Source organism: Frankia torreyi, from assembly GCF_000948395.1.
In the GTDB taxonomy this organism is placed as follows: domain Bacteria; phylum Actinomycetota; class Actinomycetes; order Frankiales; family Frankiaceae; genus Frankia; species Frankia torreyi.
On record NZ_JYFN01000035.1, the window covers coordinates 1 to 57,671 of the forward strand.

Consider the following 57,671-nt stretch of genomic DNA (forward strand, 5'->3'; position numbering starts at 1 on the left):
AACGATGCGCGAAGAACAACCAGCCAGGCCATGAACGGGGTAAAACAATTGGCACTGACAATCGGCACGCTGTTGAGTTCTCAAGGAGCAGGCGCTACCAGCTCTTTGCCCTTGCGGGCTTCGTTCTGGTGCTTCTTTAAGTTACTCGCCTCTTCGTTCGGTGTCAAATCGCTCTGTTTTGTGCGAGATGAACCTTTTTCGAACAGGTCTTGCTTTTTCTCACTTACCCTTGCGGGGTTCGCGTTGGTGCTTTTTTAACTTACTCGGCCTCTTCGTTCGGTGTCAAATCGCTTCGTTTTGTGCGAGATGAACCGTTTCGAACAGGTTTTGCTTTCATGCGCGCCTGAGACAATCCGCCCTACGGTGATTGGCTCCTGCGATGTTTCTAGGTTACGAGCTTTGGCTGGATTGTGTCAAATCGCTCCGGCTTTCGATGTTTTCGCACCGACCTGCCGGCGATTGCCACTTTCACACCGTATCGCACCGTCCGCGGCCCGTTTCCTCGGGGGGTCTGTGCCCCCTCGGAGGAGATGTGGTCCTGCGCGACATCGAGCTCTTTGCGGAGCTCGGTGGGCGACGAAGGAGAACTATACACGAGGAGGGGCGCCGTGGGCGACCCCGAGGGCATAACTTTCTGGCACCGCCGACGGACGGTGCGTTAGCCCTCGTCCCGGTCCGACGGCCGGGACGTTCGGGTGGTTCCGACCCTGCTGGACACCCACCGACTGGCGTCGAACCACAGTCCGTTGCCGTCTGCCCAGGTCAACGTCCGACTCCTCGACCCGGTTCCCGGCCCGCCCGCCCAAGCCCTCGGTGCGCTCTGCCGGGTTGATGCCCGGTACCCACGCCACCCAAACCTTCCTTCGCGGACCGAGGCTGATCGGCACCCCGTCCGGGGGTGAACGGGGAAGCCGCCGGCGTACGGGTCTGCCGACCCGCGGCTGTTCCATAAGGCCGCAGGCCTCGCCTCCGACGGGTCGACCGAGCGCCGGACGAGGACGACGGGCTCTCGGACGGTGGATCGGTCGCACCCCGAGGCCGACCTCGGGCGCACCGGTCGACCGTGGGTCCCCCGACATGCTGGGATGGATCCGACGCGGGTGCCATGCCGCGATCGCCCCGGATTCCGGCGTCGGCCAGGCCCGGCCGAGCCGCACTCGTCGGCGTCGCAGGCCGGGCACTACGGCCGCCAGGCCGGATTCTCCCCGCGACAGCCGGCGCGTCCAGCCGAGTCCCGGCCCGGAGCGCGGCGGGACGGCGCAGGGCCGCGTCCCGACCGGATGCCGCCGGCGCCAGTCCGCGCAGAGAGGCGGAAGCGTGGTCGTCGCGCGCAACGGAACCCCTGCCGGGCGCCTGCGCCGGCCCGGCACCGCACGGGCGGCCGGGAGACCAGCACGGTTGTCCGAAGAGACCAGCACGGTTGTCCGGGAGAGGAGTGACGAGGTGTCGATGCTCGGCCGAGCCACCTGGCGGGAGCTCGGAGACGACCGCCCGCTGCTGGTGCTGCCACTGGGCAGCACCGAGCAGCATGGACCGCACCTCCCGCTCGACACCGACACCCGGGTCGCGTCCGCCGTCGCCCACGGTCTCGCGCAGCGGTTGGAGCCCCTGCTCGTCGGGGCGGCGTTGCCGTACGGAGCCAGTGGCGAGCACGCCGGGTTCCCCGGCACGGTCTCGCTGGGCACGCAGGTGCTCGAGCGGGTGGTCGTCGAGCTCGTCCGCTCGGTCGACGACACGGCTCGCGCCGTCGTACTGGTCAACGGTCATGGTGGGAACACCGCAGCCCTCTGCTCGGCCCGGCGGATCCTGGCCGACGAGGGTCGCCCGGTGCACCTGTGGGCCCCGACGGCGGCCCTGGCCGCGGCCGTCGGCGTGCCGGCGGCGAACCGCGACCTGCACGCCGGTCGCTCGGAGACCTCGCTGCTGTTACATCTGGCCCCCGACCTGGTCCGGCTGGACCTGGCCGTGGCCGGGCCCAGCCCGTCGCTCGACGACCTCCTCGCCCACGGCGTCGCCGCGCTCAGCCCCTCCGGGGTGCTGGGCGACCCGGGGGGCGCGTCGGCGGCCGAGGGCGCCCGCCTGCTCGACGCCTACGTCGACGACGCCGTCGAACGGCTGCTGGGCTGGACGCGGCGCCAGGGCCTCACACCCCCCGCGGCGCGAACCGTGGATCGGTCCGCGTGACGCGCGGCAGCGGCGGCCCGGCCTCGTCGCCGGCCCCCGTCGCGCTGATCACCGGGGCGGCGCGCGGTCTCGGGGCTGCGGTCGCCGAAACGCTCGACGCGGCCGGATACCGCCTCGTCCTTGCCGATCTGGCGGTGCCGGAGCCGCCGACGGCGGGCTACCCTTACGCGACCGGGCGAGAACTCGACGCCGTCGCCGCCCGCTGCCGCGACGCGGTGGCGGTCCGGGTGGACGTCCGCCGGCAGGCCGACGTCGACGCGGCCGTCGCCGTCGCCCGGGAGCGCTACGGCCGGCTCGACACCGCCGTCGCCGCCGCCGGCATCATCGCCGGCGGGCCCCCGATCTGGCAGACCGACGACGACTCCTGGCAGACGCTGCTCGCCGTGAACCTCACGGGTGTGTTCCACGTCATCCGGGCGGCGGTCCCGGCGTTGCTCGAGGCGCCCGCCGGCCGGTTCGTCGCGATCGCCTCCGCGGCGGGAACGCGGCCGCTGGCCCGCCTGGCCGCCTACTCCGCCGGCAAACACGGCGTCGTCGGGCTCGTGCGCAGCCTTGCCGCGGACCTCGCCGGGACGGCGGTGACGGCGAACGTCGTCTGCCCCGGCTCGATGGACACCACGATGCTGGCCGAGTCGGCGAAGATCTACGACCTGCCCGACCCGGGAGAGTTCGCCAGCCATGCCTACCTGCGCCGACTGCTGCAACCCGAGGAGGTCGCCGCCGCGGTGGCCTTCCTGTGCTCACCCGCGGCGAGCGGGATGACCGGTTCCGTGCTGGCCGCGGACGGCGGGTTCACCGGCTGAGCGCCCAGCCCGGCACCCCGCCTGACGGGGGCGCCCCATGACGAGGGCACAGCGCAACGAGGGCACAGCGCGACGGGGGCAGCGGCGCGACGGGGGTGCGGCGAGACGGCTGTCAGTCGGGCCAGCCGTAGCGTTCCGGCGCCAGGACGAAGGCGGCGGCTCCCCGCAGCGCGACACGGGCCGGATCGTCGCTGCGCCCGATGCGCATCCGCCGGACGAAGGCCAGACCGGCATGGCGCTCGAAGCCGGCGAGCAGGGCATCCCAGAAGATCGGGCCGGACTGCGCGAATCCGCCGGCCACGACGGCCGCCTCGAGGTCGAGCAGGCTGGCACTGGCGGCGAGCCCCGCGCCGACGGCAGTCCCGGCCCGGGCAAGCTCCCGGCGGGCGATCTCGTCACCGGCCGCGGCCGCGGCGGCGAGGGTGTGGCCGTCGGCCGGCTGGCCGTCGGCGGGAGTCCACCCGGCCGCCCGCGCCCGGTGCACCGTGCGCGGACCGGACGCGAGGGCCTCGACGCAGCCGCGACCGCCGCACGGGCAGTCCGGTCCGTCCACGTCCACCGGGACGTGACCGATATGGCCCGCGTTGCCGGAGGTGCCGTGGAACAGCCGGTCACCCAGCACCAACCCACCGCCGACGCCGGTCGAGACGGTCACCGCGAGCAGGTTGCGCACGCCCCGCCCCGCCCCGGCCCAGTGCTCGCCGGCGACGAGCGCGACGCCGTCGTTGTGGACCAGCACGGGCCGCCCGGGGAACAGCTCGCGCAGTCGGGGGCGCAGCGGGAACGCCTGCCAGGACGGGATGTTCAGCGGCGACACCTCACCCGCCGGCCATTGCATCGGGCCCGCGCACCCGCAGCCGACCCCGGCGACCGCGTCCGCCGTGACCTCTGCGGCCGCCAGCACCGCGCCGATGCAGTCCCGCAGCGCACCGAAGACCTCCTCGGCGGACCCGCCCGCGCCGCGGCCGGGCGTACACCCGCCCGGGTGATCCTCGGCCGGCCGGTGCACGTAAACGGGCACGGGCATGGGTCGGCGGGCGGTCGCGACGATCGTGCCGTCCGCGTCGACGATCGCGGCCGCGATCTTGGTGCCGCCGATGTCGACGGCGAGCGCGGGCCCGCCGGCGCGGCCCGGCGCCCCGAGCCCGGCCGCCGTCGCGGATGGTTCGACCCGGAATGCGCCCTGTGCCTGCGACGACAGCGACTGCGACGACAGCGACGACTGTGACTGCGACGACATCCGGACAGGATACGGAGACAACAACGGCCGGGCTCCAGCCTCGTCGGGGACGGGTGGAGGCCCGGCCGTGCCGGTCCAGGGGAACCGATCAGCCAGCCTTGCGCTTCTCGATCGCCTCGGTGAGCTGCGGGACGACGTTGAAAAGGTCGCCGACCAGCCCGTAGTCCGCGAACTCGAAGATCGGCGCCTCGGGGTCCTTGTTGACGGCGACGATCGTCTTGGACGTCTGCATCCCGGCCCGGTGCTGGATGGCACCGGAGATGCCGACCGCGATGTAGAGCTGCGGCGACACCGTCTTGCCGGTCTGGCCGACCTGGTTCTGGTGCGGGTACCAGCCGGCGTCGGTCGCGGCACGCGAAGCGCCGACGGCCGCACCGAGGGTGTCGGCCAGCTTCTCCACCAGCGCGAAGTGCTCGGCGGCGCCGAGACCGCGGCCGCCGGAGACGACGACCTGGGCCTCGGTGAGGTCCGGCCGGCCGGACTTGGCCTCGACCACCCGGTCGACGATCTTCGCGCCCTTGGCGGCGTCGGAGATCGCGACATCCACGGTCTGCTCGGCCGGCGTCGACGGCGCGGCCTCGGGGGCCGTGGAGTTCGGCCGGACGACGACCACGGCGACGCCCTTGGTGACCTTCGAGGTCACGATCGTCGAACCACCGAAGATCCCCTGGGTGGCGACCAGGTCCGCGGACAGCGCGGTGGCGTCCCAGATCAGGNCGGACTCGGTCTTGGCCGCGACCCGGGCCGCGACCTCTCGGGAGTCCGCGGTGGCCGCGACCAGCACGGCCGCCGGTGACGCCTCGCCAACCAGCTTGGCCAGCACCTCCGCCGCCGGTCCGCCGACGTAGCTCGCGATGTCGTCCGACTCCGCGACGTACACCTTGGCGGCGCCGTACTGGGCGAGGTACTCCTTGGCCTTCGCGTAGGTGCCCGGGGCACCGAGGAAGACCGCGGACGGCTCACCGAGCGTGCGGGCGAGCGTCAGCAGCTCGGCGGTGACCTTCTTGGGTTCACCGTCGGCGTGCTCGACGAGTACGAGAACTTCAGCCATCGAACAAACCCCTCAGATGAGCTTCTGCGCGGCGAGGAACTCCGCGACCTTCGTTCCGCCGTCGCCCTCGTCCTTGACGATCGTCCCGCTCGAACGCGGCGGGGCGGGCTGCGACGTGACGACCGCCGAAGCGGCGCCCGCGAGGCCGACCGCGGCGCCGTCGAGCCCGGCGTCAGCGGCGGACAGCGTCGTCAGCGGCTTCTTCTTGGCCGCCATGATGCCCTTGAACGAGGGGTAACGCGGCTGGTTGATCTTCTCGACGACACCGACGACCACCGGCAGGCTCGCCTCGACGAGGGCGTAGCCGTTGTCGGCGAGCCGCTCGATCGTCACCTTGCTCGCGCCCGGGTCCACCGTGACCTTGCGGGCCTGGGTGAGCTGGGGTAGCCCGAGGCGCTCCGCCAGCAGGGCACCGATGACGCCGCCACGGGCGTCCGAGGCCTCGGAGGAGGTGATGACGATGTCCGGGGACAGCGTCGAGATCACCTTTGCGAGCGCCGCGGAGGTCGCCAGCGCGTCCGACCCGTGCAGCGAGTCGTCCGTGAGGTGAACGGCCTTGTCCGCGCCCATCGACAGGGCCTTGCGGATCGTCTCGACCGCCTTGGCGGGCCCCATCGTGACGACGGTGACCTCACCCCCGTGCGCTTCCTTGATCTTCAGGGCCTCTTCGACCCCGTACTCGTCCATCTCGTTCATGACGTTGTCGACGCTCTTGCGGTCGACAGTCTTGTCCGCGGCGTCGAGCTTCTTCTCCGCCCAGGTATCGGGAACCTGCTTGACGGTAACGACGATGTTCACGCCTTGGGGCCTCCGTAGCCAACATCCGATGTCAGTGCTCTTGACATCGTCGCATCTGGGGCGCTCACACGCCCGATGATCGGCGGCGTGACGCGGACCGCACTGTGCCCCTGACCTGGACAGCCGGCTCGGGACGGGGATCGACTACACGCCGTCACCAAGACTAGTCCGTGCGCCCCGCTGCAGCCATACCCCGCGGTGGGCGCATCACGCCCGGCCAGTTCCCCCCAGAGCAGGACAAGGTCTCCCCCGCCGACATCGCTTTGCGGGGCATTTGTCCAATCCACCCCATCATGCACGTGCATAAGTTCCATGCACATGGATGAGCAGATGACTGGACATCCACGCTCCGTGGCCTTGTCGCGAAGCCATCCCCGCCCGCCGACAGGACACCAGAGGCATCGGTCCCGGCCGTGCGTGCATTGCGGCCGGGTTATGCACACCCTCTTCCCTTGACAGTGACCGTTCCACTACTTTCTGCCTCAGGCGGTGTGCGCGGTCGGGCCGCCGCCAACTTAGGCCGACCTAACTTCGACGGGGGACAGATGTCGAATACGCCGCCGGAAAATCCCGCACCCACCTCCCCCTTCGCGCGTCTGCTGCGCGAGGCCGGGGTATCGGACACCAGGTTCGCCTGTCAGGTGAACGCCCGCGCCCGCCAGCAGCGCCAGATCGAGCTGGGCCTGGCAAGGACGACGGTCGGTCACTGGCGACGGGGCATGCGCCCGCGCGACCCGATGGTCGCCGAGCTGGCGGCCGCCGAGATGTCGGCCGCGCTGGGCTACCCCGTCCTGCCAGCCGACCTCGGCTGGCGCGGGGAGTCCTACCGCCACGACGACCTGGGGCTGAGCGGAGCGAACGCACCTGTCGAGACCCTGCGCACCCTCGCCGGACTATCGGGGAGAGACATGCGGCGACGTGATCTTCTCCAGGACGGAACCGCCTTCATCGCGTCCGCCTTCGCCGAGCCGGTGCTCTCCAGCCTCACCGGCGTCGTCGACCGGATCGTCGGCGCGCCGCCACCGGCCGCGGGCGGCGGCGCGCTGATCCGCGACGTGACCGAGACCTTCCGCACGCTCGACGCCAAGTTCGGCGGCAGCGAGATCCGCGCCCAGGCGGTCAGCTTCCTGCACGACCAGACCCGGGCCGCCCGCGACAACCGCCCCAACCCGGACCTGTTCAGCGCCCTGGCGGAGCTGACCCAGTTCTGCGGCTGGCTCGCCCAGGACAGCAGGCGCGAGGCGCTCGCCCAGCGCTACTACATCCAGGCCCTCAGTCTCGCCGAGCATGCCGACGACGCCATGCTCGCCGGACGGATCCTGTCCGGCATGAGCGACCAGGCCGCCCAGCTCGGCCATCCGCGCCAGAGCCTGGCGCTGGCCCGGGCCGCGCTGCGCCGGTCGCTGACGCACTCCACCAGCGCGGTGCGCGCCATGCTGTACGACAAGAACGCCTGGGCGCTGGCGCGCAACGGCGACGAGGCCGGATGCCGGCGCGCCCTGGACAAGATGGACGAGGCGATCGCCCGCGACGACGGGGCCGGGCCGTCCTGGGCCGGCCATTACAACGCCGGCGACGCCGCCGAGTGCCGCGGTCACTGCCTGCGGCTGCTGGAGCGGCCGCGCGAGGCGGTGGACAGGCTGGTCGAGGCGCGCGCGTTGCAGGGCGCGGCCCGCGCACGCACCCGCAGCTACGCCGAGGCCGACCTGGCACTCGCGTACCTGAGCGGGCCGGTAGCGGAGCTGGAAGGCGCCCTGGAGGCGGGCTACCGGGCCGTCTCCGTCGCCGGGCAGGTCTCCTCGCAACGGATCGCGCGGAAACTGGCCGAGCTGGACGGGGCCCTCAGCAAGCACCCGACCGTCGCGGTGCGGGAGTGGCGCGAACAGGCCCGCCCACTGCTCCAGTCCGCCTCCGCCGCCTGACCTCCCGACGGAGGCGGCCACTCGGTGTGATCCCTCCCCCACGTGACGCACTCCCGAGGTCTGCCTCGTGGCGGCCCGGCGCTCCCGCCGGGCCGCGCGGGGGTCCCCGCCAGGTCACGCGGGTCACCCACCGCTCGGATGCCCCGGCGCGCCGGGCACTCTGGGATGGTGACATCCGCGCAGGAGTCCGGCCGCACGGCGCCGGACGCCAAGACCGACACCGGACCGGGCGACATCCCGGTCGCCGCCCCAGAGCCCAGGGCCCGCCCGGCCGTCTCGGTCGGCACCGTCATCACGGTGATCGCCTGGGTGGTCGCCGCGGGCCTCGCCCTGCTCGCCCTCGGCCGGCTGGTGCACCTCGACGACGGCCTCGACTGGCCCTACTCGGCGATCAACGCCGTCACCCCGCTGCTCTACCTGCCGGCCTACGCCACGCTCGCCGTGGCCTTCGCCCTGCGCCGCAACCTTCTGCTGATCCTGTCGGTCGTGCTGGTCGCCGTCCACCTGTTCTGGTCGGTGCCCGAGGTGCTCCCGGGCGGCGCCGAGAATGCGCCTCAGGGGTCGGCCAGGTTGCGGATCATGTCGGCGAACCTGCTGTACCACAACGCCCACGCCGACCGGCTCGGCGCGCAGATCCGCTCGGCCAACCCCGACGTACTCATCCTCGTCGAGCTCTCGCCGCTGACGCTGGCCCGGGTGAACGCCTCCGGCGCCCTGGCCGGCTTCCCCTACCGGGAGGTGCACCCGACCGACGGCGCGTTCGGCGCGGCGATCTACTCCCGCTTCCCGCTGCGCGACGCCGCCGCCCCGGTCATCGGCGGGTCGATGTCGCTGCGGGCCACCGTCGAGGTCGACGAGAACCGCCGCTTCGTGATGTACGCGGTGCACACCATCTCGCCGACGTCCGGCTCGTACACCGACCGGTGGCGCACCCAGCTCACCGCGCTGCGCCACGAGGCCCAGCACGCCACCCTGCCGGTGGTCATGGCCGGCGACTTCAACGCCACCCGCGACCACCGGCCGCTGCGCAGGCTCGTCAGCGCCGGGGTCCGCGACGCGCACGACGTCGTCGGCGGCGGATGGGAGCCGACGTGGAGCGCCCGCTCGGTGCTGCTGCCGCCGGTGCTGCGCATCGACCACGTGCTGGCCTCGCCCGCCTTCGCGGTCACCGGCTTCCAGGTCGGCCACGACTTCGGCAGTGATCACTTCCCCGTCATCGCCGACCTGGCGATGCGGTAGCGGAATCAGCGGCCGATGAACTCGGCCTTGCCGGGGCCGTGGGCGAGGAAGGACTCCATGCCGATCCGGCGGTCCTCGGTGGCGAACAGGCCGGCGAACAGGGCGGCCTCCAGGCGCAGGGCCTCGGCGAGGGCGAGCTCCGAACCGTCGTCGACGGCCTGCTTCGCCGCCGCCAGCGCCATCGCGGGGCCGGCCGTGTACCGCCCGGCGATCTCCCGGGCCCGGTCGTAGACCTCGGCCGCGGGAACGATGACGTCGGCCAGCCCGATCTCGGCGGCCTCGTCGGCACGCACCTGCCGGCCGCTGAAGATGAGGTCCTTGGCCCGCCCCGGGCCGATCAGCCGCGGCAGGCGCTGCGTCCCACCGGCCCCCGGGATCACCCCGAGGAGGATCTCCGGCTGACCGACCTTCGCGTTGTCGGCGAACACCCGCACGTCGGCGCACAGCGCGAGCTCCAGCCCGCCGCCGAGGGCGTAGCCGGTGACCGCCGCGACCACCGGCTTCGGGATGCGGGCGACCACCTCGAAGGTGGAGTTGAGGTCGCCGACCCAGGCCGACGCCTCCGCGTACCCCATCGGCGCCATCTGCTTGATGTCCGCGCCGGCGGCGAAGACCTTCTCGCCCCCGTAGATGACCACCGCCCGGATCGCCGGGTTGCGGGTCGCCTCGACGGCGGCCGCCCGCAGATCGGCGGCGACGCCGGAGTCCAGCGCGTTCATCGGCGGCCGATCCAGCCGGATGGTGCCGATCCCACCGTCGACCTCGAGCCGCACGACGCTCATCCAGGGTCCTCCCGCTCTGGCCCGCGCCCGGGCAGGCGGGGCATGGCGACACCCGGCCGGCCGCGGCGTTCGCGGGCCAGGGCCGCTCGCCACCCGGCCTGGGCGTCGGTCGCTCCAGGGGTGGGTCGCGTCGGCCGCCCGGGTCGGATCGCGCGGATCGGTGGGTGGTCGGAGGTCACGATAGGCCGACCGACGCTGATCTTCCTGCGATCGCGGCGGCGGGGGCGGGGTGGGACGGAGGCGCCCGATCGGCCCACCGGGGGCGGGGGCGTCCGTTAACGTCACCGAGGTGTCCGACGCAGGCGGCAGCACCCGCGCATCCCACGTGTCACCCCGCTCGAGCGGCGACCCGCGCCCGGGCCGACCCAGCCCGCTCGGGGTGATCTGGGACGGCGCCGGGGTCAACATCGCCGTCGCCGCCCCCGGCGCCGAGGCGGTCGAGTTCTGCCTGTTCGACGACGCCGACCGGGAGTCCCGCCACCGCCTGCCGGAGCGCGACGGCGAGGTGTGGCACGGCTACCTGCCCGGCGTCGGACCGGGGCAACGCTACGGCCTGCGCGCGCACGGCCCTTACGACCCGGGCCGGGGCCAGCGCTACAACCCGGCGAAGCTGCTGGTCGACCCGTACGCCCGGCTGCTGACCGGGGCGCTGCGGCCGGATCCGGCGATCTACGGATTCGGTGGCGGCGATCCCTACGGCTACGAGCCGGACGCACGGGACTCCGCCCCCTTCGTGCCCCGCTGCGTCGTCGCCGGCCCCGCGCGCCGGGACGGCACTCGGCGCCGGGGCCGGGGGCGGCATCCGGCGGACAACAGACCCGGGATCCCGTGGTCGCAGACCGTGCTGTACGAGGCGCACGTGCGTGGCTTCACCCGCCTTCATCCGGGCCTGCCGGCCCGGCTGCGCGGCACCTACGCGGGGCTGGCCCACCCCGCCGTGGTCGACCACCTGCACCGGGTGGGCGTCACCGCACTCGAGCTGCTGCCGGTGCAGGCCTCGGTCTCCGAGCCGGCACTGCTCGAACGTTCGAGAATCAACTACTGGGGTTACAACACCCTGGGGTTCTTCGCCCCGCACGCCGCGTACGCGGCGACCGGCGACCCGATCGGCGAGTTCCAGACGATGGTGGCGACGCTGCATGCCGCCGGCATCGAGGTGATCCTCGACGTCGTCTACAACCACAGCGCCGAGGGCAGCGAACGCGGCCCGACGCTGTCCCTGCGCGGCCTGGACAACGCGACCTACTACCGGGTGGAACCCACGGACCCGCGGCGCTACCGCGACGTGACCGGCTGCGGCAACACCCTGAACATGACGTCGCCGCACGTGGTGAAGCTGATCTGCGACTCCCTGCGCTACTGGGTGAGCGAGATGGGCGTCGACGGCTTCCGCTTCGACCTGGCCACCGCGCTCGCCCGCAACCCCGACGCCTTCGATCCCACCGCCGGCCTGCTGACGGCGATCCACGCCGACCCGCTGCTGTCGTCGGTGAAGCTGATCGCCGAACCGTGGGACGTCGGCTGGGGCGGCTACCAGGTCGGCTCGTTTCCGGCGCCGTGGGCGGAGTGGAACGGACGCTACCGCGACACGGTGCGGGACGTGTGGAACGGGCGGACCAGCGGGGTCGCCGACCTCGGCTACCGGGTGACGGGCTCGTCCGACCTGTTCGAGCACGGTGGGCGGCGGCCGTGGGCGTCGGTGAACTTCGTCACCGCCCACGACGGCTTCCCCCTGGCCGACCTGGTCTCCTACGCGGAGAAGCACAACGAGGCCAACGGCGAGGGCAACCGGGACGGGGAGTCGGACAACCGCTCGTCGAACTACGGTGCGGAGGGCCCGACCGACGACCCGACGATCCTGTCCACCCGCCGCCGGGTGCGCCGCGGACTGCTGGCCACGCTGCTGTTGTCGGCCGGGGTGCCGATGCTGCTGGCCGGCGACGAGTTCGGCCGGTCTCAGGGCGGCAACAACAACGCCTACTGTCAGGACAACCCCGTGTCCTGGCTGGCCTGGCCGGGCTCCGAACCCAGGCCCAGGGCCGGAGCCGGTGCCGCAGCCGGTGCCGGGGCCGGTGGGCGCGACCCCGCCGGGCCGGACCCGGCGCTGCTACGCCTGGTCAGCGGCCTGATCTCGCTGCGTCGCCTCGAGCCGGCGCTACGCCGCGAGGTGTTCTTCCACGGCGGCGAGTCAGGCCCCGGCCGGCTCGCGGACATCACCTGGTTCCGCGCCGACGGGCAGGTGATGTCCACGGCGGACTGGAACGCGCCGAAGGTCGTCACGCTGGTCGCCCACATCGCCGCGGGTGCCCCCTCGAGCGCACGGGCGGGCGCCCCCTCGAGCGCCACCTCGGACGCCACCGAGGAGGCAGGGCGCGATGGTGGGTGCGCGCCGGGCGTGCTGGGCGTGATCCACCCCGATGGCGCGGACACCACCATCACCCTGCCCGCGGCGCCGTGGGCGCAGCGCTACGACCTGCTGCTCGACACCGCAGACGAGGATCTCGCGGGTTTCCCGGCGACCCTGGCCGACCCTCGCCGGACCCTGCTGCCCGGCGCCGTCGTGCCCGTCCGCGCCCGCAGCGTCCTGCTGCTGCGGGCGCATCCTCCGGCCTGATCAGCCAGCCGGGGCCATCAGGGTTGGCGCCCGCCGAGCCGGCGGCCGGAGGCCGGCGGCCGGGCGACGGGCGACGGGCGACGGGCGGGTGACGAGTCGGCGAGCTACGGGTTGGCGACGAGACCCAGCTCGGCGACGCTCGCGGTGAGGCGGTGGCGGGGCAGCACCCGCACGGTGTAGCCGAACGGGCCGGTGCGGCCCAGCGGGATCGTGCCCTCGTAACGAGGCCCGCCCTCGCCCTCGCCGGCGAGCTGCAACGACAGCACCTCCGGGGCGAGGATCCGGTCGGTCTGGTCGATCCGGCCGTAGGAGGCGAGGACGTCGACGTCGTCGGGGGCGAGCCCGCCGAGGTCGATCGTGGCCCGCACCACCAACGACTGGCCCACCTGGGGGGTGTCGCCGAGTCCGGCGGAGTCGACGTTGAGCACCCGCACCCCCGGCCAGGCGGCGCGGACCCGGCTCTTCCAGGCGGCGAGGTCGCGGGCACCAGCCAGGCCGTCGGCGGCGACGGTCCGGGCGGAGACGCCGGCCGGCACGTAGTACCGCTCGACGTACTCCTGCACCATCCGGCTGGCCAGCACCTGGGGGCCGAGGCTGGACAGGGTGTGCTTGACCATCGCCGTCCAGCGCCGCGGCGCGCCGTCGCCGGCGTCGCGGTCGTAGAACCGCGGGGCGACGGTGTTCTCCAGCAGGTCGTACAGGGCTGCGGACTCGATGTCGTCGCGCCGGTCGGGGTCCTCGACGCCGTCGGCGGTCGGGATCGCCCAGCCGTTCTGGCCGTCGAACATCTCGTCCCACCAGCCGTCCCGGATGGACAGGTTGAGGCAGCCGTTGAGCGCCGCCTTCATCCCGGACGTGCCGCACGCCTCCAGCGGGCGCAGCGGGTTGTTCAGCCAGACGTCCGAACCGGAGTACAGGAACCGCGCCATGCCGATGTCGTAGTCGGGCAGGAACACGATCCGCGCGCGCACGGCCGGGTCGTCGGCGAACTGGACGATCTGCTGGACGAGCTGCTTGCCGCCGTCGTCGGCGGGGTGGGCCTTGCCGGCGATGACCATCTGGATCGGCCGCTGCGGGTGCAGCAGCAGCCGGCGCAGCCGGTCGGAGTCACGCAGCATCAGCGTGAGCCGCTTGTAGGACGGCACCCGGCGGGCGAAGCCGATGGTCAGCACGTCGGGGTCGAAGACGGACTCGACCCAGTCGAGCTCGCCGGGGGCGGCGCCGCGCTCCAGCCAGGAGGCGCGCACCCGGCGGCGGACCTCGCCGACGAGCCGCTCCCGCAACTGGCGGCGGGTGGCCCAGATGACCTCGTCGGGCAGGGCGGAGATCTTGGCGAAGCCGGCCGCGTCGTCGGCGAGCAGCCCGGGGCCGGGCTGGCGGTCGGCCAGCTCGATGACGGCCCGCGACACCCAGGTCGGGGCGTGCACGCCGTTGGTCACCGAGCCGATCGGCACCTCGGCCGAGTCGAACCCGGACCACAGGCCCGCGAACATCTCCCGGCTGACGATGCCGTGCAGCTTGCTGACGCCGTTCGAGCGCTGGGCGAGGCGCAGGCCCATGTGCGCCATGTTGAACACGTTCGGGTCGGACTCGACCCCCAGCTCCAGGACCCGTTCGACCGGCACGCCGGGCCAGGAGTTGTCCCCGCCGAAGTGGCGGGCGACGAGGTCGCGGGGGAAGCGGTCGATGCCGGCGGGCACCGGGGTGTGCGTGGTGAACAGCGTGCCGGCGCGGGCGGCCTCCAGCGCCTCGTCGAAGCTGAGCCCGGTCTCGACGAGCTCGCGGATCCGCTCCAGGCCGAGGAAGCCGGCGTGGCCCTCGTTGGTGTGGTAGACCTCCGGCGTCGGCGTGCCGGTGACGGCCGCGTAGGCGCGCAGCGCCCGGACACCGCCGATGCCCAGCAGCATCTCCTGCAGCAGTCGGTGGTCGGTGCCGCCGCCGTAGAGCCGGTCGGTCACCCCCCGCTCGGCCGGCTGGTTGTCCTCGACGTCCGAGTCGAGCAGCAGCAGCGGAACCCGCCCGACCTGCGCCTTCCAGATCTGCGCGTGCAGGGTGCGGCCCTCGGGCAGCCCGACGGCCACCTTCACCGGCACGCCGGCGGCGTCGGTGAGCTGGGTCAGCGGCAGCCCGTGCGGGTCGATGCCCGGGTAGCGCTCCTGCTGCCAGCCGTCGCGCGACAGGGACTGGACGAAGTAGCCCGCCCGGTAGAGCAGCCCCACGCCGATGATCGGCACGCCGAGGTCGCTGGCGGTCTTGAGGTGGTCGCCGGCGAGGATGCCCAGGCCGCCGGAGTACTGCGGCAGCACCTCGGTGATGCCGAACTCCGGCGAGAAGTACGCGATCGCCGCCGGCGCGCCCGGCAGCTGCTGCCGCTGGTACCACAGGTCGGCGGAAAGGTAGTCCTGGAGATCGTCCGCGATGTCGGTGAGCCGGCGCACGAAGCGGCGGTCCGCGGCGAGCGCGACGAGCCGATCGTGATCGACCTCGCCGAGCAGACGTACCGGGTCACCCTTGGTGGCCCGCCAAAGCTCGGGATCGACCGACTCGAACAGGTCCAGCGTCTCGGGGTGCCAGGACCAGCGAAGATTCAGGACAAGTTCCCCCAGTGGAGCAAGCTGCTCGGGGAGCTGCGCACGGACGGTGAACCGTCGTAGGGCTCTCACGAAGACGTGAGCTTAGAGGAGTGCCGGTGACGTGGGCGCACCCGGGTTCGACCGGCGGGTTACGTTCTCCGAACAACTCGCCGCCCGGCCGAACGACCAGTCGGAATCCTCCGGAATTGCACTCCTGAGACCGACCGGTCTTGCTACTCGTCGTCGGGCCCGGCGGCCACCTTCGCGGCGAGGGCGGACATGACCGCGGGGTCCCGCAGGGTCGTGACGTCGCCGAGCTCCCGCCCCTCGGCGACGTCCCGCAGCAACCGGCGCATGATCTTGCCGGACCGGGTCTTCGGCAGGTCGTCGGCCCAGACGATCCGCCGCGGCCTGGCCAGCTTGCCGATGCGCCGGGCGACGTGCTCACGCAGCTCGGCCTCGACGGCGGAGTCGCCGACCCGCTCGCCCGCCAGCGTCACGAACGCGACGATCGCCTGGCCGGTCTGCTCGTCGGCCTGCGCGACGACGGCGGCCTCGGCCACGGCCTCGTGGGCGACGATCGCCGACTCGACCTCGGCGGTGGACAGGCGGTGCCCGGAGACGTTGATGACGTCGTCGATCCGGCCGATGATCCAGAAATAGCCGTCGGCATCGAGCCGGGCCGCGTCCCCGACCACGTACGTCCTCGGGCCGAAGCGGGAGAAGTACGTCTCGACGAAGCGCTTGTCGTCCTTGTACAGGGTGCGCAGCATCGACGGCCACGGCTGGGTGATCACCAGAATTCCGGTGCCCTCGGTGACGGGCCGGCCGTCCTCGTCCAGCAGCGCCGGGCTGATCCCGGGCAGCGGCCTCGTCGCCGATCCCGGCTTGGTCGGGGTAACCCCCGCCAGGGGCGAGATGAGCACCGACCCGGTCTCGGTCTGCCACCAGGTGTCGACGATCGGGCAGCGGCCACCCCCGATCACCAGGTGGTACCACAGCCACGCCTTCGGGTTGATCGGCTCGCCGACCGTGCCGAGCACCCGCAGCGAGGACAGGTCGTGGCGGGCGGGGTACTGCGCGCCCCACTTGATGCAGGTGCGAATCGCCGTCGGTGCCGTGTAGAAGACGGTGACCCTGTACTCCTCGATGATCCGCCACCAGATGTCGTGGTCCGGATAGTCCGGGGCGCCCTCGAACATCACGCTGGTGACGCCGTTGGACAGTGGTCCGTACACGATGTAGGAGTGGCCGGTGATCCAGCCGACGTCGGCGGAGCACCAGTAGACGTCGGTCTCCGGGTCGAGGTCGAAGACCGTCCGCAGGGTGTAGGTCGCCCCGAGCAGGTAGCCCGCGGTGGTGTGCAGGATGCCCTTCGGCTTCGCCGTCGAGCCGGAGCTGTACAGGATGAACAACGGATGCTCCGCCGGGAGCGCCACCGCCGGGCACACCGGGTCGGCGGCGGCGAGCAGCTCGTCGTACCAGACGTCGCGGCCGGCGGTCATCGGCACCTCGGCGGCGTTCTCCCCCGGGCCGCGGACCACCACGATGTGCTCCAGCGCGGGCAGATCGCCGAGCTCGACGTCGACGGCGGCCTTCACCGGCGACCGGCGCCCCTTGCGCCGCGCCCCGTCGACGGTGATGAGCACCTTGGCGTCGGAGACCTCCATCCGCTCCCGGACCGCTGACGGTGCGAAGCCGCCGAAGACCACGTTGTGGACTGCGCCGATCCGGGCGCAGGCCAGCATCGCGGCGGCCACCTCGGGGATCATCGGGAGGAAGATGCCGACGACGTCCCCGGCCCGGACGCCGAGGGACAGCAGACCGTTCGCCAGCCGCTGGGTCTCGGCGAGCAGGTCGGCGTAGGTGACGTCGCGGTGCTCGCCCTCCTCGCCGCGCCAGTGGAACGCGACCCGCTCGCCCCGGCCGGCCTCGACGTGGCGGTCCAGGCAGTTGGCCGACAGGTTCAGCTCGCCGTCGGCGAACCACGTGTAGAAGGGCGGGTTCGTGTCGTCGAGCACCTGGGTGAACGGCTTGTCCCAGGTGAGCAGCTCGCGGGCCGCGGCGGCCCAGAACGCCTGCGGGTCCGCCGCGGCGGCGGCCCGGTCGGCGTCCACGGGCCGGCGTCGGGTGAACCCCGCCGGTGGATCGAAGCTCTCCACCGACAGCAGGCCCTCCAGCGTGGCCTCCAGATCGTTCGTGGCGCTCGGGTCGGTCGTGGCGCTCACGCCCGGATCGGTCACGGTTCCTCCTGGACGAAACGGTGTGCGCTTGGACACCGTCCCCGGTCTACCACGAAGACCGGCCGCCGCCCAGGCTCATCACGGGACGGCGGGAGTCGGATCGGGCCGGTCGGCGCGCACCCGGTCCAGCAGCGCCGCCAGCACCTGTTCGCCCGCGACCGCCCCCGCGTCGGCGGTGACGGCGACGTTCGGCGCCGACCAGCCGAGTTCGTGCAGCTCACCGTGGGCAGGCCGGACGGCGGCGTCGGCGGCCAGCAGCATCGGGATGTCCAGGACCGAGTCGCCAGCGGCCAGCAGCGTCGCCGTCCCGGCCCGGCGGACCACCTCGTCGACGGCCCGCTGCTTGGTCAGCACCGTCGGCACCAGGTACACCTTGCGGCCCTGTACCGACACCGACCAGCCGGCCGCCCGTGCCGCCGCGGTGACGCCGGTCAGGTCCGGGATGGCGGGCCGGTCGTGGGCGACGAGATAGACGAACAGGTCGTCGGCGGCGCGGACCGTCCGGGCCCAGCCGCCGGCGGCGAACCGTTCGGCGAGCGCCAGCATCTCGGCCAGCGGCGCGCCGGCGGCGGCCAGCTGCGCCGCGATCCCGGCCGCCCACGCCGGGTCGGGTGCTCCATCGACGAGCAGGTGCCCGCCGTTGGCCGCGATCGCGTACCGCGGCCGGATGCCCAGGTCGACGCGGCGGTACTGGGCGAGCGTGCGGGTGGTGACGGGAACGACGACGGCGCGGCGATGCAGCTCGGCCAGCAGTGCGAGCTCCCGCGCCGTCGCGAAGGACAGCGGGGCGCCGTCGAGCCGCTCGACCTCGACCAGCTCGACCTCGACCAGCGCGGGCTCGACCAGCGCGGGCTCGACCAGCGCGGGCTCGACCAGCGCGGGCTCGACGGTGCCGGCTGGCGGCAGCAGCGAGCGCCGGGAGAAGATCAGTGTCTTGTCCAGGTCGAGGGCCACCAGGTGGCCGCCTCCCGCCGTCACGAGGCGTCCGAGGGGCCCGGGACATCAGGGATGTCCGAGATATCCGGGACGTCCGGGCGCCAGCGCGCGTTCGGGGTGTGGAACACCGGCGCCGCGCCGACCGGACGCACCAGCCCCACGCACGAGAACGGCAGGTCGGCCATCTCCTCGACCTCGACGCCGCGGTCGGCGGCCAGCGCCAGGACGTGGGGCAGCTCGTCGACGCGGTCCGGGGCGACGAGGATGCGCCACGGCACCCGGCGCAGCAGCACCCGGGTGGTCTCGCCGACCCCGGGCTTCACCATGATCACATCCGGGATGTCGTAGGCGGCGGCGATGCGCTCCACCGCCGCCCAGCCGGCCCAGGTCGGCCGCCGGTCGCCCGCCCACAGCCGCGGCCAGGTCTCGGCGACCTCGTCCGCGACCGCGTCGAACTGCGCGACGACCGTGTCGATGAAGTGCCGGGACAGGTCGTGCGGCGCGAGCTCGCCGTAGTACTTCGCGCCGTGGAAGTCGTTCGGGCCGATGTGCTCGGCGTTGAGGACGGTCCGGCTGACCAGCCCGCTGACCGTGGAGTTCAGGCAGGCGCTCGGGATGAGGAAGTCGTCGCGGGTGCCGTACAGCGGCACGCACCGCGCCGGATCGGCGAGCACGGCGAGGGTGTCGTCGAGGCCGAGACCCGCGACCGCCTCGCTGAGCACCCGCGTCATCACACCCTTGCCCGTCCAGCCGTCGACGAACTGGATCGCCTCGCGGTCGAACCGGTCGGTCAGGTAGCGCACGGCGTTCATGTCCACCCCGCGATCCTTGATCACGGAGATGGCGTGGTGCGGGGTGTCCAGGCCGTGCCGCCAGCCGTACCAGCGGCGCATCAGGATCCCGACCGGCGTTCCGGCCCGGGCGATCGAGACCAGGACCGGCTCGGGCTTCGTGACCCGGACGAGTTCGGCGACCAGCCCCGTGGCCAGCGCCACCCGCCGGGCCGAACGTTCCAGTGCCTGATGGTAGAGGCGGAGGTAACCGGCGTCGGGCTGGTACTCGACGGGCAGGTCCTCGGAGTAGTGCCGGCCGGCCTGCATCGCCTCCTCGCGGTCCTCGGTGGGCCGTTCGAGGTCGACGGCGCTCAGATCGGTGAGCAGGAAGGTGACGTCCGCCGGGTCGTACGAGCCCGAGCCGATCGTCCCCGCGAGCGCGGGGTCGCCCGGCCGCCCGGCCACCGGCGTCGCCGGCCCGGAACCGGTGGCGCTCATCGGGCCTGCTCCGGCCGGGCCGGGCGGTAGGCGGGCAGGGTGAGCACGGCGACCGGGGCGCAGCGGCGCAGCTCGGCGACGAGGCCCGCCGGGTCGGCGACCGGCGCGGGCGAGGCGGCGTCCGCGCCGGAGTCGACGATCAGGACGATGTCGTCGTAGACGCCGGGACGGACGTTGTAGACGTGGCTGACCCGGCTCGGGTCGTCCGGCGCCGGGAACGTGAGCGCCGCCCGGATGGCGTAGCCCTCGACGTCGACCGGATGGACCGGCGAGCGGGTCGTCGACTGGTAACGGACCTCGCCGAAGCCGGCGGCGGCCAGCGTGTCCGCGATCCGCATCGGGGTGTACATCAGTTCCTCCGTCCCAAGGACGAGTGTGCGGCCGTCCGGCCGGGTCAGCGCCGCGCGCACGGCGGCGGCGACCGGTGCCAGGGCGTCGTCGAGCCGGCGCCGATGAGCCGGCGACCAGCCGTACCGGCCGCCTTCGGGCAGGTCCGCCGGCCAGTCCGCGGCCAGCCACCGAACCGGATGGCCGGCCTGGACGGACGCGGAGACCCGGGCGGGCGCGGAAACCTGGACGGACGGCGACACCTGGACGGGCGGCGACACCTGGGCGGGCGGCGACACCTGGGTAGGCGGCGCGGCCCCGGCGAGGCGGGCGCGGATGCTCGCCGCCCGGTCGGCGATCTCGGGCGGCACCGTGACGGTGGCCGCGATCAGGGCGACGACCTCGATCCGGACGCCGAGCTCGGTGGCGAGCTCGGCGAACGCCGTGCGCGCCGCGGCCGGCCGGGCGTCGACGAGGGTCGCCACCACGTAGCGCCCGCGAGGGGCGTGGGCGTGCAGGATGCGGATCGTGCCGAGGGCGGTCCGGCCGGTGGACAGCTCGTCGTCGACGAGCACGATCGGCTCGCCGCCGCGCAGGATCGCCGGGTCCTCGGGGACCAGCCAGTGGTGGGAGGCGTGCGAGTGCGACTCGGTGAACTCCAGCACCGGCGGCACTCCGGACAGGCCCCGCCGGGTGGTGTGCAGGTAATGGCTACCCGCCAGGCCGTCGGCGACGGCGTGGCCAAGCGCCGTCGCCGTCTCGCAGTAGCCGATGACGAGCGGCCCCGTCCGCACGCCACCGTCGTGGCGGGCCGCGGCGGCGGCCGCGCCGTCGGCGGGGAAGTCGGGCAGAGCCCGTACCAGCGCCGCGAGGTCCGCGCCGGCGGCCAGGCCCGCACCCGGCGCGACCGGCAGGTGCTTGCCGAGCACCCGGCTGACCAGCAGGTGGGCGCGGCGCGGGTTGCGCCGCAGGGCCAGCCCGACCAGCGCGTCCAGGCCCCCGCCGCGCACGTCCGCGCTGACCTCGACGGCGAGTCCCAGCTCCGCCCACAGCCAGCCCGGGTCCGCCGGCACCGGCGTCGTCGTGGTCATCGGGCGGTCCCCACGCCGCTGTGGCCGCGGGTCGCCGCCAGCACCTCGACGAAGGTGTCCCCCTCGCGCAGGACCCCGAACGCCCTGGCCCGGCGTAGCACCGCCTCGGCCCAGGCCCGGTGCGGGCGCAGCTCGTTCATCTTGTTCGCGTAGCTGCTCGGGCGGACCCCGCCGGAGTCCCCGGCGAGGATCGTCTCGGCATCGGTGAACTCCTCCTGGCTGACGACGTGCAGCGCGTGCACGGCCGGGACGTGGCTGGGATGGATCACGGTCTTGCCGATCAGACCGTTGGCCCTGTCCAGGACGACCTCCCGGATCAGCCGGTCGAGGTCGGCCGAGACCAGCGCGCTGCGCATCCGGATCGCCTCCTGGCTGCCGTCGACCCGGTCGGCCTGCTCGAACGGAGTCACCCGCAGCGAGCTGACGAACAGGCGCTCCGGCTGGGCGAAGTACTCCCACACCGGGCCGGTGACGATGTGATCGCCGCCGCGGGCGCAGATGTTCACGATGTCGGCGATGCAGTCGCGGACCACGGCGATGTCGTAGATCGTCAGGTCCCGGTCCCGGCGCAGCCCGAACAGCCCGCACAGGTCGGTGGCGCCGAGCCGGATCGCGAGAACCTGCTCGGCGTGTTTGTCGACCAGTCGCCGCACGGCCGTGAGCGCCTCGACCCGGGTCTCCCGATTGATCACCGGTGGGCTTTCCAGCACCGGCATCGCCCACAGCGGCCGGCCGACGATGTCGGAGGCCCGCAGCACCGCCTCCAACCCCGCCTCGCCGCCCTCCTCGGCGAACTTGGGCAGGACGAACCCGGCGAGGCAGCGGGCCCCGCCCGGACCGAGCCGCGCGATCAGGTCCGGGATCTGCCCGACGGCGCGCACCCGGACGAACAGCAGGGGCAGCCCGTCGCCGGAGCGCGGCGGGTCGTCGGCGAGCGAGCGCAGCGCCGCGACGACGTTGGCCTCGGCGTCGGCCACCTCGGTGTCGGCGATCGAGTCCTCGAGGCAGAGCACCATCGAGTTCACCCCGGCCGCGCTCTGCCGGCGCACGTCGAACGCCAGGTGGGGCCTGGTGCCCGGCGCGTACAGCGTCGCGCCGAGCGCGGTGGCCAGCAGCCGGCGGTCCCCATCGACGGCGATCTCCTCCGGCGGACGGTGGAACAGGATCTTGATCGTCTCGTTGTCGAGGAAGGCGAAGTGGCGCAAGCGACGTTCCCCTCGTGAAAGGCGGCGGCGTCGCTCGACCAAGGTCCCCGGTTCGGTGTGCGCCGGCCGGACTGGCAAGATCGTCAAACGTCGCCTTTCGGGTGACGGTACCTGCCCGGGGGCGTCTGACAACAGACAACGACAACCGTCAGTCAGCCGACATTCGGCGGTCACCCTGGGGTCATCAGCAAGCAGCCGACCTGCGGCTGAGCAACCCTCAACGGGTCGGGCCGGGACGGATCCCTCCGTCCCGGCCCGACGATCTGCCGTTGGCGCGCCCTGCGTCCGGTCAGCTTGCTCCGGTGCCGAACAGCTTCTTGTACTCGGCGGCGGACTTCGGGTTCTGGCCGCCGTTCGTGATCGTCGAGCAGACGTTGCCGGGGGTGGGATCGCTGAAGTAGGCGTCGTAGCCCATCACGTCGCCAGCCGCCTTGAACGTCTCGAACATCTTCTGGATGTAGAACGGGTTGTCGCCGCCACCGTCACCGCTGCAGGAGGCCACGCCCCATTCGCCGACCCCGACCTTCTTGCCGTGCTCCCGGGCGAACCGGATCACGTAGCACAGGCCGTTGACGTCCTCGCACTGCTTGTTCCACGTCGCGTCGTCCTTCGACGGCGGGAAGTGGTCGTAGGCGTCGATGCCGACGTAGTCAACGTACTCGTCGCCGGGGTAGGCGCCCCACGGGCTGTTACCGGTGGGCACCGGGGAGTTGTGCGCGTTGAACGTCCAGTCGATCTTCACCTGCGGGTCGGTGGACTTGATGGCCGCCGAGATCTTCTGGAAGCAGGTGCGGAACGTCGCCGGGTCGGCGTCGGTGTGCCAGTACATGAACGTGCCGTTGAACTCCCAGCCGATCCGGACGATGGAGTCGCCCCGGCCGTGCTGGACCAGGAAGCTGCCCAGCTTCTTCCACTGGCCGTCGTACTCACCGCGGGCGCAGGCTCCGTTGTCGCCCTGCCCCTTGGGGTAGGTCGGCTCGCTGATCAGCAGCTTGCCGGCGAACCCCTTGAACAGGTCGACCGGCCAGGTCGGCTCCACAAGCCCGCCCCAGCCCGAGGTGCGGTCGGTGTAGACGTGGACGAGGTCGTTGGGCCGCCCGCGCCAGTTGCCGAACTCCGTGAGCTGCGCGAGCTGGTGCGACTGGAACCCGGACAGCCAGGGCAGGCCCGACTTGGTCCCACCGGCGTCGATCTCCGGCGCGCCGCCGGCAGCCGGGGCGGCCGCGCCGGTCGTGGGGGTCGGGCTTGCCGGCGGGACCGTCGGCAGCCCGGCGGCCGACGGCGAGGCGGCCGAGGCCGACGGCGAGGCGGCGCCGAACTGCCGGCGGCCACCCTTGCCCACGGCGGCGAACGGGCTCGCGGTCGGGCTGGGCGACGCGGTCACGTCGGCAGTGGGCGACGGCTGCGGCGCGGCGCTCGGCGTCGGCGATCCCGCGGCGTCCGGACTCGGCGACGCGGTGCCGGGGCTCGCCGAGGCGGCGGTGCCCGTGGTGCCCGTCGCAGTGGTGGTGCCCGTCGCGGTGGTGGTGCCCGTCGCGGTGGTGGTGTCGGAGCGCTGCACGGGGACGTCGGGCAGGGCCGGCGCCTCCTTGAACTCCTTCGCCGCCGCCTCGGGGCCGGTCACGTCGAGGGCGTCGGCGGCGGTGGCGCCACCCTGGCTCGCCTTGACGTTGACCGTGCCCTTGAAGTCCGCCGGGACCCGGAAGCCCAGGATGAAGCGGCCGTCGGCGTCCGCCTTGGTCAGCGCGCTGCCGCCCAGGCTGGTGGTCTCGGCGGCGACGGTGACGTCGTCTCCGGCGGCGAAGTCACGCCCGCCGACGAGCACGATGTCCTCGTCGAACAGGACCAGCGTGATGCGGCTGCGGGCCTGCGGGGTCATCGTGGAGATCGGGACCCCGGGCTGGACGGTGCCGGCGGGCTCGGTCGAGGCCGTCGGGCTGGCGCTCGGCGACACCGCGCTCGGCAGCGTCGGGGACGGCTGCGGACTCGGCGTCTCGCCCGCGGCCTGCGCCAGCGGGGTGACCGCCCCCAGCAGACCGAGGACGAACACCGACACCAGGCCCAGCCGGGCACTGGTACGGACCGGCCGGCGGGCCCGGCGGCGGCCGGGGCCGCGGCGGCCGGGCGCGCCACGAGGTCGAGTGGGCGGGGAGACCGAACGGCCGACCGGAGGGGACGGTCGGCGACGAGAGGTCGAGACCATGCTCGCGCGCTGCCTTTCGGAGTTGGCGTGAGACGCACCCGCCGAGCGCGCCGCGCACCGACAACGGAGCATGGTCGGATCACGACCGTTGATGGGGCGTCCCCTCCGAGTTGCCGCCTGCGCGGCCACTCAGCGCGCCATCAGAGTTCGACGAAACCGCGGCGGGCGCGTCGACCGGGCTGCCACTGCGGCCCGTCCGTGACGCCGACCGTCTCCGACCTCGGGGTCAGGACGGTTCGACAGATGCTCCGACCGGGTGGCGAACACCCACCTGGCCGGTACTGGAACTACGCGTGATGGACCCAATCGTAAGGGGCACACCGCCTGCAAGGAACAGCACTAGGACGAATACTTTCCGTGGTAGTGCCATCATTGCAGATCTGGTGTGACATCTCCGCACGGCCGCCGCCAGAAGACAACACTTACCCAAATCACAGCACGGAGAAACGTGATCTGACCGGGGCGGAACGGCCGTTCAGCGGACGACCAGATCCTCGTCGGCGGGATGCGTGACGGTCCAGCCGGTGGGGGCCACCAGCGCCGGCAACAGCCGGACGCCCCACGGCAACTGCGCCCCATCCAGCGTGACGTCGATGGTGCGGGTGACGGCCTGATCGACGGCGGCCAGGCGGGACAGCTCGTGGGCCTCGGCGGCCACCCGCGGCGGCGCGGCGCCCGGCCGCGCGAACAGGATCAGCTCGCCGACCGGGCCGGAGGTGCGCACCTGAACCCGCATGGTCCGCCGCCGCCAACCGGATCGGCTCACCGTGTAGGTAACCGTCGGCTGAATCAGCGCACCGACATCCGACCCGAGCGGCACCGGTCCGGTCACTACCGGACCGCCCGCCGCGCCCGCCGAGGCCCCGGAACCGGCCGGGGCCCCGGGCATCGCCGGAGCACCGGGCATCGCCGGGGCACCGGGCATCGCCGGGGCACCGGGGGCACCGCGGCCGTCCGACCCGCCGGGACCGTCGGGGACGACCGGCTGCCCCGCGCCGGGACCGGGTCCCCCCGGTGCCGCGCCACCGGGACCGAGCGGGCCGAGCGGGCCGGGCGCGCCGGGCGCGCCGGGCGCGAACCGCCCGTGCCACGCCTGCGCCGGGCCGCCCGCGGCCGGCATGCTCCGGCCGGCCGGCGGGAGCAGAGGCAGCGGCAGCCCGCCGAGCGGGGTCGTGGGCGGGTTGTCCCCATGCGCGGACCCCCGGGTCCCGCCCGGCTGGGGGACCCCCGCCACCGGATGGCGGGCGCCGACCGGCACGGGCATCGGGACCGCGCCGGTGCGCGGCTGGGCCGGGCCCCCGAGCGGGTGCGCGGCGGTGATCGGATCGGAGCCGGGCGGGTCGGACCCGGCGATGGGCCGCCCCGCGAACGGACCGCCGAGGATGCTCCCGGGCCCTCCCCCCGGTCCACCGACGACGTGACCGCCGGTGGCGGGCCCGGATGCCGTGGGAAGCGGCGGCGGCGGGTCGCTGCGGGTCGCGGGCCGGGCCAGCACCGCCACCCCCGCGGTCGCGACGCGGGCGATCCCACCCGCCCGGTACATCGGATAGGCGGCCACGTGGTAGGCCCAGCCGTCCGCCGGGGCGGCGAGATGCCAGCCGCCCTTGATCTCCAGGCTGGTGTTGGTGACCTTGGCGCTGGCGGCGTACGGGTCGTCCGGGCCGGTGGGCGTCCGGTCCCGCCGCCAGAGCACCCGCGCCTCGGTCACCCCGGGCGGCATCTGGAAGGACAGCACGATCGACTCGCCGCGGTCATCGGCGCGCAGGTCGCGCACGGGCTCGATCACCACGTGCCGCACGGCCCGGCCGACGACGGCCGACTCCCCGTGCACCGTCACCGGGGTGTAGATCACCTCGCCGACCGGGGCGGACTCCGCGGCCTGCCCGGCGCGGCTGGCGCCGACCAGGCGGACGGGCCCGGTGATGGCGGCGAGCTGCACGTCGTCGCCCTCGCCGCCGAGGCCGCCGAGGGGCAGCGGGCCGGAGCCGGGCATCGCCAGGGGGCCCGAGCCGGCGCCGGGCAGCGGCAGCGGGCCGGAGCCCGAGCCCGGCACCAGCCGCGGACCGGTGTTCCCGGTGCCGCCGGCGGGACCCGACGCGACCGGCGTCGCGTAGATCCGCACCTCCCAGCCGGGCGGGGGCGTCCAGCGCAGCGTGGTGCGCCCGCTGGTGGTGACGGCGGCGAGATCCTGCACCGGCCGGGGCCGGGCGGTCACCTCGACCTCGGCCTCGGCGCCGGGCGTGCGGACGGGGCGCCCGGCCGCGTCGTGGTACTCGACGAAGACGTGGTAACGGTACGTCACGCCGACGACGACGTCCGTGTCGTGGAACACGCCGCCGGTGACCCGGGCCCGCCGGGGCGGCTGGCTGACGGGCGAGCCGGGCGCGAGGGTCCGCTCGACGGTGACGACCGACAGGGCGCCGTCGAGCTGCCAGCCCAGCCGGATCCCGGCGGCGGTCCGCTCGGCGCGCAGCTCGGCGAGGTCACGGGTGCAGACCACGGGCGCGGAGGCGACCGGCTCGGAGCGGCGCTCGCCGCAGATCGCGGTGACCTCGTGCCGCACCGGCGTCCACGCCGGCGCGCCGGCGTCGTAGAGCTCGGTGGAGCGGGTGGTGCCCAGGCTGCGCCGGCCCAGCGTCGCCCCGCCACCCTCGACGAGCACGACGCGCTCCACCCGATAGGAGACGGGGCCGCCGACGGACGGCGACGCCCGCCAGCGCACCTGCACCGAACCGTCGGGGCCGGCGACCGCGACGAGGTCCGACGGCGGCGACAGCGGCAGCGCCGCCAACGCCGCGAGCGCCTCCCGGTTGTCCGCGGCGGTGGCGAGCACCGCGGCCAGGGCGGCCTCCTGGGCCTCGGGCGGCAGCGCCCGGGCGGCCTCCACCCGCCGGCGGATCACTGCCTGGGCGGCGATGAGCTCGGCCAGCACCTCCGCCGGGCTGCGGCCGTCCGGACCGGGCACGTCCGCCGCCTGCGCGGCGAGCCAGCGGGCGTCGTCGAGGGCGGCGTCGGCCCGGTTGGCCGCGCGCGCCTCGGACAGGGCCCGCCAGCCGGCGTCGGCCGCGCCGAGCGCCGCGGACACCCGGGCGCCGAGCTCGTCGGCGGCGCCGGCGACGGGGCCACCGACGGCGACCAGCACGGGGCGGGCGGCGGCGAGCAGCTCACCGGCCTCGCGGGGGCGTCCGCCCTCGAGCGCGCGGCGCACGGCGGCGAGCGCCTCGGCCGCCTCTCGGGCCTGGCGCAGGCTGTGCCCGCAGTGCCGGCAGACCACCGCGGCGGCCTCGGTCATCGAGCCGCAGGACGGGCAGGTCGTGTAGAGGTCGGTGTCGCAGTACCGGCAGTGCCGGGCGGCGCCGGCCGCCTCCGGGCGCCCGCAGCCGGGGCAGACGACGTAGTCGACGACCCCGCCGACGTTGACCGCGGCGCCGAGCTCCCGCGCCACCCCGAGCACCACGGACTTCGCCTGTGCCGCGGTGAGCCCGCGCCCGGTGGCCAGCGCCGCGCGGACGAGGCCCTCGAAGGCGACGGCGGTGAGCTCACCGTCGAGGACGACGTGTTCCTCGACCGCGGGGCGCAACTCGTCGGCGGCGTCCGCCATCAGGCCGACCGTGTAGGCGGCCGGATCACCCTCGACCAACCGGGTCGAGACGAGGGCCAGCAGGTCGGCCGTGACCGTCTTCTCCCGGTCGTGCGGGCGGCGGCTGTTGGCGGCCGCCACCGCGGCGTAGGCGGCGGACAGCCGTTCCAGCGAGGCGTCGGGGGCGAGCCCGAGGAACGCCCACAGCGACGCGCTGGACACCCGGTCGCCGCCGCGCAGGGCGCGCAGTTCGGCCAACCGCTCGGCGATCTGGCGGCGGACCTCGGGGGGCAGCGGCTCCACCCCGCCGCCGACCCCGTCGACGATGATCTGCTCCCGGCTGAGCCGGGCGTCGAACTCCTCGACGGTCACCCCGGCGGCGACGGCGAGCCGACGCAGGCCGTCGACGCGGGAGGCGGGGATGCCGCCGAAGCGTTCCCGAACGGTGGCGAGGTAGCCGTCGACCTTGGCCAGCCGCTCCGCGTCACCGCTGCGCCGGGCGGCGAGCACGTGGGCGCGGACCCGCTCGCGGGACTCCGCGTCGCGCAGCGGCTCCTCCCACTCCCCGCGGCGACGCACCAGCTCGGTGGCGAGCGTGGCGTACTTGGCCGAGTTGCGCTCCCGCTGCAGAAAGGCGAGGACGCGGACGAGATGGGCTCCGATGTCGGAGTCGGTATACGGCACGGTGGGGTCGAGACCGGCGATGAGAAAGGGGTCGGCGGTGTCCAGGAAGGAGCCCGCCCGCAGCGGTGCGAGCACCCGCTGGCGATAGCCGCTGCCGTCGAACGCCGCGCTCAAGGATCCACCTTCGTCCCACGTGACCGCCGTGCCCTCCGGACGGACCGGCAACCGGCCCGTCTTCGGGCGCCGAACGCGGGGCGGCAGTTTACCGCCCCACACCCGACAGGCCCCACACCCGAGAGTACGAAGCGGCGCCCCGCCCCGGGTCCCGGACGCCGCGGACGCCCAGCCCGGTCCTTGCGGATCGGCGGCCCGGTATCGCCGTCTGGCGACGATTGGCGGGCCCTGACCGTGCGTCCCGGCTGACCCTACCGACTACGGGGCCGACACCCGGAAGCGCCTGCGTACGTGGGAAATTGGCAGCTCATAACACTTCTCGAGCGGTTTTTTCCCGGGCCGTGGGAGAAGTCCCTGGTCGCGGGATCGACCGGCTCAGTCCCGCTGCTTGAGCAGACTGACCTTCGCCGACTCGGTTGCGCGCATCTCCTCCGAACCGACCCCGGCACGCACCTGAAGGACCAGCGCGGTGGCGGCACCCTCGTGCGCCGCGGTAACCCGAATTGTCTGGTCCCCCGCCATCGCGAAGGTGACCTCGACCGGCGTGCCGCGCTGGTGACCCGGCGGAATTCCGGAGATCGCCCCGGCGACGATCACCTTGTTGTCGTCGATCGCCGTCGATTCGGCCGTGGTCCCCTGCTCGAAGACCCGGATGTCGACCTCGGCCTGATCGTCGGTCACGGTGTAGAAGGTGCGGGTCACCGAGATCGGCAGCGGGTCGTTCTGGTGGGCGAGGAAGGCCGCGACCGGCACACCGCGGTCCTCCGCGAAGATCCCGAAGCCGCGGGAGGTGACGTTGGTGACCTTGGTGCGGACGAGGTCGACCACGGCCGCGGTCGCGAGCCCCGCGGCGTCGGCGCTGGCCGCCGCCGCCTTCTCCACCTCGGCGGCGTCGGCCGCGGCGAGGTCCTGATCGGGCCGCAGCGCCCCGCTGGCCACCAGGTCGGAGTGGACCTCGCGTTCGAGGGCCTTCTTCTGCCCGTACACGGCGGCGCCCTTGGCCACCGCCAGATCCGGGTCGACGAGCCGGGACGTGAGCCCGAAGGACTCCTGCAACCGGCGGCCGACCGCCGGGGTCTTGCTCATGCCGCCCACCAGCAGGCACAGGTCGATCTTCTCGACGCCCTTCTCCCGGGCCCGCTCCAGCACGGAACCCGTCAGGTCCAGGGTGCGGCGCAGCAGCGGCCCGGTGATCTCCTCGAACGTCGCCCGGGTCACCGGCACGCTCACCCGCTTGCCCTTGTGCACGACGAGGACGTCGACGCTGTCCCGTCCGGACAGCGCGAGCTTGGCGTCCTCGGCCGCGGTGAGCAGCTCCTGCTCGTCGTAGACGTCGTCGAGGGGGTCGCCCGCGTCCGGCTGGGCCTCGGTGAACTTCTGCGCCAGGTAGCGGACGAGCTCGTTGTCCCAGTCCGCACCGCCGAGTTCGTGGTCACCGTCGGTGGCCACCACGGTGATCGCACCCTCACTCAGCCGGATGACCGTGGTGTCGAACGTGCCGCCACCGAGGTCGTAGACCAGGACGGTCGACTCCTCCGCGCCGTCCTGGCCGAAGCCGTACGCGAACGCCGCGGCCGTGGGCTCGTTGATGATGTCGACCACGTTCAGCCCGGCCAGCTCGCCGGCGAGCTTGGTCGCCTTGCGCTCCTCGTCACCGAAGTACGCCGGCACGGTGATCACCGCGTCCGTGACCGGGGTACCGGTCGCCCGCTCGGCGTCGGCGGCGAGCGCCTTGAGCACGAGGCTCGACACCGCGGAGGCGCTGTACTCCACGTCGTGCGCGACGAAGCGCCAGTCGGACGCGCCCATGTGCCGCTTGACCAGCCGCGCGACGTCGTCGGGGCGGATGCGGGCCTGCCGCTTGGCCTGAGTGCCCACCACGAAGGACGTGGCGCCCTCGCCACCGCCGTCGAACAACACGACCGACGGCGTCGTGGGCTGGGACTCGATGTTGCGGATCACGTCCGGCCGGCCGTACTCGTCGACCTGGGCGATGCAGGAGTAGGTCGTGCCCAGGTCGATCCCGAACACCTTGGTACCCGCCACCGTCTGAACTCTTCCCTTCGCAAGTCTCGTCAGCGTTCGCCGCCACCGCGACTCAGCGCGTGCGGTAGACCTCGGTCTCCGCGGGCCGGACGACGGTCGTCTCGCCACGGACGAAGCCGGGGCGCACGGTGCGGGCGATAGTCCCGTCCCGTCCCGGATCGTCCGTGGCCNCCCGCCGCACACCGAGATGCCGCGCCGGGTCGAAGGTCCCGCCCGGTACCGCTGTGTACGGCCGCACGTCCACGGCCAGGTCCAGCACCTGGAGGAGCTGCTTGCGCAGGATGCCGGCGACGCTCTGCGGATCGTCCGCCCCCAGGCTACCCATCTGATCGTGGAGCCGGATCAGGCCCCGCAGCAGCGGCGCCATCGCCTCGGTGAGCTCCCCGGCCCGCAGGCGGCTGTTCTCCGCATGCAGCCGGTCCACCAGCTCCGCATCGTGGCGGCGCAGCCGGGCGAGCTCGTCGACCTGGCCGGCGAGGCGCTCGAGGGCCACCGCCTGGATCGCGCCGATCGACCCGGCCAGGTCCCCGTCTCCCGCCGACCCGGCATCCTCATGACGACCGGCAGCGTCCTCACGGCCGGTATCCCTGCGGTTGAGATCCTGGTGACGACCGACTTCGCCGCTCCGACCGCCCGCCACCTGCGCCGTCAACATTCCGTCCGCATCATCGTCGAAGCCGGGAACGGACGGGCCCGGCAGCCCGCCGACGCGCGCCGCACCTCCACGGGTCCCGCCGTCCGGCAGGGAACCGCCGGCATGATCCGATCCCTCGGCATGATCCGATCCACCGAGATAGTCCGAGTCACCGAGGTAGCCCGAGTCACCGGGGAAGTCCGAGTCTCCGAGGTAGCCCGAGTCACCGGGGAAGTCCGAGTCGCCGGGGTAGCCCGAGTCACCGGAGAAGTCCGAGTCACCGGAGAAGTCCGAGTCGCCGGGATGATCCGGTCCTCCGTGGTAGTCCGCCTCCGCGGGATCGTCCACCTCGTCGTGGTACCTCTCGCCCGCCGGGCTCGCCACGTCGTCGTGGTCGCCGCCGCCCCGGACCGCTGGCGACCCGATGTCCCCCACCTCGACGGAACTCGACCCGCCCGCACCGGACCCGGCGTCGGCGGCGTGGTCGGCGTCACGCCCGCCGGGATCCGCATAGTCGCCGGGATCCGCATAGTCGCCGGGATCCGCATAGTCGCCGGGCGCTGTCAGCGGGCCCGTCGCCGGCGATAGGGCGAAACCGGCCGCCCGCAGCGCGTCGTCGTCGACGCCGCGGGCGATCGCCCCGGCCTCGCCCGCGCCCCACGCGCTGCCCGTCCCCCACGCCTCGGCTACCGGTGCATCGCCCTGCACCGCCTCGACATCCCGCACCGGCCCAGCACCGTGCACCGACCCAGCACCTTGCACCGGCCCAACATCCTGCGCCGATCCAACACCCAGGGTCGGCCCAGGGCGCTGCGCCGGCCCGGCGAGATCGGCATACCCGCCGGCCGCCGCCACCATCGGGTCGTCGGGCCGCGCCCCGTGGGGATACTTGCCCGGGTTGTGGCGCTCCCCCGGCGCGAGCAGATCCGGGTAGTCCAGGCGGCGGGAACGCTCCAGCTCCTGCGGGTACAGGCGCCGGCCGCCGGCCCGCCGCGGGCCGCCGGGGTCCGACTCGGGGACCGGCTCGACACCGCCGGGCCAGGTGGGCTCAGCGCGGCCCGAGTGATCCGGATCCGCGAAGTCGGCCTCGTGGGCAGGCTCGGCTCGACGACCGGAGTCAGCCCAACGGGCAGGCTCGGCCAGGTGCTGGGGATCGGTGGCGTAGCGCCGGACGGCGGGCGGGTAGGGCTCGCCGCGGTGACCGCCGGCCGGCTCGTCGCGCCAGTGCCCGCCCTCGTAGCCGTCGTCCGCGGGCCCCGCGTCGGTGGCGGCTGTATCCGCCGCCGCACCCCCGAAGGCATCGGCGGAGGAGCCGAGGGCGTCGGCCGCGGAGTCCAGGGCGCCGCCGGCGTGAGGCGCGGCGTCGGCGTAGGGGACGCCGGCGACATAAGGGGAGCTGTCGGCATACGAACCGGCGTCGGCATACGAATCGGCGTCGGCGTACGAACCGGCGTCGGCGGCGGGGCCTGGGGTGTCATCGGCGTGGCGGACGTCCGCGGTACCGGCACGGTCGCGTCCCGCGGGCTCGTACGAGTTGATCGGCGGGGCGGAGCCCAGGGGCGGCACCCCGAATCCGCGCACCCCCACCGGCACGGACTCGTCCCAGCCCACGCCGGCCCCAGGGGGGGCCTCTCCACCCGCCTCGGGACGCCCGCCGGAGCCGTGGGTGCGGTCGGGCAGGTCAAAGTAGTCTCTCGGACCATGGTCGGCCGGCCGCGGATCCCAGCCGCGGAGCAGGTCGTCGCGCCGCGACCCGGGGTCCCGCCCCGACCGCTCGAAGGCCCCCCGGTCGTGGACCGCCCGGTCGTGGACCGCCCAGTCGTGGACCGCCCGGTCGTGGACCGCCCGGTCGTGGGCCGCCCGGTCCGCAGGATGGTCCGGTCCCCGCCAGGCCGAGTAGTCGTCCGCGCCGAACGGCTCCAGCCCATCCCGTGCCCCCCGCGGGTCACGGCCCGACTCGCCGGGGGCCGCGAGCGGATCCGGGTCCGACGGGTCGGGCTCCAGCGACTCCGGATCCAGCGACTCCGGATCCAGGGGATCGGGAACCAGGGGATCGGGAACCAGGTGGTCCGGCGGGCCGGAGCGCGGCCCGCCGGGCGGGAACCAGCTTGCCCGGCCGCGGGACGCGGGATCGCGACGTGACTGGAACATCGGGTATCGATCCTCCTCGCCGCCGGGCGGCGGGACCGGGGGGGTCATCGCGAGGTACCGGCGTTACTCACTTACGGCCGGCAGTCCAGTTCAGCCCCCAGCCGTAAGCCTGGTCGAGCTCGCGGTGACCGCTGACGTACCGGACCTCACGGCTGACGGTGAAGTCGTTGCCGGTGTTGGTCAGCAGCGCGATCGCGCACATCCGGGCGCCGCCGGCCTGCTCGTCGAGGCGTACCTCGATCGGGGCACCCTGGGCGGGCGTCAGGGTTACCACCGCGTCGGCCTGGTCGAACGACGCCACGCCCTGGTAGATGAAGGCGAACACGAGCAGCCGGCGGATCTGGCCGATCTGCGCGAGGTTGACGTAGAGGTTCTCGCCGCCCACGGCGGCGCCGGTCCGGTCGTCCGCGTCGAGGTTGACGTAGGGCGGCCCGTCGAACGAGCCGAACGCGTCGCCGAGCGCCTGCACCACGCCGGAACGGCCGTCGGTGAGCTCGAACAGCGCGGCGAGGTCCAGGTCGATGCCCCCGCCGGCGGCGCCGAGCACCCGCTTGAGGAAGCCGCCCTTCTGCTGCTGGCCTCCGGACGGGTGCTGGTTCCAGTTGAGGTTGACGTGCAGCCGGCCGCCGCCGCCCTGCTTGCTCAGCGACACGGACGGCGCGGACTTCGTCAGCGTCACCTTGCTCAGCGAGACCGGTCCGGAGCCGGCCGGTGGCGTGGCGGGACGCTTGGTGTAGTCGATGCCCATGGTCCGCTCCTTCGCGGTTGCCGGATTGGTGATCTGCCATCGGTGGACGGACACGACCGGTGGGTGGACCGTCGCCGGCTGCGCCCGATGTCGCCTCGACGATGTCACATCGGCGGTGGACCACTCCAGACCGCAGCTACCCGCCGGATGCGCGGGACCGTCGGCGACCCGTCCGCCGCCGGCCGGCCCCGGCCGGTCGCGCCGGCGCTACAGCGGCGCGCCCACCGCCTCGCGCGGCTGGCCCTGGCCGCCCTCGCCTCCGTCGCCCCTGGTGGAGCCGGTGGAGTCGGCATCGGCGTCGGCGTCGGCGTGCCGGCGGCGGTGGCGGATGGAGGACACCAGCGCCAGGCCGATGAAGGCGACCCCGACCAGGCCGGTGACGATCTCCGGGACCTCGGTCTCGATCGAGATGGCGAGGATGATCGCCAGCGCGCCGATCGCGTAGTGCGCGCCGTGCTCGAGGTAGATGTACTCGGACAGGGTGCCGCGGCGGACGAGGTACACGGTCAGCGAACGGATGTACATCGCGCCGATGCCCAGGCCGGTGGCGATGACGAAGATGTTCTGGGAGATCGCGAACGCGCCGACGACGCCGTCGAACGAGAACGACGCGTCGATGACCTCCAGGTAGAGGAACAGGAAGGCGGCCGCCCGGCCGGTGGCGAGCACCAGCTTCGGCTGCCCGGAGGACCGCGGGGCAGCGGTCTTCCCGGCGCCCTCGGCGGCCGCGTCGTCGTCGGCGTCCTCGTCCTCGTCGGCGTCGGCGCCGACTCCGCGCGACTCGAAGAACTCGCCGAGTCCCCGCACGCCGAGGTAGGTCGCCAGGCCCGCGACGCCCGCGGTCAGCACCTGCTGGGTGTGGTCACCGGAGAACGCCTCGCCCACGACGAGCAGCGCGACGAGGCCGATCACGGTCGGGATCACGTCAAGCTGGCCGGCGCGGCGCAGCGGCTCCTCCAGCTTCTTGATCCACTGAACGTCCCGCTCCGTGTCGAACAGGAAGTCCAGGAACAGCATGAACAGGAAGATCCCGCCGAAGGCGGCGATCGCCGGGTGCGCGTCGCCGAGCTTCTCCGCGTACTGCGCGCTGTCGTTGAGCGCCAGGTCGAAGACCTTGATCGGACCGAGGTGCGCGGTGAGCGCCACGATGATGATCGGGAAGAGCAGTCGCATGCCGAACACGGCGATGACGACGCCAAGCGTCAGGAAGAGCTTCTGCCAGAAGGGGTTCATCCGGCGCAGGATCGTCGCGTTGATGACCGCGTTGTCGAAGGAAAGGCTGATCTCGAGCACGGCGAGGATGGCGACGATCGCCGCGTCCCGGGGGCTGCCGATCACCCCCGCTCCGGCCACCCCGATCGCGGTGATCGCCAACGACCACCCGAAGATCCGCAAGGCGTGCACGCCCATCAACACCTTTCCGGACCGATCGCCAGACCCCGGTCGCGCCGCGCGGGCGGATCCGCGGTCCGTCGGATCCCGCCGCGTCGCCTGAACTCGCCGGAGACCGCGTCGGCCCGCGGCCGGTTGGCCCGGAGCGGCGGTCGTCGGCATCGTAGCTGTTCATCCGGTGGGCGCGACCTGACAAATGGGTTACACCGGATAGGTCGCGCCCTACCCGCGCACTACCTCCACACACTCCGGGTGACCGGGCCGCCGGGCCGCCGCCGGCCGTCCCGGGCCGGTGAACGGCTTCCCCGGGATGGCCGGTGCCGGTCCTGCGACCGGCGCCGGCCGTCCCCGCCGCCGGGCACGTGGCCCGGCGTGCCGCACGTGCTGCGAACCCGGGTCAGACGTTGACGCCGAAGTCGCGGGCGATCCCGGCCAGGCCCGAGGCGTAGCCTTGGCCGACGGCGCGGAACTTCCAGTCCGATCCGTGCCGGTAGACCTCGCCGAACACCATGGCCGTCTCGGTGGAGGCGTCCTCGGTGAGGTCGTAGCGGGCGATCTCGGTGCCGCCGGCGCCGTTGACGATGCGGATGAAGGCGTTGCGGACCTGGCCGAAGTTCTGCTGGCGCGAGTCCGCGTCGTAGATGGAGACCGGGAACACGATCTTGTCGATCTCCGCGGGCAACGACGTGAGGTTCACGGAGATGGCCTCGTCGTCACCCTCGCCCTCACCGGTGAGGTTGTCGCCCTGGTGCTCGATCGCGCCCTCGGGGCTCTTGAGGTTGTTGAAGAAGACGAAGTGCCCGTCCGAGACGACCTTGCCGTCGGCGCGGCACGCGATGGCGCTGGCGTCCAGGTCGAAGTCGGCGCCGGTCGTGCTGCGCACGTCCCAGCCGAGGCCGACCAGGATGTTGGTCAGGCCGGGCGCCTCTTTGGACAGCGACACGTTGCCGCCCTTGCTGAGACTGACTCCCACTGTGTTCCTCCTGCTGTGCGTCGACTGCGTTGTCTGGGGGCCGCACCCGAGCCGGGCGGCGGCCGCTGTCCGGAAGCGCGGCACGCCCCCGGGTGTCCCGGATACCCCGGCGGCCGGGCGCCGGCAGCCTACTGCCCGACGCGTTCGGCACGGTGACTCTCCGCCCGCGGAGGCCACGTGCCGGAGTACGTGTGCTCTGCGGGACGAACGAGTCACGCGCGAGGTTCCCGCCGCCGGTCCGCCGCCGGTCCGGCGGCGGACGGCCGCGCGACCCGATCCGGTATACCGGGCCGCCAGCCCGCTCGCCGTCGCGCAGCCGACAGGACCAGGACCAGCCCCGCGATGACCCCATCAGGCGGTCACTTCACCCGGCGGAAACGCGGATGGAACACGACCCGACCGGTCACCCAACGCAACAACAACGCGGGGCGGCCCCGCCGGATCCGCTCCGGGCCCGACACTGTCACCGGTGCGGCAGCGAATGTGCACGCCGGACGGCACAACAGACGAGGTTCGGACGTTCGTAGGCGCAGCAACTGGGGAACATCGGCTTCGGCGGGAACCATCCGGACGGGGCCGTCAGACCCACCCCAACGCCAACAATCACCCATCCGGTGGCCGCAGGCAGTTCACGCAGAGGTGTCGCTATTCGCCACGTGCAGGGCGGACTATTGAGGCGTGGTTCGTCTGGATAAGGTCGCCATGATGATCGGACGTTCAGTAGGCCGGGTTGTCATCTCCGATGTGACCCCGGTCGTGTCGTGTGGGCAGTGGCCCGCGCGCGCGGTCGTGGGCGAGAACCTCACCGTCGGTGCGACCGTGTTCCGGGAGGGTCACGACCTCATCGGCGCCAACGTCGTGCTGTCGGGACCCGACGGCCAGGGCACGCCGTTCATCCGCATGCGGTCCGCGGGCTCCGGCACCGACCGGCTCGAGGCGGAGATCACTACCGGCGACGAGGGCCTGTGGGGTTACCGCGTCGAGGCGTGGTCCGATCCGGTCGCCACCTGGCGGCACGGCATCGAGCTCAAGGTCGGTGCGGGACAGGACGTCGACGAGCTCGCGGTCGACTTCGAGGACGGCGCGCGGCTGCTGCTGCGGGCGCTGCCGGGCGTGCCGGAGGGCCGGCGCGCCGAGATCGCCCGGGCGGTGGCCGCGCTGCGCGACGACAGTCGCGATGATCCCCACGAACGGATCGCCGCCGCCCTGGACCCTCGGTTGACGAGCCTGCTGGACGCCTTCCCGCTGCGCGAGCTGGTGACCCGCTCCTCCTTGTACCGGGTCTGGGTCGACCGGCCCCGGGCGCTGTACGGGAGCTGGTACGAGATGTTCCCCCGCTCGGAGGGGGCGACCCTCGACCCGCCGCGCTCGGGGACCTTCCTCACCGCCGCTGAGCGCCTGCCGGCGATCGCGGCGATGGGCTTCGACGTGGTCTACCTGCCCCCGATCCACCCGGTCGGCGAGGTCAACCGCAAGGGTCCGAACAACACCCTCGTTCCCGGCCCGGACGACCCCGGCTCGCCCTGGGCGATCGGCAGTGAGCACGGTGGCCACGACGCCGTGCACCCGGACCTGGGCACGATCGAGGACTTCGACCTGTTCGTCGCGCGGGCCCGTTCCCTGGGCATGGAGATCGCCCTGGATCTCGCCCTGCAGTGCGCGCCGGACCATCCGTGGGCGAAGCACCACCCGGAGTGGTTCGTCGTGCGCAGCGACGGTTCGATCGCCTACGCGGAGAATCCGCCGAAGAAGTACCAGGACATCTATCCGCTGAACTTCGACACCGACCCGACCGGGCTCTACCAGGAGATCCTGCGGGTCGTCCGGCACTGGACCGCGCACGGAGTGCGAATCTTCCGGGTGGACAACCCGCACACGAAGCCGGTCGAGTTCTGGGAGTGGCTCATCGGTCAGGTGAAGGCGACCGAGCCGGACGTGCTGTTCCTCGCCGAGGCGTTCACCCGGCCGGCGATGATGCACACCCTCGCCAAGGTCGGCTTCACCCAGTCGTACACGTACTTCACCTGGCGCAACCAGAAGTGGGAGCTGGAGGAGTACGCCCGCGAACTGATCGATGCCGCCCACTACATGCGGCCGAACTTCTTCGTGAACACCCCGGACATCCTGCCGGGCTACCTGCAGGAGGGCGGGCCGGCGGCGTTCCGGATCCGGGCGGTGCTCGCGGCCACGATGTCGCCGACCTGGGGCGTCTACGCCGGGTACGAACTGTACGAGAACACCCCGGTCCGGCCGGGCAGCGAGGAGTACCTCGACTCGGAGAAGTACCAGTACCGGCCGCGGGACTGGGCGGCGGCCGAGCGGGAGGGCCGCTCGCTGGCGCCCTACCTGACCCGGCTCAACCAGATCCGCCGGGCCCACCCGGCGCTGCACTGGCTGCGCAACCTGCACCTGCACCACGCCGACGGCGACGAGTTCATCGTCTACTCCAAGCGGCTGGCGGAGGTGGACGACCCGGGCGGATCGGCCGGGCCAGCCGGTCCGGGCGGGACGGGCGGCGCTGACACCGTGCTCGTCATCGTCAACCTCGACCCGCACGAGACGCGGGAGACCACGGTGCGCCTCGACATGCCCGCCCTCGGCCTCGGCTGGGACGACTCCTTCGACGTGACCGACGAGATCACCGGGCAGACCTTCCGGTGGGGCCGGGACAACTACGTCCGGCTCGACCCGTCCGTCGAGCCCGCGCACATCCTCACCGTGCGAGCCCGGTCGTGACGGAGCCGGAGCCCCTCAGCGAGCCCATCGGCGACGACACCCCCCGCCCGGCCCCCGCCGGTCCCGTCGGGGAGTCGTCCCGCGACCCGTACTGGTTCAAGCGCGCCGTGTTCTACGAGGTGCTCATCCGAGGCTTCGCCGACTCCAACGGCGACGGCACGGGCGACATCCGCGGCCTGATCTCCAAGCTCGACTATCTGGAGTGGCTCGGCGTCGACTGTCTGTGGCTGCTGCCGATCTACTCCTCGCCGTTGCGCGACGGCGGTTACGACATCAGCGACTACTTCCAGATCCTGCCCGAATTCGGCGACCTGGGCGACTTTGTCAGTCTCGTCGACGAGGCGCACCGGCGCGGCATCCGGATCGTCGCCGACCTGGTGATGAACCACACCTCCGACGCCCACCCGTGGTTCCAGGCGTCCCGGTCGGATCCGGAGGGGCCCTTCGGGGACTTCTACGTCTGGTCAGACACGGACGAGCGGTATCCCGAGGCGCGGATCATCTTCGTCGACACGGAGAAGTCGAACTGGTCCTGGGACCCGGTGCGCGGTCAGTACTACTGGCACCGCTTCTTCTCCCACCAGCCCGACCTCAACTACGACAACCCGGATGTGCAGGAGGCGATGCTGGAGGTCCTGCGCTTCTGGCTGGACCTCGGCATCGACGGTTTCCGGCTCGACGCGGTGCCCTACCTCTACGTGCGGGACAACACCAACGGCGAGAACCTGCCGGAGACCCACGAGTACCTCCGGCGGGTCCGCAAGGAGGTCGACGCCAAGTACGCCGACCGGGTGCTGCTCGCCGAGGCCAACCAGTGGCCCTCCGACGTCGTCGAGTACTTCGGCAACGACGACGAGTGCCACATGGCGTTCCACTTCCCGCTGATGCCGCGCATCTTCATGGCGGTACGGCGGGAGTCGCGCTATCCCATCTCCGAGATCCTGGCCCAGACGCCGCAGATCCCGCCGAACTGTCAGTGGGGCATCTTCCTGCGCAACCACGACGAGCTCACCCTGGAGATGGTGACCGACGACGAGCGCGACTACATGTGGGCGGAGTACGCCAAGGACCCCCGCATGAAGGCGAACATCGGCATCCGCCGCCGGCTGGCCCCGCTGCTGGACAACAGCCGCGACCAGATGGAGCTGTTCACCGCCCTGCTGCTGTCGCTGCCGGGTTCCCCGGTGCTGTACTACGGCGACGAGATCGGCATGGGCGACAACATCTACCTCGGCGACCGGGACAGCGTGCGGACCCCGATGCAGTGGTCGCCCGACCGCAACGCGGGCTTCTCCACGTCCGACCCGGCCCGGCTCTACCTGCCCCTGATCATGGACCCGGTGTACGGCTACCAGGCCCTGAACGTCGAGGCCGGGCAGCGGATGCCGACGTCGTTCCTGTCCTGGACGAAGCGGATGATCGAGGTGCGCAAGCGCCATCCCGTCTTCGGTCTGGGTACGTACGAGGAGCTGGCCTCGTCCAATCCGTCGGTCTTCGCCTACGTGCGCGAATTCGGTGACGACCGGGTGCTGTGCGTCGCGAACCTGTCCCGCTTCGCCCAGCCGGTGGAGCTGGATCTGCGCCGTTTCGAGGGATTGGTGCCCGTCGAGCTGCTCGGCCGGGTGCACTTCCCGCCGATCGGCGAGCTTCCCTACCTTCTGACGTTGCCCGGGCACGGACATTACTGGTTCGCGTTGACCGTACCGGGGGAATTCACCCCCTAGCCCCCTGGGGCGGACGGGGGGAGAGTAGAGCGCTAGACCCGGTCCCGGTGACGGCGGCAGGGTCCGGTGAAACCGGCGGGCCGGCCGGCAGACCGCGGGGCTGGCCGGCGGGAACACCGAGGTCGCCGCGGTGGTACGCGCGCGACGTGGCTGACGAAAGGTAACTTTCGGGACATTCGACGTTAGGTGCACACGATGATCGTCGAGCACAGGCATCGGGAGGTCGAGGATGGGTGACCACCACGCCGAACTGACCGGCCTGCTGACCGACTGGCTTCCCCGACAGCGCTGGTTCGCCGGCAAGGGCCGCGGCGCCGGGCGGATCCGGATTCGCCGGGACACCACCGTCTTCGAGCCGCTGCGGCTGCTCGTCGTCGACGTGGACTACGACCACGGGCCACCGGACCACTACCAGGTTCCCCTGGTGGTCCGGACCGACGCCCCCTTCGGCCACGAGGGCTTCCTGATCGGCGAGTGTGCCGGCGGGCTGGTGTACGACGGGCTGCACGACCCCGACGGCAGCGCCGCCCTGCTGCAGTTCCTCGGCCGCTCGGCCCGCCGGGACGACCTCGTCGCCGAGACGACGCGGACGCTGGACGACCTGCCCGCGCACGCCGTCGGCGCGGAACAGTCCAACACCTCGATCATCTACGGCGACGCCTACATCCTGAAGGTGTTCCGCCGGCTCTGGCCGGGCATCAACCCGGACCTGGAGGTCACCCGGGCTCTCGCCGGGGTCGGCAGCACGCACGTCGCCGCCCCGGTCGCCTGGTTCTCCGGGGAGGTCGAGGGGCGGCAGACCACGCTCGGTTTCCTCCAGGAGTACCTGCGCAGCGGGACCGAGGGCTGGCGGCTGGCGCTGGCCAGCGTGCGCGACCTCTACGCCGAGGCCGACCTGCACGCCGACGAGGTCGGCGGGGACTTCGACGCGGAAGCGGAGCGGCTCGGCGTGGCCACCGCCGAGGTGCACGCGGACCTGGCCCGGGCACTGCCGACGCGCCCACCCACCGCCGACGCGCTGCGTGCCCTGGTGACGTACCTGCACGGCCGCCTCGACGCCGCCGTCGAGGCCGTTGCCGAGCTGCGGCCCTTCGAGGCCGCCGTGCGCAAGTCCTACGACGAGCTCACCGGCGCGGCGCCGGCAGTCGTTCATCCCCGGCCGTTCCAGCGGCTGCACGGCGACCTGCATCTTGGCCAGGTGCTGCGGGTCGACTCGGGCTGGGTGCTGTTCGACTTCGAGGGCGAGCCGNCCCGCCCGGTCGCCGAGCGGGTGGGGTTGGAGTCGCCGCTGCGCGACGTCGCCGGGATGCTCCGGTCGTTCGACTACGCGGCTCGTTCCATGCTGTTGGAGCGGGGCGACGAGCCCGCGCTGGTCTACCGGGCGCAGGAGTGGGCCGACCGCAACCGGGAGGCGTTCTGCCGGGGGTACGGCGCCGCTGCCGGTCGCGACCCACGCGAGGACGCGGCGATGCTGCGTGCGTTCGAGCTCGACAAGGCGGTCTACGAGGTGCTCTACGAGGCGCGCCACCGGCCGGGGTGGATCGGCATCCCGATGGCCTCGGTGGAGCGGCTCACCCAGACCCACCCACCGGCCCAGACCCACCCACCGGCTCAGATCCACCCACCGGCTCAGACCCACCCACCGGCCGGATGAGCGGGAGCGGGCGGACCGATCCGCCGCCGGTGCGCCGAACCATCGTCCCCATCGCGGAGAGAGGCAGGGGTGTCCCAGTGAACAGCGGCGACGTCAANAACGGCACGGCGCGGACGGGACACCGCGGCGCCGGGCAGATCACCGGCCGACCCGACGCCGATCCGGCGAGCGCACCGGCCCGCGACCGCTCGGGCCGCGTGGCCCTGGCCGACCGGGTCCCGGGGCGCCTGCCCGATCTGGACAACTCGGCGACCGACGCGCCGGCGGCGGCCGGCGACCCAGCGACCCCGGGCGGCCCCGACGCGGCTACCAGGCCGCCGACGTCCCTCGCCGCCGCCGCGCCGGCGCCGGGCGTGCCGCTCGGCCTGCCACGCGAGGACCTCGAACGGCTCGTCAACGGCACCCACCACGACCCGCACTCGCTGCTCGGGGCGCACCCGGCCGGGGACACGACCGTCGTGCGGGTGCTGCGTCCCGACGCGAGCGCCGTGACCGTGCTCGTCGGCGAGGACCGCCACCCGGCGGCTCGACTCCACAGCGGCGGGGTGTTCGCCGTGGCGCTGCCGGAGGTCCTGCCCGACTACCGCGTCGAGGTGGCCTACCCGCACGGCTCCCACGTCGTCGACGACCCCTACCGGCACCTGCCGACCCTCGGCGAGATGGATCTGCACCTGATCAGCGAGGGCCGGCACGAGGAGCTCTGGAAGGTGCTCGGGGCGCACCTGCGTGAGCTGTCGACCCCGGGCGGCACGACCGTCACCGGGGTGAGCTTCGCCGTCTGGGCACCGTCGGCGCGGGGGGTGCGGCTGGTCGGCGACTTCGACTTCTGGGACGGCCGGGCGTTCCCGATGCGCTCGCTGGGCCACAGCGGCGTGTGGGAGCTGTTCGTGCCCGGCGCCGGCGTCGGGCTTCGGTACAAGTACGAGATCCTCGGCTTCGACGGGGTGTGGCGGCAGAAGGCCGACCCGATGGCCTTCCGCACCGAGGTCCCGCCCGCCACCGCGAGTGTCGTCACCCACTCGGACTACACGTGGGACGACCAGGACTGGCTCGACCGGCGTGCCCGCACGGCCTGGCACGCCGAGCCGATCAGCGTCTACGAGGTCCACCTGGGCTCGTGGCGGCGCGGGCTGTCCTACCGCGAGCTCGCCGACCAGCTCACCGCCTACGTCCTGGACAACGGCTTCACGCACGTGGAGATGCTGCCCGTCGCCGAGCATCCGTTCGGCGGCTCCTGGGGCTACCAGGTGTCGGCGTACTACGCGCCGACGGCGCGCTTCGGCGGCCCGGACGAGTTCCGCCACCTCGTCGACACGCTGCACCGCGCCGGCATCGGCGTGATCGTCGACTGGGTGCCGGCCCACTTTCCCCGGGACTCCTGGGCGCTGGGCCGCTTCGACGGCACGCCCCTGTACGAGCACCCCGATCCGCGCCGGGGCGAGCAGCCCGACTGGGGGACCTACGTCTTCGACGTCGGCCGCAACGAGGTGCGCAACTTCCTCGTCGCCAACGCGCTGTACTGGTTCGAGGAGTTCCACATCGACGGCCTGCGGGTCGACGCCGTGGCCTCGATGCTCTACCTCGACTACTCCCGCCCCGACGGCGGCTGGCTGCCGAACGTGCACGGCGGCCGGGAGAACCTCGAGGCGGTGGCGTTCCTGCAGGAGACCAACGCGACGGTCTACCGGCGCTTCCCGGGCGTCATGATGATCGCCGAGGAGTCGACGGCCTGGCCGGGCGTCACGCGCCCCACCCATCTCGGCGGGCTGGGCTTCGGCTTCAAGTGGAACATGGGCTGGATGCACGACACGCTGGACTACAACTCCCGCCAGCCGGTGCACCGCAGCTACCACCACCACCAGATGACGTTCTCGATGGTCTACGCCTACTCGGAGAACTTCGTCCTGCCGTTCAGCCACGACGAGGTCGTCCACGGCAAGGGGTCGCTGCTGCGCAAGATGCCGGGCACCCGGTGGGAACAGCTCGCCAACCTGCGCGCGCTCTACGCCTACATGTGGGCGCATCCCGGCAAGAAGCTGCTGTTCATGGGCTGCGAGTTCGGCCAGGACAACGAGTGGAACGAGGCCGCCTCGCTCGACTGGCCGCTGCTGAGCGACCCGTCGCACCGGGGCGTGGCCAACCTGGTGGCGGACCTCAACGAGCTGTACCGGTCCACCCCGGCGCTGTACCGCCGAGACAGCGATCCGAGCGGTTTCTCCTGGATCGACGCCAACGACACCGCCAACAACGTGTTCTCGTTCCTGCGCTGGTCGGACGGGACCTCGGCCGGCGGCCACCCGGCCGCAGCCGCCCCGAACGCAGCCGCCCGGGCCGGGGCCGATGTGGCGGGGCAGCCGACGGCCGGCGGCAACCCGACGGGGGCGGACGCGGCGGACGGCGGGGTCCTGGCCTGCGTCACGAACTTCGCCGGAATCGGTCACCACGGCTACCGCCTCGGCCTGCCCTTCCCCGGCCGCTGGCGGGAGGTGCTCAACTCGGACGGACAGCGCTACGGCGGCGGCAACGTCGGCAACTTCGGCGCCGTGCAGGCCGTCGAGGAGTCCCACCACGGCCTGCCCGCCTCCGCGACCCTTACGCTGCCGCCGCTGGGCACCGTCTGGTTCCGCTACGAGCCCGGCACCGCCGACTCCCCCGGTTCCCCGGCCTGAAGGCCTGGCCGGGGTCGGCGTCTCGTCGGCGGAGTCGGGGCCGCAGCCGCCGGGCCGCGGTCAGAACAGGGCTGCGGCCAGGGCTCGGCGGGCGGGGGCGACGGCGGGTTCGGCGTCGCCGAGTGCCTGGAACAGGTCGACGAGGTGGGCACGGGCCTGCTCTCGCTCCGGGCCGGAGGTACGCCGCACGACCGCGACGAGACCGGCGAGCGCACCGGCCACGTCGCCCTGCGCGATGCCCAGGTCGGCCGCGGCGATCGCGGCGTCCACGTCGTCGGGATCGGCCGCGAGCCGCGCGCGGATGTCCGCCGGGTCGTGGTCGCGCACCCGGCGCAGCAGCTCGGCGCGGGCCAGACCGGTGAGCGCATCCGGGTCCGCCGGCGCCTCGGCGAGGCGGACCCGGTAGGACTCGACCGCCGTGTCGATGTCGCCGCGGGCCAGCGCGGCCTCGGCCGCCGCCAGGTGCGGATCCCGCGCGGAATCACCGGCCGCCGCACCGGGCATCCCGCCCATCGCCTCGTCGACGAGGGAAAGCAGCTGGTCGAGCCAGTTGCGCACCTCGCGCTCGGGGACGGCGCCGGTGAACTCGCCGATGATGCGGCCGCCGACGACGGCCTTCACCGCCGGGATGCCCTGCACCCCCGCCGCCTGGGCGAGGCCCGGGTTGGCGTCGACGTCGATCTTGGCGAGGACCCAGCGACCGCCGTCGGCCAGCGCCAGCTTCTCGAGCACCGGGCTGAGCTGCTTGCACGGGCCGCACCAGGACGCCCAGAAGTCGAGCACGACCGGCACCTGCATCGAGCGGCTGACGACGTCGGTGGCGAAGCTCGCCTCGGTGACGTCGATGACCACGGGACCGCCGGGCGCGTCACCGGAGCCGGCGGCGGTGGCGCCGTTCGCGCCCGTCGCGGCGGGCCCGGCGTTCGCGGGCGGGGGCGGGGTGGCCGGCTTCGGGTCGAGGGGGACGGCGCCGGCGAGGCGCAGACCGCCGAGGCTGTCGGGCAGGCGCCCGGGTCGTCCCGGGCCTCCCGCACCCCGCGGCGGTCCGGATGGGACTGGTGGCCTACGTTGCATGCCTCCATCGTGACATCCGGGTGGGGCGGACGGCCCTGCCGGCGGATGACTTTTCGGGGCCCGTTGTCCGCGCCGTCTCCCGGCGGCCCGGGTCAGCCCGCATCGTCCCCCGCGAGGTCCCCCGCGACGTCCCCCGCGGGACCCCCGGCGAGCAGCCGGTCGATGCTCGCCACCTTTCCGTGCAGGGCGTCGCTGACGCCGGGGCGCAGGTCCGCCTTGAGCACGAGGCTGACCCGGCCGGCACGGGCGCCCACGGCCTGCGTGGCCCGGCGCACGACGTCCATCACCTCGTCCCACTCGCCCTCGATCGTGGTGAACATGGCGTTGGTCTCGTGCGGCAGGCCGCTCGCGCGCACGATGCGGACCGCCTCGGCGACCAGCTCGGCGACACCCTCGCCGGTTCCAATGGGCGTGACACTGAAGGCAACCAGCATGGGATCAGACCTACCACGCCGACGCCGCGACGACCATCGCTCCGACGCAGTGCCACGCGCCTGCTACTTTGACAAAACGGATGGGTCGGTAAGCTAGCGACTTGTCACGAAAAGTTGCGCGATCGACCCCCGTGTGGGCGCTTACGCAAACCCGGGACAACGGGCTCTGACGGCACGCCCTACCATTGCCCGCCGTGGGGTGGAAGAAGACGGATGACGAGGCGTAGGTGGGGCCACGCACACTGCTCGACGCGCTGACGGACCTGGCTGTGGTCGTCAGCGCGGACGGCCATGTCACCGACATGGGCGCCGCGGCTCGCGCCTTCCTCGGTGACCGGATCCCCCGTGACCCGCATCTGCGGGACCTCGTCGAGGTGGTCGACCCGGCGTTCCGCGCCGCGCTCAGCGAGGCTGCGACGGCCGCGCTGGCGCAGTCCGGGCAGTGGCGCGGCTCCGTGGGTCTGGTCGACCCCGCCGGGACGACCGTGCCGCACCACGTGACCATCCGGCGCGATCCGGACGGCGGCCTGGTCCTGCTCGCCCGCGACACGACCGACCAGCGTGCCCGCGAGATCGCCGAGAACGACTCCAGGGCCAAGGACGAGCTGATCGCCCGCCTGGGCCACGAGCTGCGCACCCCGCTCAACGCGATGCTCGGCTTCGCCCAGCTTCTGGAGCTGGAGCCACTCACCCCCGACCTGCACGACGACGTCGAGCGGATCATCACCGGCGGCCGGCACATGCAGGCCCTCATCGATGACGTGCTGGACCTGGCCCGGCTGCGTGCGGGTCGCGGCGACATCAACAAGGGCCCGGTCAACGTCCTCGACATCGTCCAGGGCGTGGTGGAGCTGGTCGAGCCGCTCGCCGCGCAGCGCAGCATCCGCCGCGTGATCGACCCGGCCGTGCCGCTCATCGCCGACGCGGACCGCCGCCGGCTGTGGCAGGTGCTGCTCAACCTCGTCGGCAACGCCCTGAAGTACGGCCGCGAAGGCGGCAGCGTGCGGGTCGGCATCGTGCCGATCACGGGCTCCCGCATCCGCATCGAGGTCGAGGACGACGGCGCGGGCCTGTCCCCGCGGGCGATCGACCGGTTGTTCCGACCGTTCGAGCGGCTGGGCGCCGAACGCAGCGGGATCGAGGGCAGCGGGCTGGGGCTCGCCCTCTCCCACGCCCTGGTCACCGCGATGGGCGGGGTGCTGACGGTCGCCAGCCGCTACGGGGTCGGCAGCGTGTTCGCCATCGTGCTCGACGCCGTCGACATGCGCTTCGAGGACCCCGACTCCGACGACGACGGCTTCGGCGATCACCTCGGCGGCCACGGCTACCGTGGGACGAGCTACGGTCGCGCCGGCTACGGCGAAGCGAGTCACGGTCGCGCCGGCTACGGTGACACCGCCTATGGCGACGCCGCCTATGGCGACGCCGGCAATGGGCGGGCCCGCCCTACCGGCACCGGCGAGGGTGGTGCCCACGGCGGGCGACACGCGCGCGTCTCCGTCGGCGGCGCAGCGGGCGGAGTCGGGCGGCGGGCGGCTCCCGGCGGCCTACGGGTCGTGCACGTCAGCGGCGATCCGGCCGTGCGGGCGGCCGTCGCGGACATGCTCACCGAAAGCCTCGCCGCCGACCCGGTCACCGTGCCACGGGCGGCCCTCGCGGTCGACGCGGTGCGCCGCGCGCGGCCGGCGTTCATCCTGCTCGACCGCGACCTGCCCGACGCGAGCGCGCCCGAGCTGCTCGCCCAGCTCGCGGCGGACCCCACCACGGCCGCCACGCCGGCATTCGTCCTGACCGAGGACACCGATCCCCGCGAGCGCACCATGCTGCGCCGCGCCGGGGCGGTCGACATCCTCGCCCTCCCGCTGGACCCGGCGAGCCTCGTCGCCGCCGCGACTGCCCTCACCGCCGCGATGACCGCCCCCCGCTGATCCGCGTCCGCTCCCCCGCTCGGCCCCCAGCCGCCGGTTGCTCCGGCAATTGCCGGAGGCTGATGACGTCGGCGGGCGGACGAACCGCCACTGACCTCCAGCAACTGATGACCGTCATGGGGCACCGACCGGCCGCCGGACCCTTCCTCATGAGCTCGGAGATGGCTGTTCAGGCGCGTATCCGATTGTGATCACAAGTAGACAGGCGGCTGAGGCGAGCAAGCCCCACCTGCTCCGAGTCGTGGACGATCGACGTTGAGTAACAGCAGTGCCGCCGCCCTGACCTCACGCTCGCCCCCGGACCACGAGCGTTCTCCGCCACCGGCCCGCCCTGTGTGGACTTGAGTCGTCTAGTCGGCGAGGAGTTCGAAGTCGGCCCAGTCGAAGCCGGGCGCGACGACGCAGCCGACGAGAACGTGCCGCCCGTCGCGGGGCGCGGCCGTCTGCCACTGCCCCGCCGGAACGACGAGCTGCGGCACCTCGCCGGCCGTCGCATCCGGCCCGAGCAGGCCTGCGGGGCCCGGCGACGGCCGGCGGGCCGTGCCGCCGAGGGTGAGCTCGAGGGTGCCACCACCCTGCCAGAGCCAGATCTCGGCCGAGGCCACCCGATGCCACCGGGAAACCTCGCCCGGGCGCAGCAGGAACAGGATGGACGTCATCGCGGGGCGCTGCCCGCCGTGCGCCGTGACAACGTCGGGGCTGGCCCAGGTCTGGCGGTACCAGCCGCCCTCCGGGTGGGACTCAAGGCCGAGGGTGTCGATCAGCTCGTCGGCGGACGTCGTCGGGTCGTCGAGACGGCTCATCGGCAGATCCTCCCCCACAGCTCGCACCGACGTGCCGGGCGCAGCGACGTGCCGGGCGCAGCGACGTGCCGGGCGCAGCGACACGCCGGGGACAGCGACACGCCGGGGACGTGCCGGGTCGGCCGGACCGTCAGCGGGACGGAGCCGGCTGTGCCGTCAGGATGTCGCCGAGGAGGCACTCGGCGGCCGACCAGGGGTCGGCGGCACCGGCGAGGACCTGGTGGGCGAGCTCCGCCAGGCGCGCGTCGTGCGGCGGGGCGGCCAGGAGGTCCCGCAGCGCGGTCAGGGCCAGCCCCCGGATCTCGTCGGCGGCGCGGGCCAGCCGGCGGCGGTCGAGCTCACCGGTCGCGGCGAGTTCCCGCCGGTGCGCGGCGATGCGCGCGACGAGCTCGTCGATGCCCTCGCCCAGGGTCGCGGCGACGCGGACCACCGCCGGCCGCCGGGCGCCGGCGCGCATCCGGGTCAGCGCGGTCAGGTCGGCGACGGTGCGTGCCGCGCCCGGCCGGTCCGCCTTGTTGACGACGAGAACGTCCGCGACCTCCAGCAGGCCCGCCTTGGCCGCCTGCACGTCGTCGCCCGCGCCGGGAGCGAGCAGGACGCAGGTCGTGTCCGCGAGCGCGGCGATGTCGATCTCCGCCTGGCCGACGCCGACGGTCTCGACGATGACGACGTCGAACCCGGCCGCGTCGAGGACCCGCAGTGCCTGCGCGGTCGCGGCCGCCAGCCCACCGAGGCGCCCGCGGCTGGCCAGGGAGCGGATGAACACCCCGGGATCACCGGCGTGCTCGCTCATCCGCACCCGGTCGCCGAGCAGCGCGCCGCCGGAGTACGGCGAGGAGGGGTCGACCGCGAGCACCCCCACCCGGCGCCCGGCGCGGCGGTAGGCCCGCACCAGCGCGGTGACGGTCGTCGACTTGCCGACGCCCGGGGCGCCGGTCAGGCCGACTGTCTGCGCGCCGCCGACGTGCCCGGCCAGCGCCGCGCTGATCTCGGGCCACCACCGGGGAGTGTTCTCCACCGCCGAGAGCAGCCGCGCGAGCGCCCGCCGATCACCGCCGACGGCCGCCGCGACCAACTGCACCGCAGCCGACTCCGCTCCAGCCGACTCCGCCGTGGCCAGCCCCGCCGTGGCCGGATCCGCCCCGCCCAGCCCCGCCGTGGCCGGATCCGCCCCGCCCAGCCCCGCCGTGGCCGGGGCGCGAGCGCGGTCGGGCAGACTCCGCTCGCGGCCGACACCCGCGGCGGAGCCGGTGGTCACGCCGCCGGGACGCGCAGGATCAGGGCATCGCCCTGGCCGCCGCCGCCGCACAGGCCGGCCGCGCCGATCCCGCCGCCACGCCGGGCCAGCTCGTTGAGCAGGGTCAGGGCGATGCGGGCGCCGGACGCGCCGAGCGGGTGGCCGATGGCGATCGCCCCCCCGTTGACGTTGACGATGTCGGAGCCGATCCCGAGGTCGCGCATGGACTGGATGGAGACCGCGGCGAACGCCTCGTTGATCTCGACGAGGTCGAGGTCGGCGGGGGTGAGCCGCTCCTTGGCCAGGGCGGCGAGGATGGCGTTGGACGGCTGGGACTGCAGCGAGGTGTCGGGGCCGGCGACGAAGCCGTGGTGGCCCACCTCGGCGAGGATCGGCAGGCCGAGCTCCTCGGCCTTGGCCCGGCTGGCCACGATGACCGCGGCCGCCCCGTCGGAGATCTGCGACGCGGACCCGGCGGTGATCGTGCCGTCCTTGCCGAACGCCGGGCGCAGCTTGCCGAGCACCTCGGCGGAGGTGTCGGCACGCACGCCCTCGTCCTGGCTGACGACGAGCGGCTCGCCGCGGCGCTGCGGCACCGAGACGGGGACGATCTCGTTGTCGAACAGGCCGTTCTTGGCGGCGGCGGCGGCCCGCTGGTGCGACCGGGCGGCGAACTCGTCCTGCTCGGCACGGGAGATGTTCAGCGCGCCGTTGTAACGCTCGGTGCTCGCGCCCATGGAGATCTGGTCGAAGGCGCAGAACAGAGCGTCCTGGTCGATGGCGTCGAGCGCCTCGGCCGCGCCGTACTTCACCCCGGCGCGCATCGAGCGCAGCAGGTGCGGCGCCCCGGTCATGGACTCCATCCCACCGGCGACGACCAGGTCGAACTCGCCGCTGGCGATGTAGGTGTCGGCGAGGGCGATCGCGTCGAGGCCGGACAGGCACACCTTGTTGACGGTGATCGCGGGCACCGTCATCGGGATGCCGGCGGCGACGGCCGCCTGCCGAGCGGTGATCGGACCGGTGCCGGCCTGGATCACGTGCCCCATGATGACGTACTCGATCGCGTCGCCGGACAGCCCGGCCCGCTCCAGCGCACCGGAGATCGCGATGCCGCCCAGGTCCGTCGCGGTGAAGCTCTTCAACGCCCCGGACAGTTTCCCGATCGGTGTCCGCGCGCCGGCCACGATCACGGAACCAGGCATGGCTGCCTCCTCATCACTGTTGGGAAGATCCTCGCCGGCGTCCTCCCACGGGCCGACGCCGCACGTACCCCTGCGACGACGTCACGGCGGTACGGTCGGTGCGCTCACCCCACGGGTACCCGCAACACCACGATAACGTGATCTTGTTCCTGGTGCCCGGCCCGGCGGCGCACCCCGTGACCGGCCGGGGCCGCCCCGCGGCGGCCGGGCGGGACCCCCGGCCCCGCCGCCCGGCCCCCGGTCAGGACAGCGCGCCGCAGGCCACCACGAAGGGGGAGGGATCCGCCGGCAGCCGCACCGTGCTGGAGGCGGAGTCCTGGACGGTCAGGCCGTCGGGGGTGAACCCCAGCGTCGTGGTGACGACGTTGAACAGGGTGCCGTCGTTCGAGGTCCCGGTGCTGATCTGCAGGGTCTTGTCGGCGCAGCGCAGGCCGATGCCGGAGTTGCCGTGGACGCCGGCACCGAGAGCCAGTCCGCTCGGCGGCGTCACCACGACCAGTTGGTCGAGACTGACGTAGCGCAGCAGGGCGTAGCTCTTCGTCCCGTTGGTCACCTGGGTCTGCACGAGCAGCTCACCGAAACCGTCGCCGTCGATGTCGACGACCGCGCTGTTCAGCGGGGTGACGATGCTGCCGAGGGGGACCTTGGCCTGCTGGCCGTCCCGGGAGAACCGCACGCGCAGGTTCGTCCCCTCCACGGCGACCGTGTCGGGCTGGCCGTCGCCGTCGACGTCGTTCACGCCCGCCGGTTTCGCCACCGGCGTGGGTAGCTGCGGGCTGCCCGGGCCGGTCGAGTTCGACGGGGCGGACGACTGCGGGCTGGTGGGGGCCACCGACTGCGCGGACGCGGATGCCGTCGGCCGGGTCGGCGGCGGGCTCGTCGGCAGGCGGGTGGTCGATCCCGAGGCCGACCCGCCGCCGCCACCGGAGCTGGAGTGACCCGAGCCGCCGCCCAACGACGGCACGGTCGCCGCCCGGCTCGGCTCGCTGAACGTGCTCGGCAGGACGGGCGGCGCAGCCGGCTCGACGACCTGGTTCGACGGGCTCGGCCGGATGGCCACCACCGCCAGCCCGATGAGCGCCGCCATCACCATCCCGCCGACGGTGAACACGGGGATGCGCCAGCGGCGTCGGCGGGCGATGCCGGCGCGGATCTGCCGGTAGGCGTCCGGGGATGGCCGGACGGGCTCAACCGCCTCGGTCAGCAGCCGAGTGAGCTCGTCCGGTTCCAACGCGCTCACCGTAGGCCCTCCAGCTTGCCGCTCAAGGCGGACAGCCCTCGGGAGGTGTAGGCCTTGACGGAGCCGACGCTGCAGCCCATCACCGCCGCCGCGTCCGCCTCGGACATGTCGGCGTAGTAGCGCAGGACGACCGCCTCCCGCTGGCGCCGCGGCAGCTCTCGCAGTGCCTGGATGACGGCGGCTCGCTCGACGAGAGAGTAGGCCCCCTCCTCGGCGCTGGCGGCATCGGGCATGGGCTTGGGGGCATGCTTGAGAGCGACGAGTCGACGACGCAGCGTGGAACGTGCGAGATTGACGACGGTCTGCCGAAGGTAGGCCAGGGCCTTGTCCCGGTCCTGTAGGCGTCCCCAGGCCCCGTGGACGCGGATGTAGGCGTCCTGGACGACCTCTTCGCACAGACCCACGTCATCCAGCAGCAACGCGGCAAGACGCACCAATGACCGGTAGTGCTCGGAGTACAAGGCGGTCAGGGCGGCGTCCGCGTCCCGCGCGACGTCGCTACGGGCGGCGTCGCTCCGCGCAGGCACGGGCCGCCACCCCTCCACGACTGTCATGGGCGCGGTCACACCACGTTGGACGCGGACCGAGCACTCGAAGTTGTCCCGAAAGTTCTATCGCGTCGCACACGAAACAGACAGCCCCCACATCCCGCGACCCCGTCTCCGTACCCATCGGTTACCTCTGCCGCCCTGTCAACTACCTGCGCCTACCTGCGCCGCCCTGTCAACTGCCCGTGCCGCCCGTCAACTGCCTGTGCCGCCCGTCACCCGCCCTCGACCGCGCACCGCCGGAGGCCGATCGTGAAGGACATCCTCGAAGCGATCCTCGCCCAGAGCCCGCCGTCCCCCGACCGGCGAGCAGAGTTCGCCGCGTTCGCGGTCCCGGAGTTCTACCGCGGCGTCGTCGTGCGCCGCGAGGAGACCGGGATGTTCGACGGCGTCCCGTCCCGGGACAAGGATCCGCGCCGCTCCCTGCACGTCGACGAGGTGCCCACACCCGAGGTCGGCCCCGGTGAGGCCCTCGTGGCGGTCATGGCCTCCTCGGTGAACTACAACACGGTGTGGACATCGATCTTCGAACCGATGTCCACGTTCGGCTTCCTCGAACGCTACGGTCGGACATCTCCCCTCGCTTCCCGCCATGACCAGCCTTACCACGTCGTGGGTTCCGATCTGGCCGGAGTCGTGCTGAGGACAGGAGCCGGCGTACACGTCTGGTCCCCGGGGGACGAGGTCGTGGCCCACTGCCTGTCGGTGGAGCTGGAACGCGCCGACGGTCACAACGACACGATGCTGGATCCGGAGCAACGAATCTGGGGTTTCGAGACGAACTTCGGTGGGCTGGCCGAGCTCGCCCTCGTCAAGGCCAACCAGCTCATGCCCAAACCAGGCCATCTCACCTGGGAGGAGGCGGCCGCGCCGGGGCTGGTCAACTCCACCGCCTACCGCCAGCTGGTCTCCGCCAACGGCGCCCGGATGAAGCAGGGCGACGTCGTCCTGGTCTGGGGGGCCTCCGGCGGGCTGGGCTCCTACGCCACCCAGCTCGCGCTGCACGGCGGGGCGATCCCGGTCTGCGTCGTGTCGTCGCCGGCGAAGGCGGAGATCTGCCGGTCCCTCGGGGCCGAGCTCGTCATCGACCGGGCCGCCGAGGACTACCGGTTCTGGAGCGACGAACGCACGCAGAATCCGCGGGAATGGCAGCGGTTCGGCCGGCGCATCCGCGAACTCACCGGCGGCGACGACCCGGACATCGTGCTCGAACATCCCGGGCGAGAGACCTTCGGCGCCTCCGTCTACGTGACCCGTCGTGGCGGCACCATCGCGACCTGCGCCTCCACCACCGGCTTCCTGCACGAGTACGACAACCGGTACCTGTGGATGAACCTGAAGCACGTCGTCGGCTCCCACTTCGCCAACTACCGGGAGGCCTGGGAGGCCAACCGGCTCATCGCCCGGGGGATGGTCCATCCCACCCTCTCCCGGGTGTACCCGCTCACCGAGACGGGGCAGGCCGCCCAGGACGTGCACCGCAACACCCACCAGGGCAAGGTCGGCGTGCTCTGTCTGGCACCCGCCGAAGGGCTGGGGATCCGCGACGAGGAGCTCCGCGCCCGCCACCTGACCGCAATCAACCGGTTCCGCGGCGTGTAGCCGGGGAAATCGCAACGGACCCGATGCCCGGCTGGCGTCACGTTCGCATTGACGGTCTGAGATGCTGAGGTCCTATGACCGAACACACGGATCTCATCCCGATGGCCGGCGAGACCGACGGGCCCCCAGCCTTCGATCTGGTCCGCCGTGGCTACGACCCCAGTCAGGTCACCCACCACGTGAACTGGCTCGTCGAGCAGCTTCGCGAGGCCGAGGCGCACCGGGCCGCGGCCGAGGCCGCCGCGTCCGAGGCGGCGTCGGAGGCGGCCCGCGTGCGCGACGATCTGGTCGCGAACCGTCCCGCGTGGGAGGAGTTCGGCGGCCGGGTCACCCAGATCCTGCAGCTCGCGGAGGAGGAGGCGGCCACCGTCCGCGCCGAGCGGACCCGTGAGGCCGACGCCCAGCTCGAGGAGGCCCGCCGGATCGTCACCGAGGCCGAGGCCGCCCGGGAGAAGACGCTGCGGGAGGCCGACGAGCAGGCCGCCTCGATCGTCTCGACGGCGCGTGCCGAGGCCGAGCGGATCGTCGAGATCGCCCGGTCCACCGCGGCGGCGGCCGAGGAGGAGTCGAAGCGCCGGCTGGCCGATCTGGAGCGTCAGCGCGAGCAGGTCACCACCCAGCTCGCCGCCCTGCGCGAGCAGGTGACGGCCCAGCTCGGCGCGCTGCGCGACAAGCTCACCGCCGCCAGTGCCTCGATCGCCTCGATCGAGGCGGCGCCGGTCGAGGAGCGCAAGGCGATCGGCGCGGAGACGACCGTGCTGCCCGCGCCCGCCAGCGTGCGCAGCGCCTGAGCCCAGGCCGGAACCTCCGCGGCTGACTCGGGCGGGCGCGCCTTCAGCCGGGGCCCTCCGACCGCAGGCGCGCCGCCCGACAGCGGCGATCCCAGCACGGGCGATGCCAGTGCCGGCGGTCCTCGACGCGCTCCGGCGGCCAGACGACCAGGTGGGCGGTGCCCGGGTTGATCTCGTGGTCACACCCGGGGCACCGGTAGACCTTCGCCGTCGCCGCCCCGGTGACCGGGCGGACCACCCACTCTCCGTCGCGCAGCACCACCACCGGATCGGGCAGCCACGCCCCGACCGGCCGCCCGCGCCCGTTCTGCCCGCGCGCGTCCCTACCCCGGGTGGGACGGCGCCGCGCCCGACGCGTCACCGACCCCGTCTGCCCGGCTCCCAGGAGCGCGGCCGCCGCGGCCGCGGCCCCGCCGGGCCGCCGTCCGAATCCGGCGCCGCGACCCACTCGGCCCGGTCCACGACCTCCCCGTCGACGATGCGGCCGGGATCTCCGGCCGGATCGCCAGCACGGCCGCCGCGCCCGCGACCCCACGCGCGCCCGGCCGCACCCGTGGCGCCCGCAGAACCCGCAGCCCGCCCGCCGGCATCACCCACCCCGCCGGCGCCCCCCGCTCCGCCCGGAGCGGCGCCGCGGACCCGGTCGATGCCGGCCGCCACGAGCGACCGGGCCACCTTCGCCTTGCGCAGGGCCCCGGCCGGGCTCGCCAGGGCCGAGGACGCGCCGATGAGCACCTGGAAGCCGCGGTCGCTGCCCCGCCAGTGCTCGCGCAGGATCGGCTCGCCGGCGCCGACGACCAGCCGGCGGAACGCGAAGGCGACGATGGCGACGTCGTCGAGCTGGCCCACCACGGGAATCATGTTCGTCAGCCGGTTGCGCGGCGACACCAGGTACGCCAGCGCCGCCGCGGCCTCGACCTTCGCGGACTGCGGCACCCGTGGATCGGCGACGACCTGCCGCAGCATGATGACCAGATCGGGGAGAAACATCGTTATCTCCCGACCGACCTGCCGCACGGCGTCCTTGTCGAGCGTGACCATCCCCGTGGCGTCTCCTCTTGTGCGAACCAGGACTTCCCGCCGACCGGCGACATCCTAGTGCCGCATCCGGCACCTTCCACGGGCGACCGCGGCGCCGGCCGTCACCTGTCAACGGACGACGCCCCCGCGGCGTGCCACGTTCTGCCTGGGACGCCTCGATCTGGCGACCCCACCGGCGCCG

At 73.2% G+C, this 57,671-nt stretch carries 37 protein-coding genes and 3 pseudogenes; 14 read left to right on the plus strand and 26 right to left on the minus strand.

Annotation, left to right across the window (positions count from 1 at the left end; all coding sequences use genetic code 11):
• The 3 genes from FF36_RS36420 to FF36_RS20025 form a co-directional block, all read left to right on the plus strand.
• On the plus strand, positions 1-258 hold a 258-nt coding region (locus tag FF36_RS36420; protein ID WP_206778465.1), incomplete at its 5' end, for a hypothetical protein.
• 1,191 nt (positions 259-1,449) lie between these two features.
• Entirely contained in the window at positions 1,450-2,184 is a 735-nt protein-coding gene (gene mftE, locus FF36_RS20020) for a mycofactocin biosynthesis peptidyl-dipeptidase MftE (protein ID WP_044886701.1), read from the plus strand.
• A complete protein-coding gene (locus tag FF36_RS20025; protein ID WP_044886666.1) occupies positions 2,181-2,987 on the plus strand; it encodes a mycofactocin-coupled SDR family oxidoreductase in 807 nt (268 codons plus the stop codon). The genes mftE and FF36_RS20025 overlap by 4 nt, the downstream gene beginning before the upstream one ends.
• Positions 2,988-3,099: 112 nt before the next feature.
• On the opposite strand, the gene FF36_RS20030 is transcribed toward FF36_RS20025, so the two are convergent.
• The 4 genes and pseudogenes from FF36_RS20030 to FF36_RS20040 all read right to left on the minus strand — a co-directional run bounded on the left by FF36_RS20030 (position 3,100) and on the right by FF36_RS20040 (position 6,076).
• Positions 3,100-4,227 (minus strand): ROK family protein, encoded by a 1,128-nt coding sequence (locus FF36_RS20030; RefSeq protein ID WP_082122078.1) that lies wholly within the window; start codon positions 4,225-4,227, stop codon positions 3,100-3,102.
• A gap of 88 nt (positions 4,228-4,315) precedes the next feature.
• Positions 4,316-4,943: electron transfer flavoprotein subunit alpha/FixB family protein (locus FF36_RS20035; protein WP_242422656.1), on the minus strand; the 628-nt coding region annotated here is incomplete at its 5' end.
• Position 4,944: 1 nt separating this feature from the next.
• Positions 4,945-5,278, minus strand: a pseudogene (locus FF36_RS38535) (electron transfer flavoprotein subunit alpha/FixB family protein); the annotation flags it as partial.
• Positions 5,279-5,290: 12 nt separating this feature from the next.
• Complete coding sequence (locus FF36_RS20040; protein WP_044886668.1) at positions 5,291-6,076, minus strand: electron transfer flavoprotein subunit beta/FixA family protein; 786 nt, start codon at positions 6,074-6,076, stop codon at positions 5,291-5,293.
• 545 nt (positions 6,077-6,621) lie between these two features.
• On the opposite strand from FF36_RS20040, the gene FF36_RS20045 reads away from it, so the two are divergent.
• Both FF36_RS20045 and FF36_RS20050 read left to right on the plus strand, forming a co-directional pair.
• A complete protein-coding gene (locus FF36_RS20045) occupies positions 6,622-7,998 on the plus strand; it encodes an NsdA family TPR-like regulatory protein (protein WP_044886669.1) in 1,377 nt (458 codons plus the stop codon).
• A gap of 165 nt (positions 7,999-8,163) precedes the next feature.
• A complete protein-coding gene (locus FF36_RS20050; protein ID WP_044886670.1) occupies positions 8,164-9,237 on the plus strand; it encodes an endonuclease/exonuclease/phosphatase family protein in 1,074 nt (357 codons plus the stop codon).
• A gap of 5 nt (positions 9,238-9,242) precedes the next feature.
• Here the strand turns inward: FF36_RS20050 and FF36_RS20055 are convergent, their stop codons facing one another.
• Positions 9,243-10,019, minus strand: a complete 777-nt coding sequence (locus tag FF36_RS20055) for an enoyl-CoA hydratase/isomerase family protein (protein WP_044886671.1) — start codon at positions 10,017-10,019, stop codon at positions 9,243-9,245.
• Positions 10,020-10,344: 325 nt separating this feature from the next.
• On the opposite strand from FF36_RS20055, the gene glgX reads away from it, so the two are divergent.
• Positions 10,345-12,633, plus strand: coding sequence for a glycogen debranching protein GlgX (gene glgX, locus FF36_RS20060; protein WP_044886703.1), 2,289 nt, complete (start codon positions 10,345-10,347; stop codon positions 12,631-12,633).
• Between the two features lie 104 nt (positions 12,634-12,737).
• Here glgX and glgP read toward each other — a convergent pair whose 3' ends face one another.
• From glgP to FF36_RS20125, 12 genes are all read right to left on the minus strand, one after another.
• The gene (gene glgP, locus FF36_RS20065; RefSeq protein ID WP_044886672.1) at positions 12,738-15,296 is read right to left on the minus strand and encodes an alpha-glucan family phosphorylase; all 2,559 of its coding nucleotides are present in this window, start codon (positions 15,294-15,296) and stop codon (positions 12,738-12,740) included.
• A gap of 143 nt (positions 15,297-15,439) precedes the next feature.
• A complete protein-coding gene (gene acs, locus FF36_RS20070; RefSeq protein WP_044886673.1) occupies positions 15,440-17,449 on the minus strand; it encodes an acetate--CoA ligase in 2,010 nt (669 codons plus the stop codon).
• A gap of 78 nt (positions 17,450-17,527) precedes the next feature.
• Positions 17,528-18,427 carry an HAD family hydrolase gene (locus tag FF36_RS20075; RefSeq protein ID WP_044886674.1) on the minus strand — a complete coding sequence of 300 codons (900 nt, stop codon included), beginning with the start codon at positions 18,425-18,427 and terminating at the stop codon, positions 17,528-17,530.
• Positions 18,424-19,656 (minus strand): cysteine protease StiP family protein, encoded by a 1,233-nt coding sequence (locus FF36_RS20080; protein WP_242422657.1) that lies wholly within the window; start codon positions 19,654-19,656, stop codon positions 18,424-18,426. Before FF36_RS20080 ends, FF36_RS20075 begins: the two co-directional genes overlap by 4 nt.
• Positions 19,653-21,074: a phosphoribosyltransferase family protein gene (locus FF36_RS20085; protein WP_044886675.1), complete on the minus strand. Its 1,422-nt coding sequence runs from the start codon at positions 21,072-21,074 to the stop codon at positions 19,653-19,655. The genes FF36_RS20080 and FF36_RS20085 overlap by 4 nt, the downstream gene beginning before the upstream one ends.
• Positions 21,071-22,279 (minus strand): HpcH/HpaI aldolase/citrate lyase family protein, encoded by a 1,209-nt coding sequence (locus tag FF36_RS20090; protein ID WP_044886676.1) that lies wholly within the window; start codon positions 22,277-22,279, stop codon positions 21,071-21,073. The genes FF36_RS20085 and FF36_RS20090 overlap by 4 nt, the downstream gene beginning before the upstream one ends.
• 289 nt (positions 22,280-22,568) lie before the next feature.
• Entirely contained in the window at positions 22,569-24,335 is a 1,767-nt protein-coding gene (locus tag FF36_RS20095; protein ID WP_082122079.1) for a glycosyl hydrolase, read from the minus strand.
• Between the two features lie 622 nt (positions 24,336-24,957).
• A complete protein-coding gene (locus FF36_RS20100; protein ID WP_044886678.1) occupies positions 24,958-28,860 on the minus strand; it encodes a zinc ribbon domain-containing protein in 3,903 nt (1,300 codons plus the stop codon).
• Positions 28,861-29,235: 375 nt separating this feature from the next.
• Positions 29,236-30,906: an Hsp70 family protein gene (locus FF36_RS20105; RefSeq protein ID WP_044886679.1), complete on the minus strand. Its 1,671-nt coding sequence runs from the start codon at positions 30,904-30,906 to the stop codon at positions 29,236-29,238.
• Between the two features lie 2,852 nt (positions 30,907-33,758).
• A complete protein-coding gene (locus FF36_RS20115) occupies positions 33,759-34,439 on the minus strand; it encodes a TerD family protein (protein ID WP_044886706.1) in 681 nt (226 codons plus the stop codon).
• A 207-nt stretch (positions 34,440-34,646) separates the two neighbouring features.
• The gene (locus FF36_RS20120; protein WP_052681251.1) at positions 34,647-35,843 is read right to left on the minus strand and encodes a DUF475 domain-containing protein; all 1,197 of its coding nucleotides are present in this window, start codon (positions 35,841-35,843) and stop codon (positions 34,647-34,649) included.
• Between the two features lie 385 nt (positions 35,844-36,228).
• Entirely contained in the window at positions 36,229-36,804 is a 576-nt protein-coding gene (locus tag FF36_RS20125) for a TerD family protein (RefSeq protein ID WP_044886681.1), read from the minus strand.
• A gap of 702 nt (positions 36,805-37,506) precedes the next feature.
• Between FF36_RS20125 and FF36_RS20130 the strand changes: the two genes are divergently transcribed.
• From FF36_RS20130 to glgB, 5 genes and pseudogenes are all read left to right on the plus strand, one after another.
• The gene (locus tag FF36_RS20130) at positions 37,507-39,540 is read left to right on the plus strand and encodes an alpha-1,4-glucan--maltose-1-phosphate maltosyltransferase (protein WP_044886682.1); all 2,034 of its coding nucleotides are present in this window, start codon (positions 37,507-37,509) and stop codon (positions 39,538-39,540) included.
• Positions 39,537-41,264: a maltose alpha-D-glucosyltransferase gene (gene treS, locus FF36_RS20135; protein ID WP_044886683.1), complete on the plus strand. Its 1,728-nt coding sequence runs from the start codon at positions 39,537-39,539 to the stop codon at positions 41,262-41,264. Before FF36_RS20130 ends, treS begins: the two co-directional genes overlap by 4 nt.
• 229 nt (positions 41,265-41,493) lie before the next feature.
• The coding region (locus FF36_RS20140; protein ID WP_242422658.1) for a maltokinase N-terminal cap-like domain-containing protein at positions 41,494-42,513 on the plus strand (1,020 nt) is incomplete at its 3' end.
• Between the two features lies 1 nt (position 42,514).
• Positions 42,515-42,918: pseudogene (locus tag FF36_RS38540) on the plus strand (maltokinase N-terminal cap-like domain-containing protein); the annotation flags it as partial.
• Positions 42,919-43,016: 98 nt separating this feature from the next.
• Positions 43,017-45,587 (plus strand): annotated as a pseudogene (gene glgB / locus FF36_RS20145) (1,4-alpha-glucan branching protein GlgB); the annotation flags it as partial.
• A gap of 60 nt (positions 45,588-45,647) precedes the next feature.
• Here glgB and FF36_RS20150 read toward each other — a convergent pair.
• Both FF36_RS20150 and FF36_RS20155 read right to left on the minus strand, forming a co-directional pair.
• Entirely contained in the window at positions 45,648-46,592 is a 945-nt protein-coding gene (locus tag FF36_RS20150; protein ID WP_044886707.1) for a tetratricopeptide repeat protein, read from the minus strand.
• A gap of 161 nt (positions 46,593-46,753) precedes the next feature.
• Entirely contained in the window at positions 46,754-47,095 is a 342-nt protein-coding gene (locus tag FF36_RS20155; RefSeq protein ID WP_044886686.1) for an MTH1187 family thiamine-binding protein, read from the minus strand.
• Between the two features lie 227 nt (positions 47,096-47,322).
• Between FF36_RS20155 and FF36_RS20160 the strand changes: the two genes are divergently transcribed.
• Positions 47,323-49,023, plus strand: a complete 1,701-nt coding sequence (locus FF36_RS20160; protein WP_044886687.1) for a hybrid sensor histidine kinase/response regulator — start codon at positions 47,323-47,325, stop codon at positions 49,021-49,023.
• Positions 49,024-49,373: 350 nt separating this feature from the next.
• On the opposite strand, the gene FF36_RS20165 is transcribed toward FF36_RS20160, so the two are convergent.
• From FF36_RS20165 to FF36_RS20185, 5 genes are all read right to left on the minus strand, one after another.
• On the minus strand, positions 49,374-49,826 hold the full coding sequence (locus FF36_RS20165) for a cupin domain-containing protein (protein ID WP_044886708.1): 453 nt from the start codon (positions 49,824-49,826) through the stop codon (positions 49,374-49,376).
• A 130-nt stretch (positions 49,827-49,956) separates the two neighbouring features.
• The gene (gene meaB / locus FF36_RS20170) at positions 49,957-51,084 is read right to left on the minus strand and encodes a methylmalonyl Co-A mutase-associated GTPase MeaB (protein ID WP_082122080.1); all 1,128 of its coding nucleotides are present in this window, start codon (positions 51,082-51,084) and stop codon (positions 49,957-49,959) included.
• Positions 51,081-52,268 (minus strand): acetyl-CoA C-acetyltransferase, encoded by a 1,188-nt coding sequence (locus tag FF36_RS20175; protein ID WP_044886688.1) that lies wholly within the window; start codon positions 52,266-52,268, stop codon positions 51,081-51,083. Before FF36_RS20175 ends, meaB begins: the two co-directional genes overlap by 4 nt.
• Before the next feature lie 241 nt (positions 52,269-52,509).
• Complete coding sequence (locus FF36_RS20180; RefSeq protein ID WP_044886689.1) at positions 52,510-53,508, minus strand: FG-GAP repeat domain-containing protein; 999 nt, start codon at positions 53,506-53,508, stop codon at positions 52,510-52,512.
• Positions 53,505-54,062, minus strand: a complete 558-nt coding sequence (locus tag FF36_RS20185) for a SigE family RNA polymerase sigma factor (protein ID WP_044886710.1) — start codon at positions 54,060-54,062, stop codon at positions 53,505-53,507. The genes FF36_RS20180 and FF36_RS20185 overlap by 4 nt, the downstream gene beginning before the upstream one ends.
• A gap of 246 nt (positions 54,063-54,308) precedes the next feature.
• On the opposite strand from FF36_RS20185, the gene ccrA reads away from it, so the two are divergent.
• Positions 54,309-55,658 (plus strand): crotonyl-CoA carboxylase/reductase, encoded by a 1,350-nt coding sequence (gene ccrA, locus FF36_RS20190; protein WP_044886690.1) that lies wholly within the window; start codon positions 54,309-54,311, stop codon positions 55,656-55,658.
• Between the two features lie 74 nt (positions 55,659-55,732).
• Positions 55,733-56,449 (plus strand): sugar-binding protein, encoded by a 717-nt coding sequence (locus FF36_RS20195; protein ID WP_044886691.1) that lies wholly within the window; start codon positions 55,733-55,735, stop codon positions 56,447-56,449.
• 43 nt (positions 56,450-56,492) lie between these two features.
• On the opposite strand, the gene FF36_RS20200 is transcribed toward FF36_RS20195, so the two are convergent.
• Together FF36_RS20200 and FF36_RS20205 are read right to left on the minus strand one after the other, a co-directional pair.
• Entirely contained in the window at positions 56,493-56,810 is a 318-nt protein-coding gene (locus FF36_RS20200) for a hypothetical protein (RefSeq protein WP_052681252.1), read from the minus strand.
• Complete coding sequence (locus FF36_RS20205) at positions 56,807-57,490, minus strand: YkvA family protein (RefSeq protein ID WP_044886692.1); 684 nt, start codon at positions 57,488-57,490, stop codon at positions 56,807-56,809. Before FF36_RS20205 ends, FF36_RS20200 begins: the two co-directional genes overlap by 4 nt.
• Between the last annotated feature and the right edge of the window lie 181 nt (positions 57,491-57,671).

Excerpts from the sequence above, each read along its gene's own strand:
- mftE (WP_044886701.1), top strand. The coding sequence starts at position 1,450 with ATGCTCGGCCGAGCCACCTGGCGGGAGCTCGGAGACGACCGCCCGCTG.
- FF36_RS20030 (WP_082122078.1), bottom strand. The coding sequence starts at position 4,227 with ATGTCGTCGCAGTCACAGTCGTCGCTGTCGTCGCAGTCGCTGTCGTCG.
- FF36_RS20045 (WP_044886669.1), top strand. The coding sequence starts at position 6,622 with ATGTCGAATACGCCGCCGGAAAATCCCGCACCCACCTCCCCCTTCGCG.
- FF36_RS20050 (WP_044886670.1), top strand. The coding sequence starts at position 8,164 with ATGGTGACATCCGCGCAGGAGTCCGGCCGCACGGCGCCGGACGCCAAG.
- FF36_RS20055 (WP_044886671.1), bottom strand. The coding sequence starts at position 10,019 with ATGAGCGTCGTGCGGCTCGAGGTCGACGGTGGGATCGGCACCATCCGG.
- FF36_RS20080 (WP_242422657.1), bottom strand. The coding sequence starts at position 19,656 with ATGAGCGCCACCGGTTCCGGGCCGGCGACGCCGGTGGCCGGGCGGCCG.
- FF36_RS20085 (WP_044886675.1), bottom strand. The coding sequence starts at position 21,074 with ATGACCACGACGACGCCGGTGCCGGCGGACCCGGGCTGGCTGTGGGCG.
- FF36_RS20115 (WP_044886706.1), bottom strand. The coding sequence starts at position 34,439 with ATGGGCATCGACTACACCAAGCGTCCCGCCACGCCACCGGCCGGCTCC.
- FF36_RS20130 (WP_044886682.1), top strand. The coding sequence starts at position 37,507 with ATGATGATCGGACGTTCAGTAGGCCGGGTTGTCATCTCCGATGTGACC.
- FF36_RS20155 (WP_044886686.1), bottom strand. The coding sequence starts at position 47,095 with ATGCTGGTTGCCTTCAGTGTCACGCCCATTGGAACCGGCGAGGGTGTC.
- FF36_RS20165 (WP_044886708.1), bottom strand. The coding sequence starts at position 49,826 with ATGAGCCGTCTCGACGACCCGACGACGTCCGCCGACGAGCTGATCGAC.
- FF36_RS20175 (WP_044886688.1), bottom strand. The coding sequence starts at position 52,268 with ATGCCTGGTTCCGTGATCGTGGCCGGCGCGCGGACACCGATCGGGAAA.
- FF36_RS20185 (WP_044886710.1), bottom strand. The coding sequence starts at position 54,062 with ATGACAGTCGTGGAGGGGTGGCGGCCCGTGCCTGCGCGGAGCGACGCC.
- FF36_RS20195 (WP_044886691.1), top strand. The coding sequence starts at position 55,733 with ATGACCGAACACACGGATCTCATCCCGATGGCCGGCGAGACCGACGGG.
- FF36_RS20205 (WP_044886692.1), bottom strand. The coding sequence starts at position 57,490 with ATGGTCACGCTCGACAAGGACGCCGTGCGGCAGGTCGGTCGGGAGATA.